Genomic DNA, 54344 nt, shown 5'->3' on the forward strand with positions numbered 1-54344 from the left:
CCCGCGCCCACAGGATTCCCGCATGAACTTCCGCTTCCGCCGTTTCCTTGCCACCACCACCCTGGCCGTGGCCTGCGCCGCCGCCGGCAGCGCCTGGGCTGGCGCCCGCGATGACCTGAAGACCTTCACCAGTGGCCTGAAGGGCCTGGATGGCCAGTTCAGCCAGCAGGTGTTCGACAGCCGCGGCAAGGTGAAGGAATCGACCAGCGGCCGCGTGGCCCTGTCGGCGCCGCGCCTGTTCCGCTGGGAATACGTGCGTCCGCACGATCAGCTGATCGTGGCCGACGGCAAGAAGGTCTGGATGTACGAGCCGGACCTGGAGCAGGCCACCGTGCGCGAGCAGGGCAAGGAAGAGCAGAACAGCCCGCTGACCGCGCTGATCAACCCGGCGCTGCTGGAGCAGCAGTACGACGTCAGTGAAGAGGCCGCGCAGCGCGACGGCCTGCAGTGGTTGTCGCTGTCGCCGAAGCGCGATACCGAGGCCAGCTTCCAGTACGCCGCGCTGGGCTTCAATGGCCAGGGCCTGGCCAAGATGGAGATCACCGACGCCGTCGGCCAGCGCACCGTGATTACCTTCAGTGGCTGGAAGCGCAACCCGGGCTTCGCTGCCGGCACTTTCAGCTTCACCCCGCCGAAGGGCACCGACGTCATCGGTAATTGATCGGGGACGCCGGGCAGGGCCCGGCGCAACCTGCTTTGGTGGGTGTCAACCGGCACCGCCTTGGTGGGTGTCAACCTTGGTTGACACGCTTTTGATCTGCCGGCCAGCGGCCGGCACTACCGATTCCTGTGGCCTGGCGCTGGTGGGTGCCAACCTTGGTTGGCACGCTCTCGCGGTACAATGAGCGGGTGGCAAGACATCGTTCAACTTCCTTCCCCGGCCCCGATCTGCTGAGCGTTGATCGGGAACATCTGCGCCCGCTGGCCGAGCGCATGCGCCCGCGCACCCTCGACGAAATGGTCGGGCAGAAGCGCCTGCTGGCGCCGGACAGCGCGCTGCGTCGCGCAGTCGAATCCGGTCGCGTGCATTCGATGATCCTGTGGGGGCCGCCGGGCTGCGGCAAGACCACGCTGGCGCTGTTGCTGGCCGAATATTCCGACGCAGAATTCCGCGCCATCTCCGCCGTGCTGTCCGGCCTGCCGGAGGTGCGCCAGGTGCTGGCCGAGGCCGCGCAGCGGTTCGCCGAAGGTCGCCGCACCGTGCTGTTCGTGGACGAAGTGCATCGCTTCAACAAGGCGCAGCAGGATGCGTTCCTGCCGCACATCGAGCGCGGCACCATTCTGTTCGTCGGTGCCACCACCGAGAATCCGTCGTTCGAGCTGAACTCGGCGCTGCTGTCGCGTTGCCGCGTGCACGTGCTCGAAGGCGTTTCGCCGACCGACATCGTCGAGGCGCTGGAGCGCGCACTGGGCGACCGCGAGCGCGGCCTGGGCGAGGATGGCATCGAGGTCGCCCCCGAGCTGCTGCTGGAAATCGCTACCGCCGCCGACGGCGACGTGCGCCGTGCGCTGACCCTGTTGGAGATCGCCGCCGAGCTGGCGGGCGGGGAGGGGGGGCGTATCACGCCGCAGACCCTGACCCAGGTGCTGGCCGACCGCACACGTCGCTTCGACAAGGGCGGCGAGCAGTTCTACGACCAGATATCGGCGCTGCACAAGTCGGTACGCAGTTCCAATCCCGATGCCGCGCTGTACTGGCTGACCCGCATGCTCGATGGCGGCTGTGATCCGTCCTACCTGGCCCGCCGGCTGACCCGCATGGCCATCGAGGACATCGGCCTGGCCGATCCGCGCGCGCAGAGCATGGCGCTGGAAGCCTGGGACATCTACGAGCGGCTGGGCAGTCCGGAAGGCGAACTCGCGTTCGCCCAGCTGGTGCTCTATCTGGCCAGCACGGCCAAGTCGAATGCTGGCTATGCCGCGTTCAACCAGGCCAAGGCCGATGTGCGCGAGAGTGGTACCGAAGAAGTACCGCTGCACCTGCGCAATGCGCCGACCAAGCTGATGAAGGAGCTGGGCTACGGCGCCGAGTACCAGTATGACCACGACGCCGAAGGCGGCATCGCACTGGATCAGACCGGTTTCCCGGATGCGATGGGCGAACGGGTGTACTACAACCCGGTGCCGCGCGGGCTGGAAATCAAGCTGAAAGAAAAGCTGGATCGGCTGCGTGCCGAGCGTGAGGCTGCGCGGGCCGCTAAGGGCCGCTGAGCCAGCTCTTGTAGAGTCGAGCCATGCTCGACTCCGCTCTTGCACGGGCTTACAGGTGCCTTCTGGAGCAGCAGTCGAGCATGGCTCGACTCTACAGGGGCAATATTGTTCCCCGCGCCTGCATTTGGCACACTGCGCGGCTACTTTTTCAAGGATTGATGCCGTGCAGGAAATGATTCTGCCGTTGAAGCGCTATGCCCAGTTCGAGGGCCGCGCCAACCGCCGCGAGTATTGGATGTACCAGCTGTTCCTGTTCCTGGTCGCAACCGCGGTGATGCTGCTGGCCGGTGTGCTGGCGATCCTCCTGCGCAACAGTCCCGATGCACTGGCCGGCATCCTGATCGGCATGGTGGTGCTGTTGTGTGTGATGTGGCTGGCCACGATCGTGCCGCTGATTGCGGTGACCGTACGCCGCCTGCATGACTGCAACCAATCGGGCTGGCTGTTCCTGCTGGCGCTGGTGCCGGGCGGCGGGATCGTGATCATGATCTTCTCGCTGCTGCCGGGCACGCCGCAGGAGAACGTTTATGGTCCGGTGCCTTCGGGCCCGTGATCTTGCATGAGTCGAGCATGGCTCGACGCTACAGAGGCAAAGAAAAGAAGCCGGCGTTTCGCCGGCTTCGTCTTTACTTGATGGCGCAATCGCCGAAGGACAGGTAGTCCGTGCCGGAGCTGAACTGCAGCGTGCAGCTGGCGGTGAAGGCGGCGCCTTCTTCCAGTGCGCCGAGTTTGGCGGCCTGCTGCGCATCGTCGGTGGTCAGCCGGGCCAGGACATTGCCCTGGCCATCACCGGCTTCGATCAGCGGCTCGCCCTGCAGGTTGCCGGAAACGCCCAGCGCCACAGCGGTGAAGGTCACCGTCTGGTTGAGTTCTTCCATGCTCAACGTCGAATAGCCGGCTTCTTCATAGGCCTGGTAGAGCGTCGGCAGATCCTGTGCAGCATGGGCGGCCAGCGGTGCGAGCAGGCCGAGGGTAAGGGCGATCAGTGCGGTGTGCTTCAAGGGTTCTCACAATCATGGGATCCAATCCCATGGCGGTTGTGCGCAGATGAACGCGGCCGGACCGACGGCAGACTGCCCGCCCTCCATGGCCGCGCTGTAAGCGGGGCGATCCAATGCCCCGGTGGGCGGCAAAATAGGGGAAATGGCGTGCCCGGCGCAACCGGGTCGTCGCGCGCGTGATACACAGCGTGACGTTCGATCGATGTGATAATCATTCGCGTTTAAGGTAGACTGCGGTCCCTTGTGAACCGGCGGCCCTGGGCCGCTTCTGCCGCCGCTGATGAAGCATTTCGTCCCGCCTTCGCGCCGTGGTCCGCTGGCCCGCGGCTTGGCCGCCTTGATGATGGGTCTGCTCCTGGCCACCCCGTACGCCCATGCACAGCAGCGCAATCCGCTGCAGAAGATCGGCCACACCGTGCTCGACGAGCCCGCGGCCAGCTATCGCTTTGAGCATTTCGTGGTGGACAGCCCCGACCAGCAACGCCGCTGGCGGGTGAATGTGGCCATTCCCGCCAAGGCCGCCAAGGCGCCGCTGCCGGTGCTGTATGCGCTGGATGGCAATGCCGTGGCGATGGTGCTGGACCAGCCGATTCTGGCTGAGCTGGCGGCACGCAAGGCGCCACCGGTGCTGGTGCTGATCGGCTACGACAACGACCTGCGCATCGATTCCAAGGCGCGCACCCGCGACTACACCGCGTGGATCGACCGTGCCGACGACGAGAGCGGCACAACCCAGGCCGTCGGCGGTGGTGCCGCCGCTTTCCTCGACGTGATCGAACGCCGCATCAAGCCGGAAGTCGAGCGTCGCGCACGCATCGATACGCAGCAGCAAGCACTGTGGGGTCACTCGCTGGGCGGGTTGTTCGTGCTCAACGCGCTGTACACGCGTCCCGCCGCCTTCCAGTCCTATCTGGCCGCCAGTCCGTCGCTGTGGTGGAGCCAGGGCGCGGCGCTGGGTGATCCGGAACAGCAGTTCGTGCAGAACGTGCATGGCCAGCCGGCAAAGCTCTGGCTGATGTTGGGCGGTGCCGAGCGTGTCGGCGATCGCGGCAAGCGTGACATGACCAATCCGCGCGTGGTCGCGCACCTGCGCCGCATCGGTGGCGCCACCCCGGATGCGGCGATGCAGTTGTCCGAACGATTGGCCAAGGTGCCGGGCATGCGCGTGCAGTACCGTGAGTTCGACGGCCTCGGCCACGGCCCGATGCTGCCAGCCTCGTTCCACGCGGCGCTGCATGAACTGTACGGCGTGACCGACCGCAGCGCCGGCGATGGCGCGCCCAACGGTGGTGACAACGGCGCCGAATGAATCCCTTCGCACGCGATGTCGTGCGACCCCACTACCCAGGCGAGGCTGCCGACGTGCAGCGGCCCAGGCAACCGATGAATCCCGCGCCACGTGGCGCGGCCTACGTGTGCAAGGAGCCTTCCATGTTGTTCCGTCCGTCTCTCCGTCTTACCTCTCTCGCCGCCGGTTTGCTGCTGGCGGTGACCGCCACCGCGCAGCCGGTGTTCGATCAGCCGGCCAACGCCACCTTCAAGGGTGAGGTCGTCTCACGTGGTGAGAACGTGGTTCCCGGCAGCACTGCCGACGTGATCGGCCGTGGCTTCGTACCGGGCCAGAAGGTCAGCCTGCTGCGTGGCGACAGCGTGCTCAACACGCAGCCGCTGGTGGTCGATGCCGATGGCAACTTCAAGACCCAGCTGAGCATTCCGGCCGACGCCGTGCCGGGTACCCACCCGGTGGTGGTACGCGCCAGCCAGCCGGCTGCAGCCACCGTGCTGAAGCTGCGCGTCTCGCCGCAGCTGCCGCTGTCCGGCCAGGCGCAGTTCGCCACCCAGTCCAACAAGCTGGTGCCGGGCCTGTACCAGTCCGCCTACAGCGCCGCCAGCAACGCGGTGTTCGTGACCTCGGCCGTGGGCCGCCCGCCGGTGACCCAGTCGCAGCTGCTGAAGCTGGACCCGAAGTCGCTGAAGGTGACCAAGGCGATCACCCCGGCGCAGGTGCCGGGCAGCACCAATGGTGCGGTGTACGCGGTTTACGGCGTCGGCGTCGATGACACCAACGGCAATGTCTGGGTCACCAACACCCGCCAGAACTCCATCGCGGTCTACCGCCAGAAGGACCTGTCGCTGGTCCACCAGTTCCCGGTCGATGCCGTGCCGCACGCACGCGACGTGGTGGTCGACGGCACCCACGGCAAGGTGTTTGCCTCGGCCACGGGTGAGGACCACCTGTCGGTGTTCGACGCCAAGACCCTCAAGGAGCTGCCGGCAGTGACGCTGGAGTCCGGCGTGGACGACGGCAAGTTCACCCCGATGAGCCTGGTGCTGGACGAGAAGGGCGGCAAGCTGTTCACCGTCAGCATCGGCACCCCAGAAGCGGCAGTGATCGACGTGGCCAGCGGCAAGGTCGAGAAGGTCATCGACCTGGGCAACTCGATCAGTGCCTCCGGCGTCGCCTTCGATGCGGCAAGCAACCGCCTGTACGTGGCCTCGCAGGGCACCGACAACCTGCTGATCGTCGATGTGGCCGCCGGCAAGGTGCTGCACGATGTGCCGGTCGGCGCCGGCGCGCTGAACGTCGCCTTCGATGATGCTTCCGGCCTGGCCTACGTCAGCAACCGTGGCGCTGGCACGGTCACCGTGGTGAACGGTGACGGCAAGGTGGTCGCCAACCTCGACGGCGGCACGCTGCCGAACCATGTCCGCGCCGACGGCAAGGGCAACGTGTTCGCGGTGAACAAGTCGCGTGGCGCCGAAGACCCTAAGGGTGACCGCATCACCCGCATCACCCCGAAGCAGTAAGTCACACGGCGGGGCGGCGTGCGCGTCGCCCTGCCAGCAAGGAGAACATTCATGAGCATCGTGTCCCGTCTGCGCCTGTGTGCGCTTCCGTTGGCTGTTTCGCTGGCGCTGTCTGCCTGTGGCGGTTCATCGACGCCCTCGGACAGCGGCAAGTCGGTTGAGCCCGCCGCCGCAACCGCGCCTGGCGAAGTTGCGTTGCCGGCTGGCTGGCAGCGCGTGGCTGGCACCGATATGCCGGTCGTGCGCGACCAGAAGGCCGTGCTGCCGGCCAAGGTGCATTCCGATGACGGCGCCGACGTCGAGGTGGCCGATACCAGTCGCATCATCGCCGGTGGTGACGACGTGATCGCGGTGATCGAGGCGCTGGGTCTGGGCAAGCAGGTATTTGCCGCGCCGACCAACACCACCACCCAGGCTGGCCTGACCGCCCCGCATCAGTTCCTGTTCAACCGCACCACTGGCGTAGAGGGCGTGCTGAGCCTGCAGGGCTCGCTGTTCCTCGGCAACAGCCTGCGCCGCCACACCGAGCTGGCCAAGAAGCTGCGCGAAGTGGGCGAGCCGGCGGTGGTCATCGACGATCTGCAGCCGGCGCCGGACAAGGTGCGCAAGGTCGCCGCGGCACTAGGGCTGGCCGAGGCAGGGCAGGCACTTGCCACGCAGGTGCAGCGTCAGCTCGACGAGGCTGCAGCGATTGGCAAGGGTCTGGGCCATGCGCCACGACTGATCCACGTGTCGGCAACAGGTGCCGGCGGCTCACCGACCGTTGCCGGTGCCGACAGTGCGTCGGCGCAGCTGATCGCACTGGCCGGCGGCATCAACATCGGTACCGAAGCGGGAGTGAAGAACTACTCGCAGCTGAGCAATGAAGGCGTGGTCGCGTCGGCACCGGAGGTGATCCTGGTGACCGAGCATGACCTGCAGCTGTTCGGTGGTGCCGAGGGCCTGTGGAAGGCGTACCCGACGCTGAAGCAGACCCCGGCCGGGCAGGCCAACCGGGTCTGGGTGATGCCGGATGTGCAGCTGAAGTACACCAGTGTCGGATCCGGTGCGGGTGCGCTGGCGCTGGCCAAGGCCCTGGCGGCGTTGCCGAAGGCATGAGTCCGGCGGATCGGCGCCGCCGTCGCGGGCGGACGATGTTGCTGGTGGCGTTGCTGGCACTGCTGGGGGCAGTGCTGGCCTCGTTCGCCGTGGGCCCGCTGCGGCTGCCGCCGATGGAGGTAATGCAGGCGTTGGCGGTGAAGCTGGGTCTGCTCGACTCGCAGGCGGTCAGCAGCCGCGATCTGGCGGTGGTGTGGCAGCTGCGCATTCCGCGCGCCCTGTTGGGCGCGATGGTCGGTGCGTCGTTGGCGATGGCCGGTGCCAGCCTGCAGGGCCTGTTCGGCAACCCGCTGGCCGACCCCGGCATCGTTGGTGTCAGCCAGGGTGCTGCGCTGGGTGCAGTCGCTGCCATTGTTCTCGGCGCTGCGGGCGCAGCCGGCTGGCTGGTGCCTGTGGCTGCATTCGCTGGTGGTGCATTGGCGATCGGCCTGACCTACGCATTGGCCCGGCCCGGCAAGGGTACGGGCAACGCCACGTTGCTGTTGGTCGGCATTGCGATGGCCGCCTTCTGCTCGGCGCTGATCGGTTTCCTCACGTACATCGCCAGCGAAAGCGAGCTGCAGTCGCTGGTGTTCTGGCAGATGGGCTCGCTGGCGCGCGCCAACTGGGCCGACGTGGCGGCCGTGGTGCCGTTGTTTGCGATTGGCGTATTCGCGTTGCAGCGGCTGGCTACGCCGCTGGACATGCTGGCGCTGGGCGAACGCCAGGCGCAGCATCTGGGGCTGGATGTCACCCGCACGCGTCGTCGCCTGGTGGCGTTCAGTGCGCTGCTGGTGGGTGCCGCGGTGGCGTTTGCGGGTTCGATCAGTTTCGTTGGCCTGGTGGTGCCGCACGTGGCACGTCTGCTGGTTGGCCCTGGTCATCGCTGGTTGCTGCCGTTGTCCGGTCTGCTCGGTGCGCTGCTGATCGTGGTGGCCGATACCGCGGCTCGCACGCTCGATCCGCCGGCGGAGATTCCGCTGGGCCTGTTCTCGGCCGCGCTGGGCGCGCCGTTCTTCCTGTGGCTGGTGCTGCAGCAGCGCCGCAAGGCCGCGGCATGAGCGTGCTGTTGAAACTGCACGAGGTGGTGGTGCGTCGCCAGCAGCGCGAGATCCTGCATGGCATCTCGCTGGCGTTCGAACCGGGTACGGTCACCGCGCTGGTGGGCCCGAATGGCGCGGGCAAGTCCACGTTGCTGGCTGTTGCCGCTGGTGACCTGCGTGCCGACGCAGGCGAGGTAAGTCTGCTCGGCAAGCCGTTGGCCGGCTACAAAGCCGGGCCGCTGGCGCGCGAGCGTGCGGTGATGCCGCAGGAGCATGGCGTGCGTTTCGCCTTCAGCGTGGAAGAAGTTGTGGCAATGGGGCGGCTGCCACATCCGCCCGACCCTGTGGTGGATGACGCCAAGGTGGAAGCCGCCATTGATGCCGCCGAACTGCAGGCACTGCGCCTGCGCGAGGTGCAGCAGCTGTCCGGTGGCGAGTCCGCCCGGACCACGTTCGCGCGCGTGCTGGCGCAGGACACGCCGCTGCTGCTGCTGGATGAGCCGACTGCAGCGCTGGATCTGCGCCACCAGGAACGCACGCTGCGCACTGTGCGCGCCTGTGCCGAAGCCGGTGCGTGCGTGATCGTGGTGCTGCACGACTTGAATCTGGCCGCCGGTTATGCCGACCGCATCGTGCTGCTGGAGCAGGGCAGGGTGGCGGCAGACGGTACGCCGTTGCAGGTACTGACCGAAGGCAACCTGCAGCGGGTCTACCAGCAGGATGTGGTGGTGCTGGAGCATCCGCGGCGTGGGGTGCCGCTGGTGGTGGTCACGTGACCGTGTGAGGGCGTCGCGCTGGATCAGACCATGAGCGCGATGTACGTGACCCTGCAGGTGAGCCTGGAAGACCGCGAAGCCCGGCGTGGCGGGGTCAAGCGCATTGGCATTGGCGTTTCTACTCGGAACTCCGGACAAGGCGCTTCTTGCCGCGGCATCCGGCCCCTCAATGGCGCGGCGGCAGCGGATCCCGTATGCTCCGCCGGAACCAGGGGGCAAGCACGATGAAAGGGATTTCGTGGGTGGTCGCGGCAGCGCTCGCGACGGTGCTGGGTGGGTGCGCGACGCTGAAGGCACGACCGGATGTTCCACTGTCCGCGGATGAGGGCTACGTGGTGATGTCGGTGAACTGCGCCACCAGCAACATCAGGCTGATCACGATCTTTGCCAGCGGCACGCGGTCGACGTCGCCGTTGGCTGACCTGCGCGGCGAATTCGAGTTCGGCTGCAGGGCCGGTCTGGCCGCCGTCCGCGCCAAGGCCGGGCGCCATTATGTCGGCTACCTGACCGAACACGGTTACGGATACGTCGGGGCGGTGCCCGAAGACGAAGCGCTGACTTTCGACGTGCGCGCAGGCGAAACGACCTACATCGGTGAAGTTGTGGTGTCTGGACTGTTCGACCGCCTGCACTCAAGGCCGACCTGGATCTCGGTACGCGATCGCGAAGCAGAGTCGTTACGGCTGTTGCAGCAGACGCAGCCCTGGCTGCTGGAACGCCATCCCTTCCACACCCGGCTGGCGACACCAGCGCCGGGCGCGCCGAGCGCCGAAGTGCTCGCCGAGCAGTTCCGCAGCTGCACGCCGGCGTGCGACAGCATCCTGGCCCTGCCGCTGTTCATCCGCTGAGCCGGAGGTTTCCAATGAAGTGGATCTGCATGCGCTGACTGATGGGTCGCGCCATCCGGACGCTGTATCATTCGGCGCCAGTTACATTCAATGGACTGATTCAATGTTGCCCTCCGCTTCAGGTGTTTCGCGGACGTTGCTGTTCGCATCGGCCTTTTTCTCTGCATTTGCCGCCAATGCGGCGTCGACATCTCCAGTTTCGCTGACCAACGCGGCCGAGAGCGCCTCGCTGATCGAGACCCGGCATTCCAGTAGCGACGGTGCCGCTGTGACGTCGATGAAGACGCAGTACTTCGCCAACGAGGAAATGTCGGTGAGCTGGGACGACCAGCAGGTGCTGGTGCTGTGCAGTGAAGCGGCGTACCTGCAGATTCCTGCCGCCAAGCTCAAGGCCGGAGCGTTGACCTCCGAGCAGCGGCAGATGATCGTCTATCAGGCACTGATGTCAGGCCTTGGGGCTGTCGCGGGCGTCGTCGGGCCGGCAGGCGAGGTGGTGGCCGTGGCTGATGACGGTAGCGAGACCCGCAGCGTTGGCGAAAACAGGTGGGCGTATGGCGTCGAGCGCTACGACGTCATCACCCAGCGGCTCCCGGACGGTGCGCTTCGGGTACGAACCCGCAAGACGGAAACCGTGAACACCACACCGCCGGCCGGTCCGGACGACATGTTCAGCACCGAAGACGACCAGGCGGCACGCCTGTCGGAGTTGGCGCCGGTCGGCAGCTGGATCGAGGTGGTGATCCATGGCGGCCCGCGCCAAGCGCAGGTGGATCCGGCGATGTCGTTGAAGGGCTGGATCTCGATGGGCGATGACCAGGCTGCGACGGTGGCCGAGGCGCGCAAGCTGCACGAGTGCAAGTGAGCTGAGCTGGGGTCAGAGCTCTTTGCCCGTGGCAAAGGGCTCTGACCCCGATGCCCATCGACCTCATCGTTCCATTTATGTGCGGAATATTCACTTGCGCGCCAGATTGGCAGGTCTAGAATGCGCCCCATGAACCGGATGCCGCTCCTGAAGTTTTTCACCCTGACCCGCGCAAGCGCGGAACGGGCGTGTCTGCCTGGAGCCCCACGAGGCCGTTGAAGCGGCCATCGCTGGACCTTCGACAGAGCGCCCTCCGGGGCGCTCTTTTCGTTTTCGTCATTTCATTTTTCAACACCGCCGGCCCTGCCGGCCCACCGCAAGGAGAACGTGCCATGCACCAGATCGCCGAGACCGAACGCTAGCCGCGCACCCTGTCGCCAACCGGGGTGTGCGGCCCCTGAAGTTGGCTTTGCAGGAACCTCTTTATGAACACCCAAGTCCTTTCCCGCCGTCGCAACCTTGGCATCATTGCCCACATCGACGCCGGCAAGACCACGCTGACCGAACGCCTGCTGTGGAAAAGCGGCGAGATCCATCGCGTCGGCGAAGTGCACGACGGCAACGCGACCACCGATTTCTCGGCGATCGAACGCGAACGTGGCATCACCATCGGCGCTGCTGCAGTACAGGCGCAGTGGGCGCCGCGCGACCTGCCGCCGCATCGGTTGACCCTGATCGACACTCCCGGCCACATCGACTTCGCCATTGAAGTCGAGCGTTCGCTGCGCGTGCTCGACGGCGCCGTGGCCGTGTTCTCGGCGGTGGACGGCGTGCAGCCGCAGTCAGAGACGGTGTGGCGCCAGGCGCGTCGCCATCGTGTGCCGCTGATCGCGTTCGTCAACAAGATGGATCGCGTCGGTGCTTCCTTCGAGCGTGTGCTGGAGCAGTTGCAGGACAAGCTGCGCGCGCGACCGTGGGCGCTGGGCGTGCCGCTGGGCAGCGAGAGCGACTTCAACGGCTGGGTCGATCTGGTCGATGAGCGTGTGCTGCAGTGGCAGGATGGCGCTGCGGCGACGGTCACCGCGTGGGACGACGCGGCGCGGGCCCAGTGGCAAGTCCAGCGCGATGCGCTGGTCGAGGCCGTGGCCGACCACGACGAACTTCTGGCTGATGCCTGGCTGGAAGGTCGCGTGATTGATGCCGGGCAGCTGCGCGCGGCGATCCGACGGGCGACGCTGACCGGTGCGGGCGTGCCGGTGCTGGCCGGTGCCGCGTTCAAGGACAAGGGCATCGAGACGCTGCTGGACGCGGTGGTCGATTACCTGCCGTCGCCGCTGGATCGCCCTGCCGTCAGCGCCGAAAGCGATGAGGGCGAGGTGCTGCTGCCGCCAGATCCTGACGGTCCGCTGGCCGGCCTGCTGTTCAAGATCACCCACCAGCAGCACGGCGCCCTGAGCTTCGTGCGGCTGTACTCGGGCACCTTGAAGGTGGGCGACGCCGTGGCCAGTTCGCAGCATCCGCAGGGACGGCGTGTGAGCCGCCTGGTGCGGGTGCAGGCCGACCAGACCCACGACATCGAACAGGCCGTGGCCGGTGACATCGTCGCGGTGCTGGGCTGGAAGGATGCGGTCAGTGGTGAAACGCTGAGTGGCCGTGCGCAGCCGTTGCGCCTGGAGAACATCCAGGCACAGGCGCCGGTGCTGGCTTGGCGGTTGGAACCGGCGCGTGCGGCCGACCTGATCCGGATGGCGCAGGGCCTGGCCAGCCTGGCCCAGGAAGATCCCTCGTTCCGCGTTGAAACCGATCGCGACACGGCGGAGACCCTGGTCTGGGGCATGGGCGAGCTGCACCTGGAGGTGATGGTCGAACGCCTGCGCAGTGAATGGAAGGTGGACGTGGGCGTGGGTGCGCCGCGCGTGGCCTACCAGGAGACGCCGATGCGTGCGATGACCGGTGTCGTCGGGCGGCTGGTCAAGCAGACCGGCGGCCAGGGCCAGTTCGCGCACGTGGTGCTGGATGTGGCGCCGCGCGACGACGACCTGGTGGTGTTCAACGACCGCATCGTCGGTGGCGTGGTGCCGCGCAGCTTCATAGCGGCGGTGGAGAAGGGCGTGCGTGCCGCGCTGTCGGAGGGCCCGCAGGGTCATCCTGTTGTCGGTGTCGAGGTCAGCCTGGTCGATGGCCAGACCCATGCCAAGGATTCCTCCGAAATGGCGTTCCATCGCGCGGGTGCCGAGGCAATCAAGGCGGCGCTGGCCGAGGGTGGCACGCAGCTGCTGGAGCCGGTGATGGCGGTGACGGTGCATTCGCCATCGGCGTCGGTGGGTGATGTGGTCGGCGATCTCAATCGGCGCCATGGCCGCATTGCCCGCATCGAGGACCTGGACGGTCGCGCCGAGGTCAGCGGTTTTGCGCCGCTGGCACAGCTGGTGGGCTACACCACCTCGCTGCGTTCGCTCAGCCAGGGACGGGCCAGCAGCGAGGCGCATCTGCACGGTTACGAGCCGGTACGCGCTGCGTGAGGAAGGTGAGGGGAGCCCGTGAGCGGGCTCCCTTTTTTTGAACTGGCGTGGGTTTGCGTATCCACGCATGGCGTGGATCTACCGAGCGTCGACGGATTCGCATACCGGGCGATCGGGCGCGGGCTCTGCAGTAGATCCACGCCATGCGTGGATGCCGTTCTCGGGGGATCCGCTTTTTTGCACTGCATCGCAACAAAACTGCAGAAAAAGCTGGATTAAAGTGATGCCTCACGATAAATTGCGCACCCCCCGTTGCTCGCCGCCGCCCGCACCCCTCTCATGCGTGATGACAAAGACCCCGGAACCCTGGAGTTGACCCTGCCGCGAAAGCGCGGCCGTCCGCCCAAGTTCGGGTACGCAATGAGTGACGCGCAGCGGGCCGCGCGCTACCGTGCGCGCAGGGCGGGGCAGGCCAACCACGCCGACGTGCGCTCCTGCAGCGACATGGTGCTGCTGGACAAGATCCGCGCGGCGGTGAGCGCGCGCGACACCGAGCTGGCCGGGTTCCTGGTTCACGTCCTCTGGCAGCGCTATCCCCTGCAGTTGAAATAGGCCGTCGGTGGGGTGGCCGTTGTCATCGAGCTTGTTGATAATGCGGGATTCAGGTTGTTCCCGCTGGCGCGCCCGGGATGGCAGGCGCGCATGATCGAACGGTTCCCAAGATGACCACCACCAGCGACACCACCACCGAAGCGGCGCCGAGCGGCGCCCCCCTGTTCTACACCCGTCCGGTGCCGCTGCAGGCCGATGTGCACGCCGATCTGCGCATCCTGCCGGGCAGGCTCGAGTTTGCTGCTGGCAACAACGCCATTCCGCTGGTGCTCGGCGAGTTCTCGCTGGCGCTGCACCACTTCCCGATCCTGTTCGCTGGCCCGACCGCCGTGCCGATGGCCGCCGTCGGCGTTTCCGACCAGAACCTGTTCATCAAGGACGGCCTGTGGGAAGACGAGGCCTACATTCCGGCCTACCTGCGTCGCCACCCCTTCATCTTCATCGACACCGGTGCAGACAACGACTTCCTGCTGGGCATCGACGAAGAGAGCTCGCGCGTGGTCAAGGGCGGTGACGAAGGCCAGCCGCTGTTCGTTGACGGCAAGGCCACCGAAATGGTGCAGCAGGCGCTGGAGTTCTGCGGCCAGTTCACTCGTGAGCACGAACAGACCCAGGCCTTCTCCAAGGCCCTGGTCGACAACGGCCTGCTGGTCGAGCGCAATGCCACCGTGCGTACCCCGGATGGCCGTGAGTTCAATCTCAACGGCTTCCTGGTCGTGGACGTCGAAAAGTTCGTGGCGCTGCCGGAAGCAACGGTGATCGAGTGGCACCGCAGTGGCTGGCTGGCCCTGATCCACCAGCACCTGATGTCGCTGGGCCGTTTCAACGACCTGACCCGTCGCCAGGTCGAGCGTCTGGCGGCCTGATCAGTCAGGCGGCATGGCTTCCGTACTGCGGAAGCCATGCCAGCGCTGCAGTACCTGCAGCAGGCGCCGCACATCGACCCAGTCGGGTGTGGCGTCGTTCCCGAGTTCCCATAGATCGGCCGCGATACGGACCTGATCGGTTGCACCGCAGAACTGCAGCGTGCCCTGCAGACGATGCGCGTGATGACGCAGCGCCGTCGCATCGCAGTCTTCCGCAGCCCGCCCGATGCCCAGCAGTTCGCTGTTGATGTCGGCCAGATACGCCTGATCCAGCGGCGCTACGGTGTCCAGAGTCGTTCCTCCGGCAGCCGGCGGCAGTTCGAGTGCCTGCAGCAGCTGCCCGATCTGCAAGGGTTTGGCCAGGACCGCATCGAATCCTGCATCGCGGCAGCGCGCCCGATGCCTGCGGCCTGTCCGCGCAGACAGCGCAATCAGTCGCGGCGACTTGCCGGGCTGGCTGCGCAACTGCCGGGCCAGCGTGTAGCCATCCATCCCGTGCAGGCCGATGTCCACCAGTACGATCCGTCGCGGGTACCGGGTCTGCTCGGCCAGCGCATCGGCTGCGTCGGCCAGTGCATGCACGTCGGCCCCCAGGCGACGCAGTTGCTCGGCGATGATCTGACGGTTCATTGCGTGATCTTCGACCAGCAACAGCTCCAGGTCGACAAGTGGCAGGCCACCGGTGGTCTGCTCCGCTGGCGGCAAGCCGGCCTTCGCGATCTGTGCCGGCAATCGCAGGGTAAACCGGCTGCCGCGACCGGGCACGCTGTGTAGGGTCAGTGTGCCGCGCATGGCGTGCGCCAGTTCCCGGGCGATGGCCAGGCCCAATCCGGCGCCGCCGCGCGCCTGCCCGTCCTTGCCTTGCTGGTACGGCTGGAACAAGCGCGCAGCCTGCCTGGCATCGATGCCGATACCACTGTCGATCACATCGACCAGCAGCTCCTGCGGGTCGACAGCGGGCCTCAGCTGTACGCGCAGATCAATCCCACCGATATCGGTGAACTTCACCGCGTTGGCCAGCAGGTTATCGACAATCTGTCGCAGCCCTTCGGGATCGAGGATGACTGCGGGTGACCGCTCTGGGGTGGCCTCGAAGTGCAGCTCCAGTCCCTTCAGCAGCGCCTGTGGGCGGATTGCGTCCAGCGACTGCCGGCAGAGCAGATGCACATCGCAGGGCTGGGCGCGCGGTGTGAATCCGCCCTCGGCAAGACGCGCGAACTCCAATGAGCGGTTCAACATGCCGCGCAACGCATGCCCAGCCGCCTTGGCGGCGGCAAGCAGTTCGCGCTGCTGCCTGGGTGCGGGCGATTGGCTGAGCAGGTCGATCGAGGTGAGTACGACCTGGGTCGAATTGCGTATCTCGTGGCTGATCACACCCGCTGCGCGTGTCTGCTTGCGCAGGTCACGGCCCCGCTGCTGATGCAGCGAGAGCCAGAGCACCGGAAGACCTGCCAGCAGGACAAGCACCGCCAACAGCCAGGCTGGGGGCGGAATGCGCATCCAGCCCATCGCCCTTTCGACCGTGGCCGGCAGTATCTGCCCGGCCCAGAACTGCAGCAGGCCGGCATGCTCCTCCAGTGTGATGTCCCGCAAGGCCTGATCAATTCGCGCCAGCAGTTGCTGGTCCTCCCGGCGGACCAGCAGGCGCATGTCGGTGGAGAACCCCATCTCGAACGGCTGCACCTGCAGTGTGCTGGCGAAGTGCTGCCGGATCATCGGTTGCAGCGTGGTTTCCACTCCGATCGCGACATCGGCTATGCCGGCTTCGACGGCGGACAGGGTGGCATGCCGGTCAGGCAGATGCAGTAACGGGACCCGTGGGTGATGGGCGGCCAGCCATCCGGCATACGGCCCACCGCTGACCACCGCCAGTGTGCGGCCGTGCAGTTGCGTGATGTCGTGCGGCAAGCGGTCATCGGTGCGCCCCGCCAGCAGGGTCCTGCCACCACGGAAGGGTGCAGAGGGCACCAGGTGGGTGCAGGGCGGCCGTGGATGCCCGGCGGTCCCGACCACCAGTACCAGGTCGGCGTCGCCACGGCATACAGCGCGCACCGATGCGTCGGTACTGGGGTAGGGGTGCTCCTTGAACTGCAGTCCGGAGTGCCGCGCCACGAGTTCGGCATAGCCGTGGGCGAGGGTGGGCAGCGGTGCCGTACCCGCCAGGCCTGCGGGCAATGGGCGCAGCGATGGCGCGGTGGCGACGCGGACCTCGTGGCCGGGCAGCCATCGATGCAACTGGGCGTCCTCGGCCGAAGCGGCCGGCAGCAGAAGCAGGGCCGGCAGCAGCAGGAAGGCGGCATGCCGGTGGGGGTGGTCGCGCCGCTTCACGCGGCGTCCTGCGGGCGCCGCATGGCATAGATTTCAGCGTCGTTGCGCAGCCCGAGCTTGCGCAGGGCGGCGACCTTCTGCGTGCTGACAGTCTTGACGCTGCGGTGGCGGTGCCGTGCGATCTCGGAGACGGTCAGGCCAGTCAGCAGCAGGTCCAGCACTTCACGCTCGTTGCGGCTGAGCTCACTGTGATCTGCCGGGATGGTGTAGTCGGGTGGCAGTCGCTCCAGTCCTTGTGAAACGCGAATGATCGCTTCGGACAGCATGGGAAGGGGCTCGGCTTTGCTGACGACGCCACTGATGCCGGCCATGAGCAGGTGGTGGAGACGGGTGCAGGGGGAGAGGGTGGCGAAGGCGAGAAGCGGCGTCTGCGGGGATGCCGCGCGCAGCAGGGGGATCAGCTCTGCGCTGCTGCGGTCGCCACGCGCCAACGTCAGATCGATGACGGCGACATCCACCCGTGTCTGCTGCAGTGTCTGGATGAAGGCATCGCTGTGCCCATGGCTGGCGATGATCCTGAAGCGGGCGTCCTGCGACAGGTGCAGGGCGGTGCCACGACGGACGATCTCATGGTCGTCCAGAAGCGCCAGGCGCAGTCGGCGCGGTGCGGGTTGTCCTTTCATGCGCAGGAAGGTGATCGGCGCCCCGGGGGCGTGGTGATCATTCTGGCGCTGGCGCCCTGCTGATCATCGAATCTGCAGGTTTTTTGCGATTATTCCTAGGTGTCGATCATCGATGAATATTGAACTCGGTAGTGTTCATTGACGGGAGTGATGAACGAGGCAGTCAGGTCGATTTTCCGCGCGGCTTGTGTGCGGCGGGCGCCATGAGCACGGTCAGCAGCATGTTGTCGCCCTGCGTGCCGGTGTCGAGTCCGGTGGCTTCAAGCTCTTCGATCAATGCGTTGATGCGGGCGAGGCGCTCGTCGTCGGCGCGGAAGGACAGGTGCCTGACCGCGCAGTTGCGCTGCGGTCCTTCAAAGCGGGTGGCGGCATGGGTGGCGGCCGAGGCGAAAGCACGCAGGGTGGCGGCAACGACGCGTGTCGCCACGCGAACCAGGCTGCGCCGGCCGGATGGGGTGCGCACCGCGTCGCGGGAGGACAGCTGTGCTGACGCCGCCGCGAAGACCGCTTCGGGGCGGCGGCCGGTGTCGCGATGTTCGATGATGCGTACCAGGCCGTGCTTCTGCAGGTGTGCCAGATGGTGGTAGAGCGCGGTGGCCGGGCGGCCGAGGCGCTCGGCGAGCTCGCGGATGCTTGCCGGACCCTCCGCGTCCAGGCGTTGCAGTATTGCCATCCGTGCGGGGGATGCGATCGCCGCAAGCTGCGTGGGTGTCAGCTTGAGTGGTACCTGCGTGGCGCGGCTTGCCGTAGGGGAGTTCATAATTCAAACTATAGTTCAAATTTGAATTATAGGGGACGGGAATGCGCACGGCACGTTTCTGGATTGCGCTGGGTGGCCTGCTGCTGGCGACGGCAGCAGACGCCCGGCCCGCTGTTGCCCCCGAAGTGGCGGGTAGCGATGCCTCCAGCAGGGCGAGCGCCGCATTGGGTGCGACCGTGATCCAGGGGATCGACAGCGGCGTCGGTCAGGTCATGCGTCGCTTCAATGTTCCCGGTGCGGCGGTGATGGTCCTCCAGGACGGGCACCTGGTCCACGCGAAGGCCTATGGCCAGCGCGACGTAACGCGGGGCCTGGCGGTACGCACCGACACGCCCTTCGAGATCGGCTCGATCACCAAGCAGTTCACTGCCGCTGCGATCGTGCAGCTGCAGGAGGCCGGCAAGCTCACGCTGGATGATCCGCTTGCCAGGCATCTGCCGGACGCCCCGCATGCGCACGAGGTGACCCTGCGCCAGCTGCTGTCCCATACCAGTGGCCTGCATGACTATTTCGATGGGCCCGAACGGGAGGTCGATGAGCTGGTGACCCAGCCCATTGCGTTTGATCGGCTGATCGCGCGTATCAGCGATCGACCTCTCGATTTCGCGCCGGGCAGCCGCTGGTCGTACTCCAATACCGGGTACATCCTGCTCGGCCGTGTCATCGAGGTGGTATCGGGCGAACGCTACGTCGACTACGTGCGACGGCATCTGCTGGAGCCGCTGGACATGCGGCACACCTTCACCCTCGCCGATACGGAGCGACTGCAGGGCATGGCGGTGGGGTACCGGCACGAGGCGGGCGTCCTGCGCCGATCACCCTACTTCCACCCGGACTGGAGTGGGGCAGCCGGCTTCCTGGTCAGTACGCTGGACGATCTCGCGCGCTGGGATCGTGGCCTGAGCGGGGGCAAGGTGGTCAGCCCGGCCGGCTACCGTGAAATGATCACCCCGGTTCACACCGCTGAGGGCGGCAGTGCCGACTATGGGCTTGGGTTGTTCGTCAACGCGGTCTACGGCCACGCCCGGATCGGCCATACCGGTGGTTCGCAGGGGTTCACCACCGCCGACGAGTACTTCCCCGGGCTTGGGCTGCGCATCATTGCCTTCACCAATCTGGGAGACAAGACGCCGGAGGCAGGAATCACGCTGACCAATGCGGTCTTCAGTGCGCTTCATCCCGCCATCGTCGCTGCGTGGAGCCAGCCTGCGTCTGGCGAAGAGGCCGCAGTGACGGCGCGTGCGCGGGCGACGTTTGAACAGTTGCAGGCCGGGCATGGCTATGCGGATTTCAGCGCGAACCTGCGTGCAAGGCTGGAGGCAGGGCTGGGCGCTGGGCTGTCGAAGGCGATTGCGCCCTACGGGAAGCCGGCCACCCTGGTTTTCAAGGGCACGCAGGCCAGTGAGAAGGGCACGCTGTACCGCTACGTGGCAACGTTCGGCCCCGGCGTCTTCATGCCCTACATGATCCGCCCCGACGACGAAGGCAAGGTTGCAGGGTTCGCGCTGGATTGAGTGCCGGGGGCGGTTGCGTCCAGGCTGCTCGCCACCTCGCTGGTCGCCGCCCAGTCCAGGTCGGTGCAGATCAGATCCAGGTCATCGGCGAGCAGGGCCCGAATCCCGAAGCCGTCACCGCCCCGCAGGTCTGCGCTGTTGGAGTGCCCGTCCATCGTCCGCCTGGTCGGTTTAAACCTTTCTGGTGCCCCCCGCATCGTATCTGCATGGAGCATGACGAACGCAGGGGGATGCACCTTCCATGATGGGCTATTACCTGAAACTGGCGCTGCACAATGCCAGGCGCAACACGATCATTACCGCATTGATGGTGCTGGCGGTTGCCGTGGGAATCGGCGCCAGCATGACCACGCTGACCGTTACCCACCTGCTTTCCGGAGATCCGCTGCCCGGCCGGAGCGACCGGATCTTCTATCCGCAGGTGGATGTCGATCCCGGATCGAAAGGGCGCGAGCCGCACGACGTGCTCGACTATCGGACCGCGTACGATCTCTGGTCATCCGGCCAGGCAGACCGGCAGACCATGGTGGTGGTCAATCCAGTGAAGCTCCGTTCGGACCTGGCCGGGATGGCGCCGCTGATGGGATCTTCGATCTCGACCACGGCGGACTTCTTCCCCATGTTCGAGGTGCCCTTCCAGTATGGCCGCGCCTGGACGGCTGACGATGACCAGCGTCGCGGCCGCGTCGCGGTCATCTCGGCCCGGTTGAACCAGCGCCTGTTCGGGGGGCGCGACAGTGTCGGCCAGACCCTTCGGGTCAAGGATACCCATGTGCAGGTGATCGGCGTGCTGGATCACTGGCGGCCCTCTCCCTTGTTCTACAAGATCAGGGGAGGGCGGTTCTCGGGTGGCGAGACGTCAAGTTTCTACGCCGCGGCCGATGACATCTATCTGCCGATGTCGACCAGCCTGGATATCAACGAGGGCGACTTCCAGCCCTTTACCTGCTGGGCAATGCCCGATAGGCCGGGTGTGCTGCAGAACTCGCCCTGCGTGGCGGTCGCGGTCTGGGTGGAACTGGGCAGCCCGGAGAAGGTGGCCAGCTATCGTCGCTATCTGTCCAACTACGCTGGCGAACAGCAGCGTCTGGGGCGCATCCGGCACGCGGACAACACCCGGCTCCGTTCGTTGATGGAGTGGCTGGACTTCAACCAGGTGGTGCCAAGTGACGTGAAGGTGCAGACGGTGCTGTCCTTTGCGTTCCTGATGGTCTGCCTGGCCAATGTGGTCGGGCTGCTGCTGGCACGCTTCCTGCGCCACGGGGGGGAAATCGGCCTGCGGCGCGCGCTGGGCGCCAGCCGGCGCGCGGTGTTCACCCAATGCATGCTGGAAGCCGGGCTGATCGGTGTCGCCGGAGGGGTGGGGGGGCTGCTGCTGACCTTGCTGGGCCTGTGGGTGATCCGTGCCCAGCCGGTTGCCTATGCGGACCTGATCCATCTGGACCTGGCCATGTTCATGGCCACCTTTGGCTTTTCCCTGTTGGCCAGCCTGGTGGCAGGCGCGATTCCCGCCTATCGCGCCAGTTCGATCCAGCCTGTGGCGCAGCTCAAACTGCTGTAAAGGAAACGATCATGCAAACCGGACTGATCATCGCAGCGCTGGGCAAGCACCGGCTGGCCACCCTGTTGATTGCATTGGAGATCGCGCTGGCCTGCGCTGTGCTGTGCAATGCCATCTTCATGCTCACCGAGAAGGGGCGTGCACTGAACCTGGACAGTGGCATCGCCGAGTCGTCGCTGGGCATCGTGCAGCTCTCCGGATTCGACGCCGCCCAGGCGGTCGATCTCAACGCCCGTGTGACCGGCGCACTGCAGGCGATTCCGGGCGTAAGGTCGGTCGGCCTCATCAGCGCCGTTCCGTTCGGTGAGCCGGGTGTCCGCGCGGGCGTCCATACCGATGAGGCCGGCAAGGTCTTCGGCGGGGTCCTCGATTTCTACCTGGGTGATGCGACGGCGATCCAGGCGCTGGATCTGAAGCTGTTGGCCGGGCGCCTGCCGGATGCCGCCGAGTACGCGCCGATCGGGCAGTACGTGCCCGCCAACGCGCCGATCCTGGTGACGCGGCAGCTGGCGGAACGCTACTGGCCGGGTGAGCCGGCAGTGGGGCGCAGCCTGTGGTCGATGGACAGCCGTTTCACCGTCATCGGCGTGGTCGAGCACCTGGCTGTATCACAGCCCGGTGGAGGGGAGGCGCTGGGCAATGACTGGTCCGTGCTGATGCCGGCCAAGCCGGGCCCGCAGTTGGCGGGGCGCTACCTGGTGCGGGCCGCGCCCGAAGCGCTGCCCCGGGTGATGGCCGACGCACAGCGGGCATTGGCAGCAGCAGCCCCCGACGTGGTGTTCGACCAGGCCGCCAGCCGCACCGTCGCCGAGCTGCGCGCGGACTATTTCCATGGCGCCAGGTTGATGATGGCCCTGCTGGCGGGCGTGATCGTTGCGCTGCTGGGAGCCACCGCGCTGGGCATTGTCGGCCTTGCCAGCTACTGGGTAGAGCAGCGGCGCAGACAGATCGGCATTCGCCGTGCGCTGGGAGCCACCCGCCGCGACATCCTGCACTACTTCCAGTTGGAGAACTTCCTGGTCGTTAGCCTGGGTGTCGTAGCTGGTGCACTGCTGGCCTATGCTTTCAACCTCGGCCTGATGCGGTTCTACGAACTGCCAAGGCTTCCACTGGCGTACCTGCCGATCAGTGCGCTGGCGCTGTGGCTGCTGGGGCAGGTGGCGGTGCTTGCACCTGCATTGAGGGCGTCCGCGATCATGCCCGTGCAGGCCATCCGGTCTGCCTGACGTCCGGTGCGGCGTGGCTGCTGGGGACGCTCGGCTGATACGGAGCGCTGGACGTTCAATGCCCGCTTGTGGAGGGCCCGGTTCCGGTTACGGTGCGATGCACCGTCTGCTGCAACGTATCGAGATGGAATGGTTTGGCCACGAACGGTGCGCGGCGATGTCGCGCGGGAACGAGCTGGTCATAGACCGCTGACACGAACAGATAGGGAATGCCAAGGTCGGCCAGGCGGTCGGCGACCGGAAACGCCACGCCGTCACGCAGCTCCACATCCAGTACGGCGCCATCGAAGTGCTGGGTGTCGAGCAATCCCATCGCGTCGAACACGCTGTAGGCATGTGTCACCTGGCCACCCCCGTCCTGCAGCGCCCGTTCCATCAAGGCGGCCAGGTCGAACTGATCCTCCACCAGCAACAGGTTGCAGGTGCGCGTGTGGGATTGGGGATGCATGCCGGTGGTGCCTGTCTTGCGTGGGGTACTGCAGTGTGCCCGGCAGTGCATCAACAGCGTGGATGGGTGGCGTCAGGTTGGCGCGAAGTGTCGCCTGCCTTGGCGGGTTTCTGGCGGGGGGCTTCATCGCACCGACTGCGGTACGCGTCTCAGCTTGCGCGTGTCATAGCCCATCGCAGCAATGCGCTGCACCGCTTGCTGGTAGTCGCTTTCCGAGACGTGGGGGGTGCGTGCCATGTACCAGACGTAGTCGCGCTTGCTCCGCGCGACGATGGTCTGCCGGTAGTCTTCGTCGAGCCAGGCGATGATGTATTCGGCCTGGATCGGCCAGATGAACTGCATGCCCCAGAGGGCGCCGTTTCCTTCCTTCTCCACCCGGCCAATCGGATGCATCGACTTCTGCGGAGCGTCGAAGCTGCCCTTGCGATAGGTGAAGGTGGTCTGGATGCGTCCATCCGGTCGCAGTGCGTAGCTCTCCACGGCATCGAAGGCCTCGCGCTCGGGCCGCGACGGAATGTGTGCGATCACATACCAGTCGCCCATGAAGCGCGGCACGTCCACCGCAGGTGGGCGCGGCAGGGGGCGGCTATCGCTCGCGCTGCAGCCGGAACCGAACAGGCTGACTGCAAGCAAGGGGAGCAGCGAGAACATGCGCATGTGACACCTCAACGGGGACGGAACAGGTAGTGGGCCACCAGCCACTGCTGGCCGTCGTCATAACCGAACAGTTCGGCACAGGCCATCCAGAACATGCGCCAGCGCTGCCACCAGATCTTCGCTGCAGCCTGGCCATAAGTGGCGGCCAGTACGGGCATCACTTCCTCGCGCGCTGCATCCTGGTTGGCCAGCCAGTGATCGGCGGTGCGCTGGTAATGGGTGCCGTCCAGCAGCCAGCGTTGGTCCAGGCGCAGGTCGCGCTGGAAATGCAGCAGCGTGTCGGCGGCCGGCATCAGTCCGCCGGTAAAGAAGTGGCGCCCCATCCAGTTGTCGCCGCCGTCTGTCTCGAACGGATACATCAGCGTGCGATGGGCGAAGATGTGCACGAAGAGCGCGCCATCCGGTTTCAGCCATCGTGCGATGCCTGCCAGCAGGCGCTGGTAGTTGCGTACGTGCTCGAACATCTCCACCGAGACGCAGCGATCGAACCGGGCCGTTGGCAGGTCAAGCTGGTTGACGTCACGGGTCAGCACCTCGACGTTGCCCAGGCCGCGCGCCTGGCACTGCGCCATGATGTGCTGGCGTTGGCTGTGTGAGTTGGAGACGGCGGTGATATGCGCCTGCGGATAGCGTTCGGCCATCCACAGGGTCAATGAACCCCAGCCGCAGCCCAGCTCAAGAATCTGCTGGCCATCGACCAGTCCCGCGCGCTGGGCGTACAGTTCCAGCATGGCGTCCTCCGCCTGGTCCAGCGTTTCGCGCCCGGTGGGGTAGTAGCAGCTGCTGTACTTCAGTCGTTTGCCCAGGCAAGCCTGGAAAAAGGCTGCCGGCACTTCATAGTGCTGGCGGTTGGCCGCGTCGGTATGCAGCGCGAGTGGGCTGTCGGCCAGCTCGGCGATGCGCTGGCTGAAGCGTGTGGATTGGCCTTCGATGCCGCCTTCGCCTTCCTCATGCAGACGTTGCGCGCACAAGCGGCGGATACCCGCACGCAGCGCCGCATCGGGGACCAGTCCACGTTCGGCCCAGGCGATCAGCCCGGTTTCCGCATCTTCGGCCGGATTCAGTGACGGGATCGCGCTCATGCGGAATGCTCCTTGGAAGAACGGGGGAACCAGGGAAAGAACATCGAGGTACTGCGCTGGTAGGCGCGGTAGTCGTCGCCACGGCTGCGCAGTGCCTGTTTCTCGGTGAACGGAATGCCGCTGAGGTAGCGCAGGAACACGTACATCAGCAGCGGGCCGGCCAAGGCCAGCCACCACAGTGGCGAGCCGACCGCGAGCAGGGCGTAGCTGAACCAGTGCAGCCACTCGAAGAAGTAGTTGGGGTGGCGGGAGTAACGCCAGAGGCCATCGCGGCAGGTGCGGCCCTTGTTCTCCGGATCGGCGCGGAAGCGGGCCAGCTGATGGTCGGCCAGGCTTTCGCCGCCGACGCTCAGCAGCCAGACCAGCGCTGCGGCGACCACCCACAGGCTCAGATCGGTTCGAGGATTGGCAGACACCGCCACGAAGGGCAGGGCGAACAGGACGATCAGCAGGGCCTGCGCCATGAAGAAGCCGAAGATCCTGCCCTGATGCCCGTGCCAGTACTCGCGCAGGTAGCGGTAGCGTCCGTCCTCCTGTTCGTGGCGGACCCGGTGCCACAGATGCAGGGCCAGGCGGCTGCCCCACAGTCCACCCAGCACGCCCAGCGCAACCCGTGGCATCACGGCGCCGTCGCCGAGCACCGCCAGCAACAGGGCCGATGCGCCCACGCCCTTGGCCCAGAGCACATCGACCACGCCGATGTTGTGGTGGCGGCGCTGCCAGGCCCAGCCCCAGCTCATCACCAGCACGGCGTACAGCAGGACCCACAGCAGATTGATCATGACGACGCTCCTGCGAAGGGCGGCTGCGGGGTGTGCATGCCGCGACCGGCGGTGTGGCACAGCAGGGAAAGCGCAATGCTCCAGCCCGCGCCCAGGACCAGCAGCCCCGGCCATGCAGGATCTGCGAACCGCACTGCATCGAACCCCCGTGCGGCGGAGAGATAGGCCAGAGGTGCCAGCAGCAGGCCGAACAGAGGCGGCAGCGCCGGGTGGCGCTGCAGGAAGCGCATCGACGCGGTCAGCGTCATCGCGAACGCTGCCCACAACGCCATGATCCAGGGCGGCGGCGCCCAACCCAGCGGAGCTGCCGCGTAGCGCACCGTACCGCTGGCGGCGGTACTGGCATCGACCAGCCATGCGCAGGCCAGCGCCAACAGCATCAGCCGAAGATCCAGCCGGGGGTGTGGTGAGGTCAGCAGCTGGCTACCGATGTAGAGCGACGCTGCCAGCAGCGCCGGCCACTGCAAGCCGCGTCCGGCGCCGGCCACGGCGCACAGCCAGATCAGCTGGTTGCCGAGCAGATTGGCCCAGAACCGGCGCATGTCAGCGGCTGTCGGCTGCAGCGAAGACGGGCCGGTGGTCCGGCCGGGCCAGCAACAGATGCGAGACGCCGATCGAACGTTCCAGGAAGCCGCCCTCGCAATAGGCCAGATAGAACTCCCACAGCCGACAGAAGCGCGCATCAAAGCCCTGCGCCTGCACTGCGGGAAGCTGGATCAGGAAGCGCTGGCGCCACGCGCGCAGGGTCAGCGCGTAGGAGTGGCCGAAGTCCTGCTGGGCGATCAGCTGCAGGTCGCTGGCCCGGGTCTTGGCGGCCATGATCGCGTTGATCGATGGGATGAAGCTGCCCGGGAACACATAGCGCTTGATGTAGTCGACGCTGCGCCGGGCCTGTTCGTAGCGATGGTCCTCGATGGTGATGGCCTGCAGCAGTGCAACACCGTCGGGTTTGAGCAGGCGCTGCAGCGTCGCCATGTAGGTGTCCAGGTATTGGGCACCGATGGCTTCGATCATCTCGATCGATACCAGCTTGTCGAACTGGCCCTGCAGGTCGCGGTAGTCCTGCATCAGCAGCGTGACCTGGTCCTGCAGCCCTGCGTCCCGCACGCGCTGGGTGGCCAGCGCATGCTGCTCGACAGAGATGGTGGTGGTGGTGATATGGCAGCCGTAGTACTGGGCGGCATGTACCGCGAAACCACCCCAGCCGGTGCCGATTTCCACCACGCGGTCGCCCGGCTTGAGCTGCAGCTGTCGGCAGATGTGGTCCAGCTTGCGCCGCGAAGCGGATTCCAATGACTCGGATTCGCTGGCGAACAACGCCGACGAGTACATCAGGTCCGGCGACAGGAACAGGGCAAAGAAATCGTTGCCCAGGTCATAGTGCGCGGCAATGTTGCGGCGGCTGCCTTCACGGCTGTTGCGGCGCAGACGGTTCCAGCCCCGCAGCAGCCAGCCTCCCACACGGGCCGGGCCACGCTCCATGCCATCCAGCAGGTCACGATTACGCACCAGCAGCCGGATCAGTGCCACCAGGTCATCGCAGTGCCACTCGCCCTGGATGTAGCTTTCACCTGCACCCACACTGCCTTGCGCAGCAACTTTGCGATAGAACGCCGGGTCATCGATGGTGACGGTGACATGCAGCTCGCCGCGGGCATCGCCCAGCCAGACTTCGCCAAGTGCATCGCGCACGCACAGCCGACCATCGCGCAGGGGGGCAAGCTGGGCCAGCAGGCGGCGGCGCAGGAAAGCATCCAAGGCACCGGGGCGCGGCAGCGCGACCGAAGGAGTCATCGAGTTCATCGCGGTTTCTCGGCAAGAGTGGGGTGGTCGTGCACCGGGTTGCGTTTCAACCACAGCCGCAGTGCGTGCCAGTGAATGGCGGCCACCACCTGGGTGGTCATCAGGGGATAGCAGGCCAGGACCCGGGCCAGCCCGCGGCCATCCAGGGCACGCCGCTGCATGGCCTGGGTGGCATCGAACTGACGCACGCCGTCGCGCCAGACCTGCATGTGCACGCGCAGATCCTCATCAGGGCAGTTGAACCGCCAGTCGTAATGGCAATCCATCGGCATGAAGGGCGAGACATGGAAGCACTTGTCGAACCGCCAGCGAAGTGAGGTGCCTTCATGCGTGGCCGTCGCGACTGGCAGCACATAGGCGTGCCGTTCCTTCCAGGGCGTGTTGGTGATCTCGGCGACGATGCAGTCCAGGGTGCGGCCATCGGCCCGGTAGCAGTAGTAGAGGCTGACCGGGTTGAACACGTGCCCGGCGAAGCGGAGATGGGTGAGCAGGCGCACCGGGCCGGTCGGCCGGTAGCCGAGCGTGGTTGCAGCGTGGTCGCGCACTGCATCGGCCAAAGGCCGCGCGGGATCGCCGAAGTAGTCGCTGCGACGGAACTCGGCCAGGTTGCGGCGATTGACCGACCATAGCCAGCGGTCGGCGAACACCGTGTCCAGCTCGTCCAGATCGAGCAGCAGCTGCGCGATGGGGTAGCGGAACGCATGCGGGTGTGGAAGGTGCCTGCAGTGCATCACCCGCCCGAAGTAGAGCGCGCTGGCGCTCATGCGGCTACCTCGCCGGAAGCCGCCAAGACGCGGTGCGGCTGGCAGGTGCGCAGGGCATCGACCACGCGGCGGGCACTGCGGATGCCATCCTCATGGAAGCCCCAGCCCCAATAGGCGCCTGCAAACCAGGTGTGGCGGCGGCCCTGCAGTTCCGCCCAGCGCTGCTGTGCCCGCACCGCCGCGTGGTCGTGTACCGGGTGCGCGTAATGCAGGGTGCGCAGCACCTTGCCGGGGTCGATCGCCGCGCTGCGGTTGAGGGTCACCACCAGAGGGGTGTCACCGGGCAGCCCCTGCAGCAGGTTCATGCAGTAGCTGACCGTGCAGGGCGCGGTGCGATCCTGTGGCACGTGCGCGTTCCACGCCGCCCACGCCTTGCGGTTGCGCGGCAGCAACGACGCATCGGTGTGCAGCACCGCTTCATTGGTTTGATAGTGGATGGCGCCGAGCACGTCGCGCTCGATGGGGTCGGCGTCACGCAGCAGCGCCAGGGCCTGGTCGCTGTGGCAGGCCAGGATGACCTCATCGAAGCCTTCCACGCCGGCCGCGCTGTGCACGCGCGCCCCCCAGGGCATGCGCTCGACCGACTGCACCGGGCACTCCAGCCGCTCATGCACCCGCCAGCGGGCGCGCAGGGCGTCGACATAGCGCGCCGATCCGCCGCTCACCACCCGCCACGGCGCACGCCCGGTCATCTGCAGCATCTGGTGGTTGGCCATGAACTGGGCCAGATAGCGCGCCGGGAAGTCCATCACCGTGGCCGTCGGGGACGACCACAGCGCGGAGGCCATCGGCAGCAGGTGCTCGTCGATGAAGGCATCGCCGTAGCGCTGGGTGCGCAGGTACTGCCCCAGCGTTGGGCCCTCGTCTTCTGCCAGCAACAGGGGGGCATCGCGGTAGAACCGGCGCAGGTCGGCCAGCATGCCCCAGAACCGCGGCGACACCAGGTTGCGGCGCTGGCAGAACAGGCCATCCAGCGAGGTGGCGTTGTACTCCACGCCGCTGCGCTCGCTGTGCATCGAGAAGCTCATAGTGGTCGGCTGCGAAGCTACACCCAGCTCGTCGAACAATGCGGTCAGCAGCGGATAGTGCTGGGGATTGAACACGATGAAACCGGTATCCACTGCCATGCGTATACCCGCCACCTCCACGTCGTGGGTGTGGGTATGGCCGCCCAGATAGTCGTTGGCCTCGAACAGCGTGACGTCGTGTTCGCCGTCCAGCCACCAGGCGCTGGCCAGCCCTGCGATGCCCGAACCGATGATCGCGATGCGCATGTCAGTACCTTGCCTTGGCCAGCACCCACTCGGGAATGGGCTTGAGTCCTTTGACCAGGCCCAGCGCCGCCATTGCGCGCAGCCCGTACCAGGTCAGATCCACTTCCCACCAGCGGAAGCCCTGGCGGACGGTGCCCGGGAAGAAGTGATGGTTGTTGTGCCAGCCTTCGCCGAAGGTGAGCAGCGCCAACCACAAGTTGTTGCGGCTGTCGTCGCGGGTCTCGAAGCGGCGGCGGCCAAAGCGGTGCGCCAGCGAATTGATGGTGACCGTGGCGTGGAACAGCACGATGGTGGAAATGAAGAAGCCCCAAACCAGCAGCTGCGGACCAGATGTGTGCAGGCCTGGCGCCCAGCGCTCCAGCCCAGCACCCAGCGCGTACAGCGCTGCGGCCAGCAGTACCGGTACTGCCGTATCGAAGCGGTCCAGCCAGCGCAGCTCCGGGAAGCGCGCCAGGTCCGGTACCCGCGACAGATCGGTGGCGAACGCTTCGCGGGTCAGGAACCAGCCCATGTGGCTGCGCCAGAAGCCACCTTCGCGTGGCGAGTGGGGATCCAGCGGCTGGTCGGCATGCCGATGGTGATGGCGATGATGGGCGGCCCACCAAAGCGGCCCACGCTGCACGCTGGAGGCGCCGATGACAGCGAACACGAACTGCACCGTTCGCGATGCCTGGAAAGTCCGGTGCGAGAAATAGCGGTGATAGAACGCGGTGATGGCGAACATGCGCACCGCGTAGAGTCCTGCTGCGACGATCACCGCTGTCCACGAAATGCCTACCCAGAGTACTGCGATACACGCCAGGTGCATCAGCGCGAACGGCACCGCGCGCAACCAGTCGATGCGGCCGGGTTGTTCGCCGGTGGTCTCTGTGGTGTTGCCGGTATCGATCCAGCGCTGCAACGTACGCAGCAGGCGCCGGCGTCGACGGGGGAGGGGCGCTACAGAGGCCATGACGGATCTCGGCGGGTGTCGTGTCTTCCTGTACGCAGCAGGATGCGCAATGGATGCGCCACGGCGCAGTAAATTTCGGCTTCACCTGGGCGTCACGACGCAACGCTCCACCAGGGGTTGCGCCCACGCCTGTTGCCAGTCGCTTGCCGATCGCCCGGCGGGCGGAGAGTTGAAACGCACGATCACCTGTGGGTAGCTGCCGCGCGCATCGCGCAGGTTGCTGGTGCCGCGGAACTCCAGCAGGCGGCGGTCGGCAGTGGCATAGACCAGGGCCAGGCGCGGCGCGATGCCGCCGTACCAGGTGTCCAGACTGACCTCGATGGCCTGGGCGTCGATGCCCTGCCAGCGAACAGGGCCGGTGCGCCGCACCTGCACCGGAAAGTAGCGCTGGCGGGCCGGCACCAGGAACGGCAGTGTGATGCGCTCGCCCCGCAGCAGCGCTGGCCAGTGCAGGCGCACCGCGGCGTCGAACCCTGCATCGATCACCGCATCCGTCGGCAACTCGAGCTGGCCTTGCCGCAGCGGGCTTGTGCCATCTTCCTGCCAGGAGATCGACACCGAATCGCCGGCGGCCTCTACCTCGGCCTTCTGGCCGCTGCGATGGTCCTCGAGCGAGTAGCCCCGTGCCTGTGGCCAGGCGCTTGCCGGCAGATGCTTGCGCGCGAATGGCTGGCCATCCGGGCATTGGTACAACACCCATCGTTCGGCGCCCTCCGATACCTCGTGCCGCCAGTGCACTTCACGGTAAAGAACGGCGCCCTGGCTGGAGGTCGCCACGCCCTCACTTCGCAGCCAGGGGGCCGCCAGCGCGGCATGGGGCAGGCACAGCAACAGCCAGGCAGTGCGCATGGTCTTCATCCGGAAGGAGAGGGCCCAGGTGATACGGCGGAGGCGGCCGGTTGGATGCGCAGTGCCGGCTGCATCCAATGGCTGCTCCCGCGCGTACAGAGGACAGACCTTCACCTGCCCGCCGCGAACGCAGATGTACCCTGACGCCGCCAGCACTCTCCTCAACTTCGATACCGCACGCACCGTGTCCAGTTCCCAGCAGCCCAGCAGCGAGCCGACGAACTGGGCCGGTGACATGGATGGCGTGGCGCGGCTGCGCGACCGCGACTGTTTCATGCGGATCTACGACTACTTCATGCCGCGGCTGTGCGTGTACCTGCGCGGCCTGGGTGCAGCTGATGCCATGGCCGAAGAAGTGGCGCAGGAGTGCCTGTTGCGGCTGTGGCTTCGTGCCGCTGATTATGATCCTGCACAGGGCGCGCTGAGCACCTGGCTGTATCGCATCGCCCGCAACCTGCATATCGATCGAGTGCGGCGTGAACGCAGCTGGATGCAGGTGCAGGCGGCGGTGGAGGATGCGGCAACACTGGATGTGATCGAGCGCAGCAGTGCCGAGCAGTTCGCCGATCAGGCGCGTCTGCGCCAGCGCATCAACGAGCTGCCTGCGGTGCAGGCGCGGCTGGTGCGGATGTCCTATTTCGAAGCCAAGAGCCACAGCGAAATCGCCGAGGCGCTGGGCATGCCTCTGGGGACGGTCAAATCACACCTGCGCCGAGCGTTCCTGCAACTGCAGGCGAAAGTGGGAGGTGCGCCATGAACCCGCACCACCACCTGCACGAATCCACCCTGATGAGCTATGCCGCCGGGGCGCTGCCGGCGCCGTTGAGCATCGTGGCCGGTGCCCACCTGGAGCAGTGCCCGCATTGCCGTCAGCGCCTGCGCGACGCCGAAGCGATCGGTTCGGTGCTGCTGGAGCAGACCCAGCCGTCTGCAACCGACGCGCGCCGCGAGCAGTTGCGCGAGGCGATGCTGATGCGGCTGGCTGCAGAGGCGCCGACGGCCATCGCTGGGCTCGCACGTGCCGTGCCGAAGGAGCGGCCCGAGGCCAACCCGGACCATCTACCTGCCTCTCTGCATCCGTATTTCGGCAGCTCGCTCAGCGGCCTGCGCTGGCGTTGGATGGCGCCGGGGGTGCACTGCATCCGTGCCGAGCAGATGCCTTCGCTGATCATGCTGAAGATCGCCCCAGGCAAATGCCTGCCCATGCACAGCCATGGCCGCAGCGAGCTGACCCAGATTCTGCGTGGCTCGTACAACGATGCGCTGGGGTTGTTCGCACCGGGCGATGTTGCGGATCTGGATGAGGATGTAGAACATCAACCGGTAACCGCGCCGGGCGTGCCGTGCATCTGTGTATCAGCGTTGGATGCGCCGTTGGTGTTCAGCGGTTGGCTGGCGCGGAAGATCCAGCGGTTTGTGAAGCTCTAGGATGAGTGCGGCGATGGCAACGGGCGCGCTACGGGTTCTGTTGACCGGTGCCGCGGGGCTGGTGGGGCAGGGTGTGGCCCTGGCCTGCCAGCGCTCGCCCCGGGTCGCCAATCTGACCGCGCTGGTCCGGCACCCGGGAAGCCTCAACGGCAGCGGCAGCGAACTGATCGTGCCTGACTTCCTCAGGATCGAGGAACGGCAGGATGTTCTGTCGGGGTTCGATGCCTGCTTCTACTGCGCGGGTGCTCCACCGGTGGGCACGGCCGAGGCCGAGTATCGACGGGTGACACTGGACACCACTTTGGCCGTCGCCCGCGCCTGGGCCACGGCGAACCCACAGGGGTGTTTCCTGTATGTATCCGGCGCGGGTGCGGATGCGCGACGCCGGTTGATGCCGTTGCGGGTCAAGGGCGAAACCGAGCGGGCACTGCAGGCGCTGCCGGTCCGCACGGTCATGCTGCGTCCGGGTGGCGTGCGCCCCGTGCAAGGCACCGGCACCCGTCATGGCCTGCTGAAGCCGCTGTACTGGGGTGGCGCACCCTTGATGAAACTGGCGGGTGTGATCGCGCCGTCACTGGTGACCAGCAACCTGGCACTGGGCCAGGCGATGATTGCGCTGGCCGGCATGGAGCATTCGCCGGCGACGGTGGAGTGCGCGGACATCAACCGGATCGCGACGGACGTGCGCGATCCGGTTGCCTGATCTCAGTGCGCCGCACCTTCCAGCGCGGTACGCACCGCCTGGGCCAGGTCGCTGCGGGTAAATGGCTTGGGCAGCAGCGCGGCCGCCCGGCCCTGGCTGCCGACCGCGTCGTGATCGCGTGGATAGCCTGAGGTGAACAGGACCGCGACGTCGGGCCAGCGCTCCCGGACTTCCCGCACCAGCTCCCAGCCCGACATGCCGGGCATCACCACGTCGGAGAACAGCAGGTCGACCGTGGTGTCCGGACGCTCCAGCAGGCGCAGTGCGGATGGGCCATCGTGCGCTTCCAGCACGCGATAGCCCAGCAGGCGCAGTGCATCAACGGTGTGCGCACGCACATCATCGTTGTCCTCGGCCACCAGGATGGTTTCCTCGCGTGGCGAGTAACCGGCCAGGCCGGTCGGTGGTGCCTCGCAGGGCAGGGCCAGTGCCGAACGCGGGAACATCATGGTGATGCTGGTGCCGCCGCCCTCCACCGAATCGATCAGTACATGGCCGCCGGACTGCTTGACGAAGCCATGCACCATCGACAGGCCCAGGCCGGTACCACGGCCAACCTGCTTGGTGGTGAAGAAGGGTTCGAACACGCGCGCGAGGGTGGCCGCGTCCATGCCGTGGCCATTGTCGCGAACCCGCAGCATCACGTACTCGCCAGGCGCTGCATCGGGGAACAAGGCGGCGTAGTCGTGGTCGAGATGGCTGTTGTCGACCTCGATCACCAGCCGGCCGCCGTGGGGCATGGCATCGCGGGCGTTGACGGCCAGGTTGAGTACCGATGCCTCCAGCTGGCTGACGTCGATCTCGACGCACCAGACGTCCTCGGCGGCACGGATTTCCAGCTGTACCAGCTCACCCAGGGCGCGCTGCAGCATGTCATGCATGTCCAGCAGGCGGTCGTTGAGATTGGCTGCCTGGCTGTGCAGTGGCTGGCGCCGGGCAAATGCCAGCAGGCGCTGGGTCAGGCTGGCGGCACGGCCCACGCCTTTCAGAGCATTGTCCAGCGCACGACTGACCATGGCGCCCGGCTCGCCGGCCCGCTCGCTGAGCAGCATGGCGTGTTCAACGTTGCCGGAAATCACCGTCAGGATGTTGTTGAAATCGTGGGCGATGCCGCCGGTGAGCTGGCCCACCGCTTCAATCTTCTGTGACTGGCGCAGCGCATGCTCGGCCTGCAGGCGTGCAGTCGTTTCCACCGCTTCGGAGACCACGGCGGTCACCGCGCCCTCGGCATCCAGTAGCGGACGGAACGAGAAATCGTAGCTGCGGCGGCCGGTCGGCAGTTCCAGCTCCAGCGCATGCAACGAGCTGTGGCCCTTCGCGGCAGCGGCAATGGCCTGGTCCACGAGGATGCCGACGTCATCGCTGGTGGCAAACCACGGCGATTGCCCATAGCGCTGACCTACAACGTCGGGCTTGTCGGCCAACACGGCAGCCAACGACGCGACATTGGCGTCGACCACGCGGCCATCCAGGTCCAGCAGCACCTGATGCTGGAAGCTGGATTCGAAGATGGCCTGCAAGCGCCGCTTGCTGGCCCGGAGTTCGGTGGTACGCGCCTGCACCTGCCGTTCGAGCAGCTGGTTGTCTTCGCGCAGGGCCAGCTCCGCCTGCTTCAGCCCGGAGACGTCGCTGCCCAGGCAGATGTAGCCGACCACGGCGCCGTCGGCGCCTCGCTCCGGCACGCAGTCCATCTGCACGAAACGTGATTCGCCGCTGCGGTGGGCCAGCTCCACCTGGAAGCGGGTGCGCTCGCCCTGCAGCACCCGCTCGATGCTGGGCAGGGCATGTTCGAAGGCGGAAATGCCGCTGACATCGCGCGCCGTACGGCCCAGCAGTTCAGCCAGGCTGACGCCGTGCCAGTCGAGGAAGGCCTTGTTGGCGAAGCGGTAGCGATGCTCCCTGTCGAGCTGGGCGATCAGTGCCGGTACGGCATCAGTCACCTGCTGCAGCTGGGCCTGGCTGTCATTCAGGGCGGCCTGCGCGTGGGCCAGCTGGGTGCGCTCATGCGCCTCCTGGCGGGCGCGGCGGATCGCATCCGGCAGGCGTTGCAGGCGCTGCTTGACCACGTAGTCGCGCGCGCCGCGGGTCAGGGCCTGTACCGCCAGCTCCTCGGTAAGCGTGCCGGAGACAAAGATGAAGGGCGTCTGCGGGATGCGCTCACGGGCCAGCGCCAGCGCGGCGTCGCCATCGAATCCCGGCAGCACATGATCGGCCAGGATGACATCGAAGGCGCGATTCTCGATCGCCTCGATGAAGGCATTGCGGGTCCACAGGCGCTCAGCCTCGAAGTCGAGGCCGGCCCGCTGCAGTTGTGCGGTGATCAGCTCCGCATCAAGCGCACTGTCCTCCAGCATGAGGATGCGCAGGCGCTCGCTGCGGCGCGATCCATCACGCATTGTGCTGCCCCGAGCCGTTGGGGCGATGCGGCGGTGGCTGGTTGGTGATGCCCCAGAACATGCCCAGGCCCTGGATCGCGTCGAAGAATTCCTTGAAATCGACTGGCTTGACCACGAACGCATTGACGCCCAGTTCGTAACTGCGCACCAGATCCTGCTCTTCGCGGGAGGAGGTCAGCATCACCACCGGCGTGCTGCTCAGGTTCGAATCGCCACGCACCTGCTCCAGCACCTCCAGGCCGTTCACCTTGGGCAGCTTCAGGTCCAGCAGCACCACCACCGGGCCGCCGTGATTGGCGCCGGCGAATTTGCCTTCGCAGCGCAGGTAATCCAGCGCTTCGGCGCCGTCACGTACATGGATGACATCGTTCAGCAACTGGCAACGCGCAAGTGCGGCCAGCGTCAGCTCTGCATCTTTGGGGCTGTCCTCTACCAGGAGGATCGGCCGCAGGTCCCTCATGGGTGATCTCCTGTGGAACGGGGTAAAGTGAAATGGATCGTGGCGCCCTTGCCGGGTTCGCCCTCGGCCCAGGTCCTGCCGCCATGGCGGCCGACGATACGGCGCACATTGGCCAGGCCGATGCCGGTGCCTTCGAATTCCTCGACGTGATGCAGGCGCTGGAACACGCCGAACAGCTTGTCGACATAACGCATGTCGAAACCGCAGCCGTTGTCGCGCACGAAGAAGTGTTCTTCGTCGTCGTTTCGCTGGTGACCGACCTCGATAACCGCCTGATCGCGCTCACGGGTGAATTTGACCGCGTTGGCCAGCAGGTTCTGCCAGACCAGGCGCATCATCGTCGGGTCGGCCTGCACCTCCGGCAGCGGCGCCAGCGTCCACTGCACGTCGCGTCCGGCGTAGTCCAGTGCCAGACTCCTGCGGACATCCTCGGCCAGTGCTGCCATGTCCAGCCGCACCCGGCCGAGCGTGGAGCGGCCCATCTGCGAGAAGCTCAGCAGGTCGTCCACCAGCGTTCCGGCAGATTTGGCCGATTCCACGATGGTATCCAGGAAGCGGCGCTCGGTATCGTTGAGGCGTTCGCCGGCCGAGCTTCCCAGCAGTTCCGAGTAGCCGACGATGTGGCGGAAGGGCGCACGCAGGTCGTGGCTGACCGAATAGGAAAACGCTTCGAGTTCCTTGTTGCTGCGGACCAGCTGCTCGTTGAGCTCAGCCATTTCCTCGGCCTTGCGCAGCACGATGTCGACGATGGCCGTGCGCATTTCGTGCGCGGCATCGCGGTCGGCGTCGTTCCACGGCAGGCTGCGCTGCTGAACGGTTTCCTTCCACGCCTCGAAGGAGCTGCGCGGAGACAACGCCACGCCGGGCGCCGCCGCTTTGCGTGGGTCGCCACCCCAGCGCACGGTACGCACCACTTCGGGGCGGAACCACATGAGGTAGCTGTCGTGCAGCTGCGAAATGGACACCGCCAGGACGCCGCTGGCCACGTCGGACAGGCGTGCGCCGGGCGCCCAGTCGGCCGCGAGGTGGTCACTACAATACGTTTCCTGCCCGGCCTGCTGTGCGGCCAGCCAATCGGCCAGGGCCAGCACGTCGGTCGCGAGCGGGCACTGGCCCACACGCATGCAGTCGCCCTTGTGCACAATGGCGGCGCCTGCGGCACCGGTCAGCGACAGCAGGCTGGCTTCATCGTGGCGCAGCGCAGCCATGAAATCCTCGTCGCCGGCCATGCGTGCCAGCAGCTTGACCAGCACCGAGCGGCGCGCCACGCGCTCTTCGATGGCACGTGCGCGCTCCTTCAGGGCGATCTGCAGCGAGAGGATCTGGCCCATGAATTCACAGGCGGTGCGCACGTGATAGGGCAGGCGGCGCGGCTGCACCGTGTGGCAGGACACCAGGCCCCACAGCTGGCCCTCATGCACCAGCGACACCGACATCGATGCGCCGGTGCCCATGTTGCGCATGTACTGCAGGTGCACGGGCGAAACGCTGCGCAGCACGGCCAGGCTCAGGTCGGTGGCCGGCGCGTCGCGGTGCTCCTCGCTGCGCATCAGCGGGGCGGGGGTGTAGTTGTTGTCCGCGATCAATCGCACCCGGTTGCGCCGGTACAGCTCGCGGGCCTGGGCCGGAATGTCCGATTCGGGGAAGCGCAGGTCCAGGTAGGACGGCAACAGGCCGTTGCCATCCTCGGCGACCACCATACCGTTCCAGCCGGCATCGAACTGGTAGACCAGGGTGCGGTCGAAGCCAGTCAGCCGGCGCATGTGCGCGGCCGCCAGCTGGCACAGATCTTCCACGGTGGTGGCCGATTCGATGCCGGTCATCAGTTCGCGGATCGACGGATACAGTTCTTCCAGCGAACCCGGCTGGCCGGGAACCGGTGCCTCCAGCTCGACCAGCAGATCGGTGGCGGATCGATGCACCAACAGCTGATGCCGGCCGTGACCATCCAGGTGCACTGCGCCGACATGGGCGCTGCTGCCGACCGTGGCCTGCTGGAGCAATGCCTGGAAGGGCGCCAGCACGCCGCCAAGCACCTCACTGACATGCTGCGTCAAAGGCTCGCCGAACTGCTGCAGCAGCCCTGGCTGGCTGATGGCGCGCTCACGCACCCGCAGTGACTGTGGCTCCACGACCAGAAGCACGCCGTATGGCTGGATGGCACCGGGCGTATGAATCGGTTCGCGCGCACAACGGGACTGGGCAGTGTCGTGCGTGGACTCGGCAGAAGGCATCAAGGGCGGGACTCATGATTCGTGGATGGCTGGAATGGCCCAGCGTCGCATCCGGTATGCATGGATGGTGAAGCAAAATCGTGCATTCGCATACCAGCACGTGCGCGTGAAGAACGTTTCATTCAAACCTGAATTCTTCATCTGGACATTCCAACAGCACTTGCATGTTTCGCGAAAGGTACATGTGCGCTGCACGCGCGCTCGACACCGACTTGCCTAGGGTGAATGCACATTCCTGAGTGACCACGTCCCGTGAACCTGCAGACCTTGCCTTCAACGCCATACCGCATGCTTGCCGACAGTTGCCAGTTTGAGCTGCTGGATGTGGATGCGTTGCAGGACCCGGCCAGTGGACGCCTGCTCCACCTGTACTCGCTGGTTGCGCGGTGCATGAGCTGCGAAACGGTGTTCAGGGCCGAGGAGGGGCAGGGGCTGGTCAGCCACACTGCGGCGCGCGTGGTGCGATGCCCCACAGGTTGTGGCCAGCAGGCGTTCAAGCCGGCGTTGCTGCGTGCATGGCAGCCGCGCCGCGTCGCACAGGCCTGAGCGCACTGAGACTGGCTCACAGCAACCCGGGATTGGCGCGCCACACCGCGAAGTTCAGCGCCGAGGCGAACGATATCCAGGCCAGGTAAGGCAGCAGCATCACCGCCGCACCACGATGGATGCGGGCGAAGGCAACGATCGTTGCGCACACCAGCGTGATCAGTGCCAGGATGTCGACGAAGGCCAGCGCGCCCAGCTTCCAGCCGAAGAACAGCCAGCTCCATAGCGCATTGACGGCCAACTGCAGCAGATAGAGCGTCAGCGCCGGTTGTGCACCTCGCCAGCCGCGCTCACGCCAGACCAGCCATGCAGCAACAGCCATCATCGCGTAGAGCAGGCTCCATACCGGGCCAAACACGCTGGCAGGCGGTGCCCACGCGGGCAAGGCGAGGGTGGCGTAGAAGCTGGCGGCGGATGTCGATGCCCATGCGCCGACTGCCGCCGCCGCAAACGTGACCACGCCCCATCCCAGAAGACCCATAACCTGTGAACGCCGCTTCATTCCGTGCCGCTCCATCCTGCGTTTACCCGCTCATACGAACGGAGGCGGCAAATGGATGCAGCCCCAGGGCGATCAGTCTGAAGAGCTCGTGGCGCTTCCACTTCCGCCAGCTGGCAACAGCGAAGGGCGTTGATCGAACCATTCGCGCGCCTTGGCCAGATGCCACTGCCGCTGTTCGCCATCAAGCTCGATGCCCGCTCCCAGCAGCCCCCAGCGCAGGTAAAGATCGCCACGCTTGCGCTGCTCCAGAAGATCCAGCCGCGCACGTACCGTCAGGCGATCATTCTCGGCCTGCAGCCCGTCGATCAGCAGATGACCTGGACGCCAGCGCAACGTGGCCTGTGCATCGACCTGGCCGGAGTCAAGCAGTGAGAGCGTCCAGCGCGGGTAGTCGGTGCGCTTGGCGAACACCGCCAGCAAGGGGCGTGCATCGCTCAGGGTCAGATCGGTGGTGGCGTCCACCTGGAACGGGGACTGCGCGTCGATGCGGCCCCGCTTGAACACAGCACGGCCTTTCCACGCGCTGCTGGAGTCGGTACCGGCCACCTGCACATTGCGCAGTTCCACGGTGGTGCCGGACAGATCGAAATGGCGCTGGTTGAAGTCCCCGCGGCGAAGCGTCGCGTTCACGTCGACATCGCCGCCCATGTCCAGGCCTGCAACCTTCGCGCTGGTGTTGCGCCCCCGCAGGCGCGCGGTGCCATGGCCGACGCGGCCATCGGTGTCGAGCGTGGCGTCGCCGCTGAGGCTGCCGGTGCCACGCAGCAGGCGCACCTGTTGAGAGCCAAGGTAGCGGTTGTAGACGGCCAGGTCAGGGATGGTCGCCTCGCTGAAACGCAACCGTGCGCGAACGCCCTTGCGCAGTTCCTGCAGGCGGCCATCGCCGGTGAGGTCCACGGCCAGGTCACGCCCGTCGAACAGCCGCACATCCTTCGCATCGCTTGGGCGCGCGGTGAAGCGGGGCAGCCGGATCGCCAGCTGAGCCTGAGTGGGGGTGGCGGCCTTCAGCTCGCCATGCGCACTGGCCGTGCCGGCCAGGCGCACGCCAGCGACCTCGGCCACGGCGGCAGCCGAAGGAATGTCCACGGTGCTGCCTTCGATCAGTTCGCCATTGCGCAGGCGCAGATCCGCCTTCAGCGTGCCGCCGCCGTCCAGCTGCAGCCACGGTTTGCGCACGAACAGGGCAGGGATCCAGTTGAGCGAGGTGAAGGTCCATTCGCCACGCACGGTGCCGGAGCTGCGTTCCAGCAACTGGGCAGGGTGCTGGAATGGAATCTCGCGCCCGGTGATGTGCAGGTCGGCATCGATGCCGGCGGCCGAATCCGGGCGTGGCGGCAGGCGGGCCTGCAGGCGCAGATCGTTGGCCACATTGAGCTGCAGGGCCAGCACACCGCGATCGGGCGCGCCATCGCCGAGGAAGAGCGGCACCTGCCAGAGCGCGTGGTCACCGGGTTGCAGTTGGCCGTTGATCATGTGAACTGCCAGTTGCAGGCGTCCGGGCACGGGCGCGCTGGAGATCTTTGGCGTTGTGGCGTCCGTATCCATGCGCAGGCCCTGGCTGCGCGCGTCCACCTCAAGTTGCGCATGCAGCAGCTTCAACTTGGCCAGGCCGGGCGCCTGGTCGCGATAGTGGCGCGGATAGCTGAAACGCGCAGTCAGATTCATGTCGCCCAGCAGCTGCACGCCGTCATAGCTGGTATCTGCATTTCTGAACGAAACCTCGGAATCGAACAGTTCGGACGGGCCGCCGCGCAGCTGCTTGAGGAACCCGACCGTGCCCTGGCCCTTGCCGATGATCAGCAGCTTGCCGAGCCGGGCACTGCGAATGCTGTCGCTGTGGATGGCGTCGAAGCGCAGGGTCCAGCCCTGGTCGCTACGCGGCGGTGACGGAATGGCGTCCTCGACGCGACTGATCTCGGCCGACACGCCAGTGGCCTGCAATCGCGGAACCCTCACTTCGCGGCGGAACAGGGGCAGGACCGCCAAGCGAGCGCTGGCACGCTCGGCGTGCAGTACGTAGACGGTATGGTTGACGTGACCGCGCATATGCACGTTCCACGCGATCACATGGCCGGGCAGCAGCGTGATGGCCGGGCCAGTCGTCATCACGAACTTGTGCGGCTTGCGGTTGGTGACCTGATCGAACAGCGGGGTGTTGAGGAAGATGTTGCCGGCCAGCAGGTAGAGAACGTACACGCCCAGCAGGATGTAGCCAGCGACGCGCCATCGGCGGAGCCGGTGCGGGATGCGCGCGGAAGTAGGGGGCATGTACTGCTCTAAGGGCCGGAATTCACTCAACTATTGCCGAACCGATGGCGGTGGCGCGTGAAGCGGGTGCGGGGCACTTGCTGGATTCTGCTAGTGTCCGCCTTGCCCGCTACGCCGATCCGCGAGGAATTGCATGGAAATCCGAGCCTCCACCGCCGGTGACTTCGACGCCATGTGGGCGATCTTCAAGGCCGCTATCGCGGCCGGGGACGCACTGCCTTTTGGCCGCACATTCGAGGCCGAAACCTTTCGAAGTCATTGGTTCGGGCTGCAGACAGCCGATGTGGCCGTTCTGGAAGACCGGGTGGTTGGAATGTACAAGATGGGCGCCAACTATCCAGACCTGGGCGCGCATGTGGCCAGCGCTACCTATGTGGTCGATCCGCTGACGCAAGGGTGTGGCATCGGGCGGGCGCTGGTGGCGCACAGCCTGGATCGCGCCAGATCGGAGGGGTTCCTGGCCATGCAGTTCAATTACGTGGTCAGTACCAATGCGCCAGCGGTTGAGCTGTATCGAAAGTTGGGCTTCGCCGTGGTCGGGACGCTGCCGGCGGCGTTCCGGCATCGGTCGCTGGGGTTGGTTGATGTATATGTGATGCACCGGTTCCTGTAGACAGCGATATCGCTGTCCATCGGCTTCGGTGCGTCGGGCGGAATGGGATTGAAATGCCGTGGCGATGTGTATCGCCGACGGCACAGCTATCAGGCGAAGACGCGCTCGATGTCCTGCTGGGCGTGCCGCAGTGCCTGTGCACGCGCATCGTCGCCCATTGCCAGACCTTCGGCCCGGATGAACTGCAGGTCGGTGACGCCCAGGAAGCCGAACAGGCTGGTCAGGTAGGTTTCGTGATGATCCATGACCGCGCCAGGCGCATCACCTGCATACATGCCGCCGCGGGTGGAGGCGATCAGCACCCGCTTACCGCCCGCTAGGCCTTCGGGCCCCTGTGCGGTGTAACGGAAGGTCCTGTCGACAATCGCGATGCGGTCGATCCAGGCCTTGAGCTGGCTGGGAATGCTGAAGTTGTACATCGGCGCACCGATGACGACGACATCGGCCTGCAGGAAGGCATCCAGATCGTCGGCACCGAGCGCCACGTCCTGCTGCAGTGCATCGGCTTCGATGGGCGTGCCCTGGGCGGCGGCAAGATGGGATGGGGCGAGGTGGTCGACCGGTGCCAGGGCGAGGTCGCGGTAGGTCACGCTCACGTCGCCATGCTGCTGGCGGGCAGCCTCGATGAGCTGGGCGGTGAGCTGGCGGCTGACCGACTGCTGGCCCAGGATGCTGGAATCAATGTGCAGGAGCTTCATGGCGGTTCTCGTAGTGGAGGTAGGACGGGCCCGGCGAACGCACTGCCATGGGCCACGGCTGCACTTTATTTCCGCGCATTGGGCCCCACTAGCCGGTCGCAGCGGATTTCATTCGTCCACGGATGGGGGCAATCCCTCTGCGGGTGGATTCGTCCATGAATGGACGGGTGTATTCCCCCTGGGTCGGCTAGTGGGCGGTGGTAGGGGCACCTAGAGTGCGTCCCGCTGGCAGTGATGATGTCGTCGTTCCTGCCGCTGCCACCGTCCCTCTTCTTTCAACACACCTCCAGGAAATGCAGACATGTCCACTTATTCCACAACCACCTTTGGCGCCTCGTCCTCCACCCGCCTGCAGGGCGCAGTCGAACTGCTCGGCCGCCTTCTGCTGGTCGCACTGTTCCTGCTGTCGGGATTCGGCAAGCTGAGCGCCTACGAGGCCACGGCAGGTTACATGGCCTCGGTCGGTGTCCCCGCGCTGATGTTGCCGCTGGTGATCCTTGCGGAGGTCGGTGGCGCGCTGGCGATCGCAGCGGGTTGGCAGACCCGGCTGGTCGCCATGTTGCTTGCCGGCTTCACCTTGGTCACCGCCTTCCTGTTCCACAACAACTTCGCTGACCAGACGCAGATGATCATGTTCCTCAAGAATGTCTCCATTGCCGGTGCATTCCTGATGCTGGCCGCCAACGGCGCAGGCCGGTTCAGCCTGGATGCGCGCAAGGCCCGATGAGGGCAGGGCGCTGCGCCGAGCGCGGCGACACCATTTGCAACACAATGCAAGGGCCTCCGTACCGGAGGTCGTGTGCATGGAGACCGCGGGTGATCGACCTCAATGATGTAGCCCTGTTCGTACAGGTGGCCAAGGCCGGCAGCTTCGCCGAGGCCGCGCGCCGCGTCGGCATGCCCTCCAATACCGCCAGCCGGCGCATCCAGCAGCTGGAGGCGCAGCTGGGTGTCCGGCTGCTGCATCGGTCCACCCGCAAGTTGACCCTGACCGATGCCGGTGAGGGCTTGTACGCACGCAGCGTTGAGCAGATCGAGGCGCTGGCGGACGTCACCCAGGAGCTTTCCGAGGGAAGCGAAGTGCCGGTCGGCAAGGTGCGTGTCGCCGCGCCGGTGGACTTCTTCAACTGGTTCCAGCTGGAATGGGTGCAGTCGTTCCTGCAGGCCCATCCCAGGGTCCGCCTGGAGTTCGTGCTCAATGATGCGCGCGCCGACCTGGTCGCTGACGGCATCGATGTTGCGATTCGTGCAGGTGCAGTCACCGGGCCAACACTGATCGCGCGCCGGGTGGGCAACAACCGTGCCGTGCTGGTGGCCAGCCCGGCTTACCTGGAGGCACGGGGAGCGCCCAGCGCACTGGAGGACCTGTCCACGCACGATTGCATCGCCGTGCCCTCGGGCTCAGGGCGCACGCAGTGGCGCTTGATGGGGCCGGATGGCCCCGCTGAGGTCGAAGTGCGCGGGCGATTCAGCGCCAACTCGGCCTTGGCCTTGACCAAGGCCTGCGTGGCCGGCATGGGCATCGCGCTGCTGACCGAGGCGATGGTGGCGCAGCCATTGCGGGATGGGCTGTTGGTGCAGGTACTGCCCGACTACAGGATTGATGGCCTGGAACTGTTCGTGGTTTACCAGAGCCGGCGGCAGCTGCCTCGCGCCGCCAGCGCGTTTGTCGAGTTCGCCACGACCCATCTGGTGCAGGGGCAGCTGGTGGACGCCTGAATCGGGCGGTAGCTGTTTCGGCGCCTGGCAGCGATTGCTCCAGCCGTGGAGAGGTGAAATCCGATCCGACCGGCTACTGCCGTGCGTGGCCGGCGCCTACCTTGGATGTACGACGCCGTCGCGTCGTTCGAAAACGACTTCCAAGGAGACCACGCCATGCTTGCCGTCCACCCTTCCGAATCCACCGCGATCTCTCCGGTCGCCTCCGTGCGCCGCATCGTGCATCGCACCCGCGGCCGCAGCCACGGACCCATTACCCGGCTGGTGAGTCCTTCCGACCTGGGCGAGCGCCTCAAGCCGTTCGTCTTCCTCGACCTTATCGATGCCCGCGATCTTTCGCGCTCCCAGGCCCCTGCGCTTGGCCTGCATCCGCACTCGGGCATCGCCACGCTCACCTGGCTGCTGGAAGGGGCGGTCGACTACGAAGACGACCAGGGGCGCCAGGGCAGTATCGAGGCCGGCTGGATGGAGTGGATGCAGGCCGGCAGTGGCGCCTGGCACGGGGGTGGATTCGGTGATTCCGATCGCCTGCGCGGTTTCCAGTTGTGGCTTGCACTGCCGCCGGTACTGGAGCTTGGGGCGCCCTTCAGCCGTTACTTCTCTCCTGGCGAGATCCGCAGCGAAGGTCCGGTGACCGTATTGCTGGGAGCGTACGGCACGGCCCGCAGCCCCATCGATGCCCCGGCACCGATCAACTACTTTTCGGTGAAGCTGGCGGCAGGGGATTCGTGGCGGTTCCAACCGCCGCCGGGACATGACGTGGCCTGGGCCGCGGTGAGCGTGGGCTCGCTGCGTGTACCCGAAGCGATCGGTGCAGGTGAACTGGTGATCTTCGAGGAAGGCGGTCAGGAGGTTGCGTTCTTCGCCCGTGAGGACACCGAGTTCGTGTTCGGTACCGCAGCACAGCATTCGTATCCGCTGGCAACGGGCTACTACTCGGTCCATACCAGCCTGCAGGCACTGGAGGCGGGTGAAGCGCGTATCCGGGAGCTGGGGGAGCAGATCCGGGTGGCGGGAAGCGCTGGCTGATGGAGCCGGCTCTGGAGCAGGGCAGGAGGGTGGGGCCCGGCTATCGTGAGTGGCCGCTACTGCTGCCGCGCACGAAGGCCGCTGCCAGCCGCAGTGCATCGTCGCTGCCGCGATCACCGCGAAGCGCGTGGACCAGTCGACCGGGCGTGACGCCGGTCCAGCGCACCAGGTCATGCGTGGCATGGGCCTGGTCGCTGTAGCCGTGGCGCGCTGCGGCGGAGGCGATGCTGGTGGCTTCTCCATCCAGCGTGTGCAACAGAGCCTGCAGCCTGCATACACGGGCATATTCTTTCGGGGTCATGCCCACGGCCGCCAGAAAACGCGACTGCAAGCCACGCAGTGATATGCCCAGCCGCCGCGCCAGTTCGGCGATGCGCAGGTCGCCTTCCGCTGCATCCAGTTCCGCAACGGCCTGTTCGATGCGCTCGTCCAAAGTGAAGCTGGCACAGCATTCCCGCAGCACCTGCCATAACGGCTCGGGCGTGCCGCTTGCCGCGCTGGCGCGAGCGGCCGCACTGAAGGTCTCGGCAAAGGAGGCATCCAGTGTGTACAGGTCCGGCGCCTGGTCGCGAAGCCCGGGTAGGTGGACGCCGGCAATCAAGGCACTCGCCGCCGGCTGCAGCCGCACGCCGATGCAGAACACCGGGCCGACGGCCCGCAGACGAATCGGGCCGCATTGCTGTGCGGCGAAACAGAACGGCAGATCGGAGCGGATCCGGCCGTCTGCCCCATGCAGATGCATCGGCACGCCCAGTTCCGCCAGCAACTCGCAGCGGCCATCGGGATAGATGACCTGCACGTCATTGCCGGGGGCTTCGTCCCGCAGCCACCAAAGGCACTGGACATGACGGCGCAGGTCGTCGGGGGCAGGGTGCTCGCGGTAGTCCATGTGGCATCGGACGCCATCCTGCGCGTTTTTACAAGCGCCCCCGGGGCTGGCGCGCTAGCCTGCGTCCAACCGATCCAGGAGGTCAGGGCATGTTGAAGTCGACGTTGGTGGTGCTCGGCGCAGGGCTGGCGTTGGGAAGCAGTGCCGTCACGGCTGCACCGGCCAGGTTCGACTGGCTGGCCGGGCACTGGTGCGGCGGTACCGAGGAGCGCGGGCTTGAAGAGGTGTGGCTGCCCGAGGCCGGCGGAGCGTTGCTTGGCATGTCGCGTACGTTGAGCCAGGGTGGCATGGCGTCATTCGAGTACATGCGGCTGGTGCCGGCAGGCAAGGCGGCCGGCTTGCATGTGCAACCCAACGGCGTGGCGCCGACCACGTTCGTCATTGCCGACCACGGCGAGAACTGGGTGGTGTTCGAGAACCCGCAGCATGACTTCCCGAACCGCATCGAGTACCGGCGCGATGGCGCCGAGCTGAAAGCCAGCATTTCCGGGCCGGGGGAGGATGGGAAGACCCTGCGGATTCCGTTCGACTATCGGCGCTGTGGTGGTCAGGGGGAGGTGGGGTAGGGGGTGAGCGGTCCGGCCCCCGATTGTGCTGGTGACGCTGTCGGTCCATCCTCTCGAGCGCAAACCTGCTCTCACTTGGCGGCAGGCGTTCGACCTCACAGAGGCCCCGTAATGACTGCGGCGACCAGATTCCAGCTCCTCGCACCACCGGCGCAACGCACGCTCGTGATAAGCATCCTGGTGCTCAGCTTGGTGGCCTGGGTGTGTACGGCCGCCGTCCTTGCCATCGGCGGCCGGCCTGATCCATCCAGGCTCCGCCCTGTGGCACCTTTGATTGACGGGCCGTGGAAATTTCACGTCGGTGACGATCCGCGCTGGGCGGGTATCGTGTTGGATGATTCGTCCTGGGAAACACTCGACCTGAGCGCACCGGCCAGCAGCATCGACGGCGACGTGGGACTGCCCAACTATGTCGGCGGATGGATGGCACACGGTCACTCCGGGTACCAGGGATATGCCTGGTACCGGCGCTCGCTTGTGATTCCAGAGGGCGACCGCGTATGGGACATCCTCGGGCCTACCGTCGTGGAGGATGGCTACGAGCTGTACTGGAACGGCAAGCGCCTTGGGGGCTCAGGCAGGCTAGGGGAGTCGCCTCGTGTCGTGGGTACGCGACCGATGATCTTTTCGCTTCCCTCCGATGCGGCAGGCACGCAGGGTGTGATCGCCATAAGAGCATTCATGCAGCCTGGCAGCGTTGCCGGCCCCGCGAGCGGCGGCATCCACGTGGCCCCGACACTAGCTCCGCAGCCAGAAAGCCGTGAGCTGTATCGCGTGCAATGGTGGCGTAGCGTCGCGGGCTACATTGTTGAAGTGGTCGAGCCGCTTGCGATGGCCATGGTGATCGTGTTGGCGCTGTCGTTGAGGCAGCTCAGCAGCCACCAGTCGTTCATCGCCTTCGTTTGCGTCGCGCTTCTGCTCTCTGCCGTGAAGCGGCTCGACAACGCGATCGTCTCCTGGACGGATCTGCTCAGCCTTCCTGCCTACACATGGTTGAACAATGTGCTGTGGATGCCGCTCAGCCTGGCGGCATGGGCGCTGGCGTGGAATCGCTGGGCGCTTCCACCTTCGCGGGGGATCGATGCTGGTAGCCTTGTTCTGGCGGCTCTGGGGATTGCCGGAGGCGCTATGGGGGCGGCCTGGGGCACACAGGTCTTCCGCCTCGGCACACTCGCGCTGCTCGTGCTTGTCGCCGCGCGGACAGCCCGCCATGGGCCAATGCGCGGCATGGCACTGACCGTGCTGCTGGTAATTGCCGTATCGCAGTACACGAGCGAACTCGGCTCGCTGGGGGTTCCAACGATCTGGTTCCCGTTCGGGATTGGCGTGACGCTGACCCAGTATGTGTATGGAATTGCCATCCCGCTGCTGGCGGTGTTGATCGTGCGGACGGTCGCGACGGCTAAAGTGGTTCCTGGGAGGCGGCAGTGAAACGGATGCCGGTGACAGGGGACCAGCGGTGTGGCCACATTGATTGCGAGGGTTGGCCAGATTCCCATCAGGCTCCATGCCAGGGCAGGAACTCAGGGACTGGGCGGGAGCCGTCTCGGCCCTCAATGGCTAGAACATAATATACATACCGCCGTTGTCGGCAGCGCTAACCGCCTGAATTTGGGCGGTTTTTGCGTTTGCGAGACCTGGCATCGACAGCGCTACCAGCGCGACGACCGCAGCCGCCGCGCTCATTCTGTCCAGCATGAGGCGCCAGAGAGCCCGCTCGGTTGCCGACTGCGCCCGTTCTGCGTGGATCAATGCAATCCACAGCGGTCCATCCAGCTTTCCGAGGGCGCAAAGCTGCGCAATTCGCTCATCCGGGATCGGATTCCGGCCAGATCGCCATGTACTGACCACTGCGCGGGTCAGTCCCAGCCGCTGAGCTAAAGCATTGTCGGACGGGAAGTTTCCGGCTTCCCGGACCTTGTCAAGTAGATCGTTGACGCTGCTCATGTATGCGATTCCGTTGACATGCCGTTTGCGGATCACTATACATCGCCCCTGTATGCAGGTTTGCATACACCCGCTACCGGCACCCCAAGGCCGTTGGCGGGTTCCCTTGGGGCGGGGCTTGGGGGAAGGGCAGGGCAATGGATGCGACCGTTCTAGGTATCGTGGGGATGTGCTTGATCGCGGTGATCGTGGGCTTGGCCCGGATCACGGCTTGGTGGTTGGACCGGCGTGAGTACGCCGCTGGTCAGGGGGCACGCCAAGCGATCGCCATTGCCCAGGCAAGCGCCGAGGTGCGCCGATGATCTTCCTGATCCCGCTTGTTCTCGTGGCCATCTTCTGGTGGTTCAAACACGTCCGCAGCGGCAGGGGGCCATTCGAATGAGTGACCTCAAAACCTATTCGGTCATTGTCGGTGGCTGGATTCTGATCGTCGTTTTCATCGCATGGCTGCGCGCCCGCGAAGGGCGACAGAAGTGAGCCTCTTGCTCGACCGCCTTCATCGGTGGATCTGGCGTTTGCCCGCGTGCAAGCCCGGTCATTGCTGCTGCCGCCGCACGTGCATTTGCATCATTCAGGAGCCGACCGAATGAGCGGCGGAACCTGCAAATTCTGCGGGAACATCAGCGTCCACCTGTTCAAAGGCGGCCTCTGCTACGAGTGCAGCGAAAGCGACGTGCGCGTGCCTGTATCGGCGACGCCGGTTGATCGCCGCTCACCCGAGCTAGCTGCATTCGACGCGGCAAACGCACGCGCCTACGGCGCCCAGCGTCGTGCTGAGCTGTTCAATGAGAAGAACGCCGCGCACGGATTCTCGGCGGCGGCCGGAGGCCGTCGCCTTGGGCTTGTCCATTCTTCAACAAGTGACACGCGGCGCGTGTCACTCACTCTCGATCCGAATCACATTCGCGGACTGCGACTGAAGAAGTCGCTGATTACCGGAGCAAGGCTTCATGACCAAGAGGCGAAACAAGGCTCGTTCCGTGGCGCGTGGTACATGCTCACCACGACTTACCGAAACGGAAGTGACGCTGGCCCTCGTGACATTAGCGAGACACTTAAGCGCATCCGGGGCTTCTTCAATCGAGCTGTCCGATTGCGCTACCGGGGATACCGTCCGCGTTTCCGTTACCTCTGGTGCGGTGAACTCACTAAAGCCGGGGTTCCCCATTACCACGTCTTGATCTACATCCCTCGCGGGATTTTCTTGCCCAAGGCTGACAGGGCAGGGTGGTGGCCTCACGGCCATACCAAGATTGAAAAAGCCCGCAATGCAGTGGGCTATCTGGCGAAGTACGCCAGCAAATTTTCCCCCGACATGCTCGCGTCGTTCCCGAAGGGATTTCGGACCCATGCCATCGGTGGACTCAACACGGAATCGAAGCGTGAACTGCGTTGGTGGAAAGCACCTAAGGCAGCACGCGATGCACTCGGCGTACTTGCCGACATCCGCAAAGCCCTGGGCGGCTACGTGGACAAAATCACCGGCGATTTCTGGCCCTCGCCGTGGAAAGTGATCACCGACAGGGGCCGGATCATCGTATGGAAATTGGAGATACCCGCATGAGCAAGATCATCATCCGCACCGCCACCGTCACCCCGCGTCAGATCAAGCGGAAGGACGGCAGCACCATGGTTTTCCGCGAACAGTCCGCTGCGATCATGAAGGATGGCGAGGACTTTCCGCATCCGTTCCGCCTCGGTCTGGACGATTCACAGGCCCCGTATCCGGCTGGCGAGTATCAGGTTGATGCGTCGAGCTTCAACGTGGGTCAGTACGGTGATCTGATCGTCGGTCGCCGCCTTGTGCTGGTTCCTGTCGCACCTGCTGCGACTGCAGCCGCAGCCGTCTCAGCCAAGGCCTAAGTCATGGCGCGGTACGTCTACGAATGCCTGCAATTCAATCAGCAGACCGGCACCTGTGAGCAGGCTGGATTCGTGCCGCGCACCGATATTCCCGCACTTACCACTGCCGAGGTGTCGGGAATCCTGTCCATGGTTGCGGTGTGTTTCGCCGTGGCATGGGCATACAAGCAAATAGGCAGAACCATCCGTAACTAGTGAAAGGGGAACACCATGGAACTCGACGCAACCGCCGCATTGACTGTTCTGCAAGGACTGGCCGCTGTCCTGGGCACCATCGGCGCAGCAAAGCTCGCACCGGCCGCAATCTCGGTCGGCTTCAAGTGGATCAAGGGCGCGATCTTCGGTTGATCGCGGTAACACGGGGCCGGGCAATCCGGCCCCTTTTCTATGGGGGATTCGTGATGCTGGGTCTATTCGTTCTCTGCGCCGGCAGTGCCGCGCTTTACATCGCCTTTGGTGATTGATGATGGGACTGTTCCTTCGCCTAGCGGTGTTCGCGTTGCTGATTGGCGTGTCCTCGCAGGCGCTCGCGGATGATCAGGGCGAGGCGTATGCAAAGTGTGTTCAGCAACTTGCGAAATTGACTGGTGAACGGATCGTTGACCGCCAGTGCGTGGTTGAGATTTATACCGGTGGCGCGTTTGGCGGCGCATATCGAGCGAAATACCGACTCAGGACTGATAGTGGTGGTGTTAGTTCACAGATTCAGAGCGGCCCGGACTTCAACTGGATTAAGGCATGCAGCGTCCGACCGGAAGAGCTTGGTTGGGAGGGCGGCGCGACAGCGGCATCGGTGAACGCCTGTCACAAAGGCTGCATGTATTCCAGCTCGCTCGACCCGCTAGGGGTGGCGGGTTTTAGCTACACACCCACGGGTGGCATCTGTACGGAGTCCGATGCTCCAGCGCCAACGCCAGCAGGTGATGGCGGCGGGGATGATGGTGGTGGAACTGGCGGTGAGACGGGTGGCGGGGATGGTGACGGCGGGGGCGACGGCGGGGGCGACGGTGATGGAGGTGGGGATGGTGGCGGCAACGGCGAGGGCGGTGGAAATGGAGATGGTGACGGTGATGGCGGCAGTGACGGCGGGGAAGATGGTGACGGTGATGGCGATGGCGATGGCGAGAATCCTAGCCTCCCCGAGAACCCTACGTATCCCGGCGACGTGCCAATGCCCTACATGGACCCACCGATTCCGAGTAGCTACTTAGGGCAATGGTCTAGTGGTCTTGGTGGTGGTTCCTGTCCCGCTGCGAAGGTCATCACTGTTGGCGTTGGACCTGTCTCTACTACCGTCAGTTTTGAGTTCAAACCGCTCTGCGATTTCGCGCTGATGATCAAGGGCTTGGTCATCGCCTGCGCCGCGATCGCAGCTGTATATATCGTTTCTGGAGTGCGCAAATAATGCCGTGGTTAGCAGCCTTCCTTGTCCAGCTTCTGGGCAACTCTCTCGCCCGTGTTCTCACTGGCGCTGGCCTCGGTCTCGCAACAGGCGCAGCCCTGTTGCCGCTTGTGAAGGGCGCACTGAACCTCATCACCCAGAAGTGGTCAGGCATCGCGGCCGATCTCGCCAATGTGATGCTCATGGCCGGGGCAGGGGAGGCCATCACCATGATCGGTTCCGCAATCGTGACCAAGGTTGTCATTGATGCGGGCAAGGTCGCCGTACAGAAGGCAGCTTCCAAATGATGTATCTAATCTCGGGGCAACCCGGCAATGGCAAGACCTTGCGCGCGATGTCGATGGCGCTTGAGTTCTACGAGCAGAACCAGCAGCAGGTAAAGGAAGGCAAGGCGCAGCCGCGCCGATTCTTTACCAACATCGCGGGCGCCACAGTAGAGGAGGGCGCAGACGCTTTCCCGTGGATGGAGAAGCTGCCCGAACACAACGACTGGACACAGCTTCCGGACGGCTCTTTCGTGATCTACGACGAAGCGCATTCCGATGGCAACACTCAGGGGCTGGAGCGTTACGGCAAGCTGTTCCCGTCGACCGGAAAGCCAGGTGAATCCGATGATCCTCGCATCCGCGCTATGTCGACACATCGGCATCGCGGTTTCGATCTTGTGTTCGTCACGCAATGGCCGAACAAGATTCACCATCAGGTGCGCACTCTCATCGGTTCGCACACGCACATGAATCGTTCGTTCGGCATGCAGCGGGCAGGCGTCCTTACGTGGTCGCGCGTCCAAAGTGACCCGTACGATGAGAAGGTGCGCGACAAGGCCGAAGAGGAAATCTGGGCTTACCCCAAAGCGCTGTATAGCCGCTATCGCAGTGCGACGCTGCACACGGCCAGCCACAAATTCAAGGTTCCTACGAAGGTCTGGCAGGCGCTGTCCGTCACCATTGCGCTAGTCCTTGGTGTCTGGATGATCTACGCGTTCATCATCAAACCGCCATCGGCACCAAAGAAGGTGGATCAGGGGGCCGGTGCTTTGCCGGCGGCTGGAGCCCTGGCGCCCTTGGGCGCGGGCGTGCCGGCGGCACGGCCCCTCAACCGTGAGGAGTACATCGAACGTCACAAGCCGCGGATTGAGTTTCAGCCGTGGTCGGCACCCGCCTTTGATGATCGCAGCGTTCAATCGCAGCCTGAGTTGTATTGCATGGCATCTGGCACCACCGAGCAGGACACAACGTGCACGTGCGTAACAGAGCAGGGCACTAAGGCCAAGATTTCAATCCCGGTATGTGTGGCGATCGCACGCGATGGCCCGGCTTACAATCCCTACCGCGCTCCCCGTCAGCAGTCCGAACCCGTTCGGGAAGAAGAATCCCGGAGTATTGCGAAGGCCGCTTCAACGGATTCGCCAGAGGCGGCCGCGCACGCGCTGATTGAGGTTGGCAAGCGTCCTATGGGCACATTCCCAGAGACGCCACCGTACCCGGCAAGCTTCTAACGTGACGCATCACGGGCGCAGGTCGAAGACACCTGCACCCATCCGTTCTCAACTCTGCGGAACGTTTGACCATTGATGCATCGGTGTCCTGCAGGCAGGACCTTGGGGGCTTCCGCTCGGCCCGCAGCTTCGCGCTGCTGGCGCACCTCATCGAGCGACATGCTCTGGCCAATCTGCCGGGTAAGCTGCTCAATGGCGCGTTCCTGTTCTTTCATGGCCGCGTGTCCTGCGATGCCCAGGACACCGCATGTGGCAAGCAGCAGAGCGCTGCCGCCTACGAACACCCCTAACGCCACCTTCCAAACCAATCCCGTCGAATTCGCCATCTATGGCACCCCCAAGTGATCCAGCGGCCATTCTACGGGGTGTAGGGGCGGCGCCCCTACGGAAGCGCCTCACACGCGCTGGCGTGGTCTCGGCCCCGGCAGCGGCAGGACACCCTCAACAGGATCGG

The 54344-nt window shown here is 65.6% G+C and carries 57 protein-coding genes and 1 pseudogene (1 of these 58 running past the window's edge); 34 read left to right on the plus strand and 24 right to left on the minus strand.

The genetic code is table 11. From position 1 onward, the window contains the following. The first annotated feature begins 22 nt into the window (after positions 1-22). From lolA to ACJ7C5_RS06300, 3 genes are all read left to right on the plus strand, one after another. Complete coding sequence (lolA, locus tag ACJ7C5_RS06290) at positions 23-661, plus strand: outer membrane lipoprotein periplasmic chaperone LolA (protein ID WP_412703345.1); 639 nt, start codon at positions 23-25, stop codon at positions 659-661. A 272-nt stretch (positions 662-933) separates the two neighbouring features. Further along, the gene (locus ACJ7C5_RS06295) at positions 934-2211 is read left to right on the plus strand and encodes a replication-associated recombination protein A (protein ID WP_412703346.1); all 1278 of its coding nucleotides are present in this window, start codon (positions 934-936) and stop codon (positions 2209-2211) included. A 172-nt stretch (positions 2212-2383) separates the two neighbouring features. After that, the gene (locus ACJ7C5_RS06300; protein ID WP_412703535.1) at positions 2384-2764 is read left to right on the plus strand and encodes a DUF805 domain-containing protein; all 381 of its coding nucleotides are present in this window, start codon (positions 2384-2386) and stop codon (positions 2762-2764) included. Between the two features lie 73 nt (positions 2765-2837). Here ACJ7C5_RS06300 and ACJ7C5_RS06305 read toward each other — a convergent pair whose 3' ends face one another. Next, positions 2838-3212, minus strand: a complete 375-nt coding sequence (locus ACJ7C5_RS06305) for a hypothetical protein (protein ID WP_412703347.1) — start codon at positions 3210-3212, stop codon at positions 2838-2840. A gap of 340 nt (positions 3213-3552) precedes the next feature. Here ACJ7C5_RS06305 and ACJ7C5_RS06310 point away from each other — a divergent pair, with 340 nt between their 5' ends. The 10 genes from ACJ7C5_RS06310 (at position 3553) to ACJ7C5_RS06355 (ending at position 14506) form a co-directional block, all read left to right on the plus strand. Next, positions 3553-4521, plus strand: a complete 969-nt coding sequence (locus ACJ7C5_RS06310) for an alpha/beta hydrolase (RefSeq protein WP_412703348.1) — start codon at positions 3553-3555, stop codon at positions 4519-4521. A gap of 122 nt (positions 4522-4643) precedes the next feature. After that, positions 4644-6020: a YncE family protein gene (locus tag ACJ7C5_RS06315; RefSeq protein ID WP_412703349.1), complete on the plus strand. Its 1377-nt coding sequence runs from the start codon at positions 4644-4646 to the stop codon at positions 6018-6020. A gap of 51 nt (positions 6021-6071) precedes the next feature. Then, the gene (locus tag ACJ7C5_RS06320; protein WP_412703350.1) at positions 6072-7118 is read left to right on the plus strand and encodes a heme/hemin ABC transporter substrate-binding protein; all 1047 of its coding nucleotides are present in this window, start codon (positions 6072-6074) and stop codon (positions 7116-7118) included. After that, positions 7115-8158, plus strand: coding sequence for a FecCD family ABC transporter permease (locus tag ACJ7C5_RS06325; protein WP_412703351.1), 1044 nt, complete (start codon positions 7115-7117; stop codon positions 8156-8158). The genes ACJ7C5_RS06320 and ACJ7C5_RS06325 overlap by 4 nt, the downstream gene beginning before the upstream one ends. Continuing rightward, positions 8155-8916: a heme ABC transporter ATP-binding protein gene (locus ACJ7C5_RS06330; RefSeq protein WP_412703352.1), complete on the plus strand. Its 762-nt coding sequence runs from the start codon at positions 8155-8157 to the stop codon at positions 8914-8916. The genes ACJ7C5_RS06325 and ACJ7C5_RS06330 overlap by 4 nt, the downstream gene beginning before the upstream one ends. Positions 8917-9140: 224 nt before the next feature. Further along, positions 9141-9764, plus strand: a complete 624-nt coding sequence (locus tag ACJ7C5_RS06335; RefSeq protein ID WP_094001400.1) for a hypothetical protein — start codon at positions 9141-9143, stop codon at positions 9762-9764. 103 nt (positions 9765-9867) lie between these two features. After that, complete coding sequence (locus ACJ7C5_RS06340; protein ID WP_412703353.1) at positions 9868-10626, plus strand: hypothetical protein; 759 nt, start codon at positions 9868-9870, stop codon at positions 10624-10626. A gap of 425 nt (positions 10627-11051) precedes the next feature. Continuing rightward, the gene (fusA, locus tag ACJ7C5_RS06345) at positions 11052-13088 is read left to right on the plus strand and encodes an elongation factor G (protein WP_412703354.1); all 2037 of its coding nucleotides are present in this window, start codon (positions 11052-11054) and stop codon (positions 13086-13088) included. A gap of 279 nt (positions 13089-13367) precedes the next feature. Next, positions 13368-13640, plus strand: a complete 273-nt coding sequence (locus tag ACJ7C5_RS06350) for a hypothetical protein (protein ID WP_005409616.1) — start codon at positions 13368-13370, stop codon at positions 13638-13640. A 110-nt stretch (positions 13641-13750) separates the two neighbouring features. Further along, a complete protein-coding gene (locus ACJ7C5_RS06355; protein WP_088025937.1) occupies positions 13751-14506 on the plus strand; it encodes a SapC family protein in 756 nt (251 codons plus the stop codon). Here the strand turns inward: ACJ7C5_RS06355 and ACJ7C5_RS06360 are convergent, their stop codons facing one another. The 3 genes from ACJ7C5_RS06360 to ACJ7C5_RS06370 all read right to left on the minus strand — a co-directional run bounded on the left by ACJ7C5_RS06360 (position 14507) and on the right by ACJ7C5_RS06370 (position 18217). Beyond that, positions 14507-16834, minus strand: a complete 2328-nt coding sequence (locus ACJ7C5_RS06360) for an ATP-binding protein (RefSeq protein ID WP_412703355.1) — start codon at positions 16832-16834, stop codon at positions 14507-14509. Continuing rightward, the gene (locus tag ACJ7C5_RS06365) at positions 16831-17457 is read right to left on the minus strand and encodes a response regulator transcription factor (protein WP_094001403.1); all 627 of its coding nucleotides are present in this window, start codon (positions 17455-17457) and stop codon (positions 16831-16833) included. Before ACJ7C5_RS06365 ends, ACJ7C5_RS06360 begins: the two co-directional genes overlap by 4 nt. Positions 17458-17620: 163 nt before the next feature. Further along, positions 17621-18217 carry an ArsR/SmtB family transcription factor gene (locus ACJ7C5_RS06370; RefSeq protein WP_094001404.1) on the minus strand — a complete coding sequence of 199 codons (597 nt, stop codon included), beginning with the start codon at positions 18215-18217 and terminating at the stop codon, positions 17621-17623. A gap of 41 nt (positions 18218-18258) precedes the next feature. On the opposite strand from ACJ7C5_RS06370, the gene ACJ7C5_RS06375 reads away from it, so the two are divergent. The 3 genes from ACJ7C5_RS06375 to ACJ7C5_RS06385 all read left to right on the plus strand — a co-directional run bounded on the left by ACJ7C5_RS06375 (position 18259) and on the right by ACJ7C5_RS06385 (position 22518). Further along, positions 18259-19731: a serine hydrolase domain-containing protein gene (locus ACJ7C5_RS06375; protein ID WP_412703356.1), complete on the plus strand. Its 1473-nt coding sequence runs from the start codon at positions 18259-18261 to the stop codon at positions 19729-19731. A gap of 241 nt (positions 19732-19972) precedes the next feature. After that, complete coding sequence (locus tag ACJ7C5_RS06380; protein WP_412703357.1) at positions 19973-21292, plus strand: ABC transporter permease; 1320 nt, start codon at positions 19973-19975, stop codon at positions 21290-21292. Positions 21293-21303: 11 nt separating this feature from the next. Continuing rightward, positions 21304-22518: an ABC transporter permease gene (locus ACJ7C5_RS06385; RefSeq protein WP_412703358.1), complete on the plus strand. Its 1215-nt coding sequence runs from the start codon at positions 21304-21306 to the stop codon at positions 22516-22518. A 55-nt stretch (positions 22519-22573) separates the two neighbouring features. On the opposite strand, the gene ACJ7C5_RS06390 is transcribed toward ACJ7C5_RS06385, so the two are convergent. From ACJ7C5_RS06390 to ACJ7C5_RS06435, 10 genes are all read right to left on the minus strand, one after another. Further along, on the minus strand, positions 22574-22966 hold the full coding sequence (locus ACJ7C5_RS06390; RefSeq protein WP_412703359.1) for a response regulator: 393 nt from the start codon (positions 22964-22966) through the stop codon (positions 22574-22576). Positions 22967-23089: 123 nt separating this feature from the next. After that, the gene (locus ACJ7C5_RS06395) at positions 23090-23617 is read right to left on the minus strand and encodes a lipocalin family protein (RefSeq protein ID WP_412703360.1); all 528 of its coding nucleotides are present in this window, start codon (positions 23615-23617) and stop codon (positions 23090-23092) included. A gap of 14 nt (positions 23618-23631) precedes the next feature. Next, positions 23632-24705 carry an SAM-dependent methyltransferase gene (locus tag ACJ7C5_RS06400; RefSeq protein ID WP_412703361.1) on the minus strand — a complete coding sequence of 358 codons (1074 nt, stop codon included), beginning with the start codon at positions 24703-24705 and terminating at the stop codon, positions 23632-23634. Continuing rightward, positions 24702-25487, minus strand: a complete 786-nt coding sequence (locus tag ACJ7C5_RS06405) for a DUF1295 domain-containing protein (protein ID WP_412703362.1) — start codon at positions 25485-25487, stop codon at positions 24702-24704. The genes ACJ7C5_RS06400 and ACJ7C5_RS06405 overlap by 4 nt, the downstream gene beginning before the upstream one ends. Continuing rightward, positions 25484-26029, minus strand: a complete 546-nt coding sequence (locus ACJ7C5_RS06410) for a DUF2878 domain-containing protein (RefSeq protein ID WP_412703363.1) — start codon at positions 26027-26029, stop codon at positions 25484-25486. Before ACJ7C5_RS06410 ends, ACJ7C5_RS06405 begins: the two co-directional genes overlap by 4 nt. 1 nt (position 26030) lies before the next feature. Continuing rightward, positions 26031-27290, minus strand: coding sequence for a class I SAM-dependent methyltransferase (locus ACJ7C5_RS06415; RefSeq protein WP_412703364.1), 1260 nt, complete (start codon positions 27288-27290; stop codon positions 26031-26033). Beyond that, the gene (locus ACJ7C5_RS06420) at positions 27287-28054 is read right to left on the minus strand and encodes a DUF1365 domain-containing protein (RefSeq protein ID WP_412703365.1); all 768 of its coding nucleotides are present in this window, start codon (positions 28052-28054) and stop codon (positions 27287-27289) included. The genes ACJ7C5_RS06415 and ACJ7C5_RS06420 overlap by 4 nt, the downstream gene beginning before the upstream one ends. Then, a complete protein-coding gene (locus tag ACJ7C5_RS06425; RefSeq protein WP_412703366.1) occupies positions 28051-29328 on the minus strand; it encodes an NAD(P)/FAD-dependent oxidoreductase in 1278 nt (425 codons plus the stop codon). The genes ACJ7C5_RS06420 and ACJ7C5_RS06425 overlap by 4 nt, the downstream gene beginning before the upstream one ends. Position 29329: 1 nt before the next feature. Next, positions 29330-30280, minus strand: coding sequence for an acyl-CoA desaturase (locus ACJ7C5_RS06430; RefSeq protein WP_412703367.1), 951 nt, complete (start codon positions 30278-30280; stop codon positions 29330-29332). An 81-nt stretch (positions 30281-30361) separates the two neighbouring features. Continuing rightward, positions 30362-31129, minus strand: coding sequence for a hypothetical protein (locus ACJ7C5_RS06435; RefSeq protein ID WP_412703368.1), 768 nt, complete (start codon positions 31127-31129; stop codon positions 30362-30364). 133 nt (positions 31130-31262) lie between these two features. Between ACJ7C5_RS06435 and ACJ7C5_RS06440 the strand changes: the two genes are divergently transcribed. The 3 genes from ACJ7C5_RS06440 to ACJ7C5_RS06450 are packed head-to-tail and all read left to right on the plus strand — an operon-like array spanning position 31263 to position 33260. Then, positions 31263-31886, plus strand: coding sequence for a sigma-70 family RNA polymerase sigma factor (locus ACJ7C5_RS06440; RefSeq protein WP_412703369.1), 624 nt, complete (start codon positions 31263-31265; stop codon positions 31884-31886). Continuing rightward, the gene (locus ACJ7C5_RS06445) at positions 31883-32557 is read left to right on the plus strand and encodes a ChrR family anti-sigma-E factor (RefSeq protein WP_097049080.1); all 675 of its coding nucleotides are present in this window, start codon (positions 31883-31885) and stop codon (positions 32555-32557) included. The genes ACJ7C5_RS06440 and ACJ7C5_RS06445 overlap by 4 nt, the downstream gene beginning before the upstream one ends. Position 32558: 1 nt before the next feature. Beyond that, positions 32559-33260, plus strand: coding sequence for a Rossmann-fold NAD(P)-binding domain-containing protein (locus tag ACJ7C5_RS06450; RefSeq protein WP_412703370.1), 702 nt, complete (start codon positions 32559-32561; stop codon positions 33258-33260). Between the two features lie 2 nt (positions 33261-33262). Here the strand turns inward: ACJ7C5_RS06450 and ACJ7C5_RS06455 are convergent, their stop codons facing one another. From ACJ7C5_RS06455 to ACJ7C5_RS06470, 4 genes and pseudogenes are all read right to left on the minus strand, one after another. Further along, positions 33263-35656: a response regulator gene (locus ACJ7C5_RS06455; RefSeq protein ID WP_412703371.1), complete on the minus strand. Its 2394-nt coding sequence runs from the start codon at positions 35654-35656 to the stop codon at positions 33263-33265. Beyond that, the gene (locus ACJ7C5_RS06460; RefSeq protein ID WP_110712290.1) at positions 35649-36116 is read right to left on the minus strand and encodes a response regulator; all 468 of its coding nucleotides are present in this window, start codon (positions 36114-36116) and stop codon (positions 35649-35651) included. The genes ACJ7C5_RS06455 and ACJ7C5_RS06460 overlap by 8 nt, the downstream gene beginning before the upstream one ends. Continuing rightward, a complete protein-coding gene (locus ACJ7C5_RS06465) occupies positions 36113-38038 on the minus strand; it encodes a sensor histidine kinase (protein ID WP_412703536.1) in 1926 nt (641 codons plus the stop codon). Before ACJ7C5_RS06465 ends, ACJ7C5_RS06460 begins: the two co-directional genes overlap by 4 nt. Positions 38039-38056: 18 nt before the next feature. Further along, positions 38057-38350 (minus strand): annotated as a pseudogene (locus ACJ7C5_RS06470) (hypothetical protein); the annotation flags it as partial. A gap of 288 nt (positions 38351-38638) precedes the next feature. On the opposite strand from ACJ7C5_RS06470, the gene ACJ7C5_RS06475 reads away from it, so the two are divergent. Then, positions 38639-38896 carry a hypothetical protein gene (locus ACJ7C5_RS06475; RefSeq protein WP_412703372.1) on the plus strand — a complete coding sequence of 86 codons (258 nt, stop codon included), beginning with the start codon at positions 38639-38641 and terminating at the stop codon, positions 38894-38896. A 16-nt stretch (positions 38897-38912) separates the two neighbouring features. Here ACJ7C5_RS06475 and ACJ7C5_RS06480 read toward each other — a convergent pair whose 3' ends face one another. Further along, the gene (locus tag ACJ7C5_RS06480; protein ID WP_412703373.1) at positions 38913-39398 is read right to left on the minus strand and encodes a TspO/MBR family protein; all 486 of its coding nucleotides are present in this window, start codon (positions 39396-39398) and stop codon (positions 38913-38915) included. A gap of 72 nt (positions 39399-39470) precedes the next feature. Then, a complete protein-coding gene (locus ACJ7C5_RS06485; protein ID WP_412703374.1) occupies positions 39471-41666 on the minus strand; it encodes a hypothetical protein in 2196 nt (731 codons plus the stop codon). A gap of 133 nt (positions 41667-41799) precedes the next feature. Between ACJ7C5_RS06485 and ACJ7C5_RS06490 the strand changes: the two genes are divergently transcribed. Beyond that, positions 41800-42279, plus strand: a complete 480-nt coding sequence (locus ACJ7C5_RS06490) for a GNAT family N-acetyltransferase (protein ID WP_412703375.1) — start codon at positions 41800-41802, stop codon at positions 42277-42279. Between the two features lie 89 nt (positions 42280-42368). On the opposite strand, the gene ACJ7C5_RS06495 is transcribed toward ACJ7C5_RS06490, so the two are convergent. Next, the gene (locus ACJ7C5_RS06495) at positions 42369-42977 is read right to left on the minus strand and encodes an FMN-dependent NADH-azoreductase (RefSeq protein WP_412703376.1); all 609 of its coding nucleotides are present in this window, start codon (positions 42975-42977) and stop codon (positions 42369-42371) included. Between the two features lie 301 nt (positions 42978-43278). Between ACJ7C5_RS06495 and ACJ7C5_RS06500 the strand changes: the two genes are divergently transcribed. The 3 genes from ACJ7C5_RS06500 (at position 43279) to ACJ7C5_RS06510 (ending at position 45725) form a co-directional block, all read left to right on the plus strand. Beyond that, positions 43279-43704: a DoxX family protein gene (locus tag ACJ7C5_RS06500; RefSeq protein WP_094001428.1), complete on the plus strand. Its 426-nt coding sequence runs from the start codon at positions 43279-43281 to the stop codon at positions 43702-43704. Positions 43705-43793: 89 nt separating this feature from the next. Further along, positions 43794-44696, plus strand: a complete 903-nt coding sequence (locus ACJ7C5_RS06505) for a LysR family transcriptional regulator (protein WP_412703377.1) — start codon at positions 43794-43796, stop codon at positions 44694-44696. 156 nt (positions 44697-44852) lie between these two features. Continuing rightward, complete coding sequence (locus ACJ7C5_RS06510) at positions 44853-45725, plus strand: pirin family protein (RefSeq protein ID WP_412703378.1); 873 nt, start codon at positions 44853-44855, stop codon at positions 45723-45725. 40 nt (positions 45726-45765) lie between these two features. On the opposite strand, the gene ACJ7C5_RS06515 is transcribed toward ACJ7C5_RS06510, so the two are convergent. Continuing rightward, on the minus strand, positions 45766-46614 hold the full coding sequence (locus ACJ7C5_RS06515; RefSeq protein ID WP_412703379.1) for a helix-turn-helix domain-containing protein: 849 nt from the start codon (positions 46612-46614) through the stop codon (positions 45766-45768). Positions 46615-46703: 89 nt separating this feature from the next. Here ACJ7C5_RS06515 and ACJ7C5_RS06520 point away from each other — a divergent pair, with 89 nt between their 5' ends. Continuing rightward, on the plus strand, positions 46704-47180 hold the full coding sequence (locus ACJ7C5_RS06520; RefSeq protein ID WP_412703380.1) for a DUF6265 family protein: 477 nt from the start codon (positions 46704-46706) through the stop codon (positions 47178-47180). Between the two features lie 111 nt (positions 47181-47291). Continuing rightward, a complete protein-coding gene (locus ACJ7C5_RS06525; RefSeq protein ID WP_412703381.1) occupies positions 47292-48611 on the plus strand; it encodes a hypothetical protein in 1320 nt (439 codons plus the stop codon). A 129-nt stretch (positions 48612-48740) separates the two neighbouring features. On the opposite strand, the gene ACJ7C5_RS06530 is transcribed toward ACJ7C5_RS06525, so the two are convergent. Beyond that, entirely contained in the window at positions 48741-49127 is a 387-nt protein-coding gene (locus tag ACJ7C5_RS06530) for a DUF3693 domain-containing protein (RefSeq protein ID WP_412703382.1), read from the minus strand. A 586-nt stretch (positions 49128-49713) separates the two neighbouring features. Here ACJ7C5_RS06530 and ACJ7C5_RS06535 point away from each other — a divergent pair. The 8 genes from ACJ7C5_RS06535 (at position 49714) to ACJ7C5_RS06570 (ending at position 54180) form a co-directional block, all read left to right on the plus strand. Continuing rightward, positions 49714-50691 carry a rolling circle replication-associated protein gene (locus tag ACJ7C5_RS06535; protein ID WP_412703383.1) on the plus strand — a complete coding sequence of 326 codons (978 nt, stop codon included), beginning with the start codon at positions 49714-49716 and terminating at the stop codon, positions 50689-50691. After that, the gene (locus ACJ7C5_RS06540) at positions 50688-50990 is read left to right on the plus strand and encodes a single-stranded DNA-binding protein (protein WP_412703384.1); all 303 of its coding nucleotides are present in this window, start codon (positions 50688-50690) and stop codon (positions 50988-50990) included. The genes ACJ7C5_RS06535 and ACJ7C5_RS06540 overlap by 4 nt, the downstream gene beginning before the upstream one ends. Before the next feature lie 3 nt (positions 50991-50993). Beyond that, the gene (locus ACJ7C5_RS06545; RefSeq protein WP_100450043.1) at positions 50994-51185 is read left to right on the plus strand and encodes a hypothetical protein; all 192 of its coding nucleotides are present in this window, start codon (positions 50994-50996) and stop codon (positions 51183-51185) included. 15 nt (positions 51186-51200) lie between these two features. After that, positions 51201-51338, plus strand: a complete 138-nt coding sequence (locus ACJ7C5_RS06550; protein ID WP_412703385.1) for a major capsid protein — start codon at positions 51201-51203, stop codon at positions 51336-51338. 115 nt (positions 51339-51453) lie between these two features. Beyond that, positions 51454-52395, plus strand: coding sequence for a virulence factor TspB C-terminal domain-related protein (locus ACJ7C5_RS06555; protein WP_412703386.1), 942 nt, complete (start codon positions 51454-51456; stop codon positions 52393-52395). After that, positions 52395-52679 carry a DUF2523 domain-containing protein gene (locus ACJ7C5_RS06560; RefSeq protein WP_100450045.1) on the plus strand — a complete coding sequence of 95 codons (285 nt, stop codon included), beginning with the start codon at positions 52395-52397 and terminating at the stop codon, positions 52677-52679. Before ACJ7C5_RS06555 ends, ACJ7C5_RS06560 begins: the two co-directional genes overlap by 1 nt. Beyond that, positions 52676-53890 (plus strand): zonular occludens toxin domain-containing protein, encoded by a 1215-nt coding sequence (locus tag ACJ7C5_RS06565; protein ID WP_412703387.1) that lies wholly within the window; start codon positions 52676-52678, stop codon positions 53888-53890. Before ACJ7C5_RS06560 ends, ACJ7C5_RS06565 begins: the two co-directional genes overlap by 4 nt. A gap of 83 nt (positions 53891-53973) precedes the next feature. Next, on the plus strand, positions 53974-54180 hold the full coding sequence (locus ACJ7C5_RS06570; RefSeq protein WP_125429204.1) for a hypothetical protein: 207 nt from the start codon (positions 53974-53976) through the stop codon (positions 54178-54180). A gap of 105 nt (positions 54181-54285) precedes the next feature. On the opposite strand, the gene ACJ7C5_RS06575 is transcribed toward ACJ7C5_RS06570, so the two are convergent. Then, positions 54286-54344, minus strand: partial view of a DUF3653 domain-containing protein gene (locus ACJ7C5_RS06575; RefSeq protein WP_412703388.1) — the end only. 265 nt of this gene lie beyond the right edge of the window; 59 of the gene's 324 nt are visible here — the last part of the coding sequence; its start codon lies off the right edge, out of view — the gene reads right to left on this strand; its stop codon occupies positions 54286-54288.

The organism is Nocardiopsis yanglingensis (assembly GCF_045809185.1).
Lineage (GTDB): Bacteria > Pseudomonadota > Gammaproteobacteria > Xanthomonadales > Xanthomonadaceae > Stenotrophomonas > Stenotrophomonas yanglingensis.

Coding starts and splice junctions, on each gene's coding strand:
- ACJ7C5_RS06565 (WP_412703387.1), top strand. CDS start 52,676: ATGATGTATCTAATCTCGGGGCAACCCGGCAATGGCAAGACCTTGCGC.
- ACJ7C5_RS06560 (WP_100450045.1), top strand. CDS start 52,395: ATGCCGTGGTTAGCAGCCTTCCTTGTCCAGCTTCTGGGCAACTCTCTC.
- fusA (WP_412703354.1), top strand. CDS start 11,052: ATGAACACCCAAGTCCTTTCCCGCCGTCGCAACCTTGGCATCATTGCC.
- ACJ7C5_RS06515 (WP_412703379.1), bottom strand. CDS start 46,614: ATGGACTACCGCGAGCACCCTGCCCCCGACGACCTGCGCCGTCATGTC.
- ACJ7C5_RS06365 (WP_094001403.1), bottom strand. CDS start 17,457: ATGAAAGGACAACCCGCACCGCGCCGACTGCGCCTGGCGCTTCTGGAC.
- ACJ7C5_RS06460 (WP_110712290.1), bottom strand. CDS start 36,116: ATGAGGGACCTGCGGCCGATCCTCCTGGTAGAGGACAGCCCCAAAGAT.
- ACJ7C5_RS06450 (WP_412703370.1), top strand. CDS start 32,559: ATGAGTGCGGCGATGGCAACGGGCGCGCTACGGGTTCTGTTGACCGGT.
- ACJ7C5_RS06510 (WP_412703378.1), top strand. CDS start 44,853: ATGCTTGCCGTCCACCCTTCCGAATCCACCGCGATCTCTCCGGTCGCC.
- ACJ7C5_RS06300 (WP_412703535.1), top strand. CDS start 2,384: ATGATTCTGCCGTTGAAGCGCTATGCCCAGTTCGAGGGCCGCGCCAAC.
- ACJ7C5_RS06340 (WP_412703353.1), top strand. CDS start 9,868: ATGTTGCCCTCCGCTTCAGGTGTTTCGCGGACGTTGCTGTTCGCATCG.
- ACJ7C5_RS06395 (WP_412703360.1), bottom strand. CDS start 23,617: ATGTTCTCGCTGCTCCCCTTGCTTGCAGTCAGCCTGTTCGGTTCCGGC.
- ACJ7C5_RS06355 (WP_088025937.1), top strand. CDS start 13,751: ATGACCACCACCAGCGACACCACCACCGAAGCGGCGCCGAGCGGCGCC.
- ACJ7C5_RS06555 (WP_412703386.1), top strand. CDS start 51,454: ATGATGGGACTGTTCCTTCGCCTAGCGGTGTTCGCGTTGCTGATTGGC.
- ACJ7C5_RS06350 (WP_005409616.1), top strand. CDS start 13,368: ATGCGTGATGACAAAGACCCCGGAACCCTGGAGTTGACCCTGCCGCGA.
- ACJ7C5_RS06320 (WP_412703350.1), top strand. CDS start 6,072: ATGAGCATCGTGTCCCGTCTGCGCCTGTGTGCGCTTCCGTTGGCTGTT.
- ACJ7C5_RS06330 (WP_412703352.1), top strand. CDS start 8,155: ATGAGCGTGCTGTTGAAACTGCACGAGGTGGTGGTGCGTCGCCAGCAG.
- ACJ7C5_RS06435 (WP_412703368.1), bottom strand. CDS start 31,129: ATGCGCACTGCCTGGCTGTTGCTGTGCCTGCCCCATGCCGCGCTGGCG.
- ACJ7C5_RS06490 (WP_412703375.1), top strand. CDS start 41,800: ATGGAAATCCGAGCCTCCACCGCCGGTGACTTCGACGCCATGTGGGCG.
- ACJ7C5_RS06445 (WP_097049080.1), top strand. CDS start 31,883: ATGAACCCGCACCACCACCTGCACGAATCCACCCTGATGAGCTATGCC.
- ACJ7C5_RS06535 (WP_412703383.1), top strand. CDS start 49,714: ATGAGCGGCGGAACCTGCAAATTCTGCGGGAACATCAGCGTCCACCTG.
- ACJ7C5_RS06485 (WP_412703374.1), bottom strand. CDS start 41,666: ATGCCCCCTACTTCCGCGCGCATCCCGCACCGGCTCCGCCGATGGCGC.
- ACJ7C5_RS06405 (WP_412703362.1), bottom strand. CDS start 25,487: ATGATCAATCTGCTGTGGGTCCTGCTGTACGCCGTGCTGGTGATGAGC.
- ACJ7C5_RS06310 (WP_412703348.1), top strand. CDS start 3,553: ATGATGGGTCTGCTCCTGGCCACCCCGTACGCCCATGCACAGCAGCGC.
- ACJ7C5_RS06415 (WP_412703364.1), bottom strand. CDS start 27,290: ATGAACTCGATGACTCCTTCGGTCGCGCTGCCGCGCCCCGGTGCCTTG.
- ACJ7C5_RS06420 (WP_412703365.1), bottom strand. CDS start 28,054: ATGAGCGCCAGCGCGCTCTACTTCGGGCGGGTGATGCACTGCAGGCAC.
- ACJ7C5_RS06440 (WP_412703369.1), top strand. CDS start 31,263: ATGTACCCTGACGCCGCCAGCACTCTCCTCAACTTCGATACCGCACGC.
- ACJ7C5_RS06430 (WP_412703367.1), bottom strand. CDS start 30,280: ATGGCCTCTGTAGCGCCCCTCCCCCGTCGACGCCGGCGCCTGCTGCGT.
- ACJ7C5_RS06400 (WP_412703361.1), bottom strand. CDS start 24,705: ATGAGCGCGATCCCGTCACTGAATCCGGCCGAAGATGCGGAAACCGGG.
- ACJ7C5_RS06500 (WP_094001428.1), top strand. CDS start 43,279: ATGTCCACTTATTCCACAACCACCTTTGGCGCCTCGTCCTCCACCCGC.
- ACJ7C5_RS06325 (WP_412703351.1), top strand. CDS start 7,115: ATGAGTCCGGCGGATCGGCGCCGCCGTCGCGGGCGGACGATGTTGCTG.
- ACJ7C5_RS06475 (WP_412703372.1), top strand. CDS start 38,639: ATGCTTGCCGACAGTTGCCAGTTTGAGCTGCTGGATGTGGATGCGTTG.
- ACJ7C5_RS06545 (WP_100450043.1), top strand. CDS start 50,994: ATGGCGCGGTACGTCTACGAATGCCTGCAATTCAATCAGCAGACCGGC.
- ACJ7C5_RS06390 (WP_412703359.1), bottom strand. CDS start 22,966: ATGCATCCCCAATCCCACACGCGCACCTGCAACCTGTTGCTGGTGGAG.
- ACJ7C5_RS06425 (WP_412703366.1), bottom strand. CDS start 29,328: ATGCGCATCGCGATCATCGGTTCGGGCATCGCAGGGCTGGCCAGCGCC.
- lolA (WP_412703345.1), top strand. CDS start 23: ATGAACTTCCGCTTCCGCCGTTTCCTTGCCACCACCACCCTGGCCGTG.
- ACJ7C5_RS06385 (WP_412703358.1), top strand. CDS start 21,304: ATGCAAACCGGACTGATCATCGCAGCGCTGGGCAAGCACCGGCTGGCC.
- ACJ7C5_RS06525 (WP_412703381.1), top strand. CDS start 47,292: ATGACTGCGGCGACCAGATTCCAGCTCCTCGCACCACCGGCGCAACGC.
- ACJ7C5_RS06550 (WP_412703385.1), top strand. CDS start 51,201: ATGGAACTCGACGCAACCGCCGCATTGACTGTTCTGCAAGGACTGGCC.
- ACJ7C5_RS06380 (WP_412703357.1), top strand. CDS start 19,973: ATGATGGGCTATTACCTGAAACTGGCGCTGCACAATGCCAGGCGCAAC.
- ACJ7C5_RS06540 (WP_412703384.1), top strand. CDS start 50,688: ATGAGCAAGATCATCATCCGCACCGCCACCGTCACCCCGCGTCAGATC.
- ACJ7C5_RS06530 (WP_412703382.1), bottom strand. CDS start 49,127: ATGAGCAGCGTCAACGATCTACTTGACAAGGTCCGGGAAGCCGGAAAC.
- ACJ7C5_RS06295 (WP_412703346.1), top strand. CDS start 934: ATGCGCCCGCGCACCCTCGACGAAATGGTCGGGCAGAAGCGCCTGCTG.
- ACJ7C5_RS06335 (WP_094001400.1), top strand. CDS start 9,141: ATGAAAGGGATTTCGTGGGTGGTCGCGGCAGCGCTCGCGACGGTGCTG.
- ACJ7C5_RS06410 (WP_412703363.1), bottom strand. CDS start 26,029: ATGCGCCGGTTCTGGGCCAATCTGCTCGGCAACCAGCTGATCTGGCTG.
- ACJ7C5_RS06495 (WP_412703376.1), bottom strand. CDS start 42,977: ATGAAGCTCCTGCACATTGATTCCAGCATCCTGGGCCAGCAGTCGGTC.
- ACJ7C5_RS06375 (WP_412703356.1), top strand. CDS start 18,259: ATGCGCACGGCACGTTTCTGGATTGCGCTGGGTGGCCTGCTGCTGGCG.
- ACJ7C5_RS06455 (WP_412703371.1), bottom strand. CDS start 35,656: ATGCGTGATGGATCGCGCCGCAGCGAGCGCCTGCGCATCCTCATGCTG.
- ACJ7C5_RS06315 (WP_412703349.1), top strand. CDS start 4,644: ATGTTGTTCCGTCCGTCTCTCCGTCTTACCTCTCTCGCCGCCGGTTTG.
- ACJ7C5_RS06520 (WP_412703380.1), top strand. CDS start 46,704: ATGTTGAAGTCGACGTTGGTGGTGCTCGGCGCAGGGCTGGCGTTGGGA.
- ACJ7C5_RS06370 (WP_094001404.1), bottom strand. CDS start 18,217: ATGAACTCCCCTACGGCAAGCCGCGCCACGCAGGTACCACTCAAGCTG.
- ACJ7C5_RS06480 (WP_412703373.1), bottom strand. CDS start 39,398: ATGAAGCGGCGTTCACAGGTTATGGGTCTTCTGGGATGGGGCGTGGTC.